General features: G+C 61.8%; 48 protein-coding genes and 2 pseudogenes (2 of these 50 cut by a window edge). 30 read left to right on the top strand and 20 right to left on the bottom strand.

The annotated features are described in order from the left end of the window. From IVB18_RS29545 to IVB18_RS29495, 11 genes and pseudogenes are all read left to right on the top strand, one after another. On the top strand, nt 1–652 hold the 3' end of the coding sequence (locus tag IVB18_RS29545) for an IS66 family transposase (protein ID WP_247983911.1). Its footprint begins 1085 nt before the window's first position; the window shows 652 of its 1737 coding nt (coding positions 1086–1737); its start codon lies off the left edge, out of view; the stop codon is at nt 650–652. A 1520-nt stretch (nt 653–2172) separates the two neighbouring features. Then, a complete protein-coding gene (locus IVB18_RS29540) occupies nt 2173–3210 on the top strand; it encodes a glycosyltransferase (RefSeq protein ID WP_247983910.1) in 1038 nt (345 codons plus the stop codon). Nucleotides 3211–3842: 632 nt separating this feature from the next. Next, entirely contained in the window at nt 3843–6272 is a 2430-nt protein-coding gene (locus tag IVB18_RS29535) for an Ig-like domain-containing protein (protein WP_247983909.1), read from the top strand. An 88-nt stretch (nt 6273–6360) separates the two neighbouring features. Then, nucleotides 6361–8295: a type I secretion system permease/ATPase gene (locus IVB18_RS29530; protein ID WP_247983908.1), complete on the top strand. Its 1935-nt coding sequence runs from the start codon at nt 6361–6363 to the stop codon at nt 8293–8295. Then, entirely contained in the window at nt 8292–9605 is a 1314-nt protein-coding gene (locus IVB18_RS29525) for an HlyD family type I secretion periplasmic adaptor subunit (protein WP_247983907.1), read from the top strand. Before IVB18_RS29530 ends, IVB18_RS29525 begins: the two co-directional genes overlap by 4 nt. A 98-nt stretch (nt 9606–9703) precedes the next feature. Next, on the top strand, nt 9704–10300 hold the full coding sequence (locus tag IVB18_RS29520; protein ID WP_247983906.1) for a 2OG-Fe(II) oxygenase family protein: 597 nt from the start codon (nt 9704–9706) through the stop codon (nt 10298–10300). Nucleotides 10301–10913: 613 nt separating this feature from the next. After that, a complete protein-coding gene (locus tag IVB18_RS29515) occupies nt 10914–11315 on the top strand; it encodes a transposase (RefSeq protein WP_247983905.1) in 402 nt (133 codons plus the stop codon). Beyond that, entirely contained in the window at nt 11312–11659 is a 348-nt protein-coding gene (gene tnpB / locus IVB18_RS29510; RefSeq protein ID WP_063676425.1) for an IS66 family insertion sequence element accessory protein TnpB, read from the top strand. The genes IVB18_RS29515 and tnpB overlap by 4 nt, the downstream gene beginning before the upstream one ends. Before the next feature lie 47 nt (nt 11660–11706). Continuing rightward, nucleotides 11707–13359: an IS66 family transposase gene (locus IVB18_RS29505; RefSeq protein ID WP_247983904.1), complete on the top strand. Its 1653-nt coding sequence runs from the start codon at nt 11707–11709 to the stop codon at nt 13357–13359. A gap of 563 nt (nt 13360–13922) precedes the next feature. Next, entirely contained in the window at nt 13923–14537 is a 615-nt protein-coding gene (locus tag IVB18_RS29500) for a transglutaminase-like cysteine peptidase (protein ID WP_247983903.1), read from the top strand. Between the two features lie 244 nt (nt 14538–14781). Continuing rightward, nucleotides 14782–14945: pseudogene (locus IVB18_RS29495) on the top strand (SOS response-associated peptidase); the annotation flags it as partial. Between the two features lie 24 nt (nt 14946–14969). Here IVB18_RS29495 and IVB18_RS29490 read toward each other — a convergent pair. From IVB18_RS29490 to IVB18_RS29470, 5 genes are all read right to left on the bottom strand, one after another. Then, the gene (locus tag IVB18_RS29490; RefSeq protein WP_247983902.1) at nt 14970–15146 is read right to left on the bottom strand and encodes a hypothetical protein; all 177 of its coding nucleotides are present in this window, start codon (nt 15144–15146) and stop codon (nt 14970–14972) included. A gap of 686 nt (nt 15147–15832) precedes the next feature. Continuing rightward, a complete protein-coding gene (locus IVB18_RS29485) occupies nt 15833–16960 on the bottom strand; it encodes a hypothetical protein (protein WP_247983901.1) in 1128 nt (375 codons plus the stop codon). 72 nt (nt 16961–17032) lie between these two features. Then, a complete protein-coding gene (locus IVB18_RS29480) occupies nt 17033–21679 on the bottom strand; it encodes a DUF4082 domain-containing protein (protein ID WP_247983900.1) in 4647 nt (1548 codons plus the stop codon). 324 nt (nt 21680–22003) lie between these two features. Continuing rightward, nucleotides 22004–22246: an acyl carrier protein gene (locus IVB18_RS29475; protein WP_247983899.1), complete on the bottom strand. Its 243-nt coding sequence runs from the start codon at nt 22244–22246 to the stop codon at nt 22004–22006. Continuing rightward, entirely contained in the window at nt 22233–23915 is a 1683-nt protein-coding gene (locus IVB18_RS29470) for an HAD-IIIC family phosphatase (RefSeq protein WP_247983898.1), read from the bottom strand. Before IVB18_RS29470 ends, IVB18_RS29475 begins: the two co-directional genes overlap by 14 nt. 361 nt (nt 23916–24276) lie before the next feature. Here IVB18_RS29470 and IVB18_RS29465 point away from each other — a divergent pair, with 361 nt between their 5' ends. Beyond that, nucleotides 24277–24867, top strand: a complete 591-nt coding sequence (locus IVB18_RS29465; RefSeq protein ID WP_247983897.1) for a GNAT family protein — start codon at nt 24277–24279, stop codon at nt 24865–24867. 329 nt (nt 24868–25196) lie between these two features. Beyond that, nucleotides 25197–25595, top strand: a complete 399-nt coding sequence (locus IVB18_RS29460) for a VOC family protein (RefSeq protein ID WP_247983896.1) — start codon at nt 25197–25199, stop codon at nt 25593–25595. Here the strand turns inward: IVB18_RS29460 and IVB18_RS29455 are convergent. Next, complete coding sequence (locus IVB18_RS29455; protein WP_247983895.1) at nt 25576–26580, bottom strand: hypothetical protein; 1005 nt, start codon at nt 26578–26580, stop codon at nt 25576–25578. The two genes, IVB18_RS29460 and IVB18_RS29455, sit on opposite strands and share 20 nt — an antisense overlap. A gap of 535 nt (nt 26581–27115) precedes the next feature. Between IVB18_RS29455 and IVB18_RS29450 the strand changes: the two genes are divergently transcribed. After that, a complete protein-coding gene (locus IVB18_RS29450; protein WP_247983894.1) occupies nt 27116–27346 on the top strand; it encodes a hypothetical protein in 231 nt (76 codons plus the stop codon). 65 nt (nt 27347–27411) lie between these two features. Here IVB18_RS29450 and IVB18_RS29445 read toward each other — a convergent pair whose 3' ends face one another. Continuing rightward, nucleotides 27412–27753, bottom strand: a complete 342-nt coding sequence (locus IVB18_RS29445) for an H-NS histone family protein (protein ID WP_247983893.1) — start codon at nt 27751–27753, stop codon at nt 27412–27414. Between the two features lie 990 nt (nt 27754–28743). Here IVB18_RS29445 and IVB18_RS29440 point away from each other — a divergent pair. Then, nucleotides 28744–29490 (top strand): response regulator transcription factor, encoded by a 747-nt coding sequence (locus IVB18_RS29440; RefSeq protein ID WP_247983892.1) that lies wholly within the window; start codon nt 28744–28746, stop codon nt 29488–29490. A gap of 42 nt (nt 29491–29532) precedes the next feature. On the opposite strand, the gene IVB18_RS29435 is transcribed toward IVB18_RS29440, so the two are convergent. Next, a complete protein-coding gene (locus IVB18_RS29435) occupies nt 29533–29808 on the bottom strand; it encodes a hypothetical protein (RefSeq protein ID WP_247983891.1) in 276 nt (91 codons plus the stop codon). Nucleotides 29809–30062: 254 nt separating this feature from the next. Between IVB18_RS29435 and IVB18_RS29430 the strand changes: the two are divergent. Further along, nucleotides 30063–30347, top strand: a pseudogene (locus IVB18_RS29430) (hypothetical protein); the annotation flags it as partial. 998 nt (nt 30348–31345) lie between these two features. Further along, a complete protein-coding gene (locus IVB18_RS29425) occupies nt 31346–31828 on the top strand; it encodes a phasin (RefSeq protein WP_247983890.1) in 483 nt (160 codons plus the stop codon). Between the two features lie 799 nt (nt 31829–32627). On the opposite strand, the gene IVB18_RS29420 is transcribed toward IVB18_RS29425, so the two are convergent. Both IVB18_RS29420 and IVB18_RS29415 read right to left on the bottom strand, forming a co-directional pair. Continuing rightward, nucleotides 32628–33983, bottom strand: a complete 1356-nt coding sequence (locus IVB18_RS29420; protein ID WP_247983889.1) for a Gfo/Idh/MocA family oxidoreductase — start codon at nt 33981–33983, stop codon at nt 32628–32630. A 143-nt stretch (nt 33984–34126) separates the two neighbouring features. Beyond that, the gene (locus tag IVB18_RS29415; RefSeq protein ID WP_247983888.1) at nt 34127–35020 is read right to left on the bottom strand and encodes a LysR substrate-binding domain-containing protein; all 894 of its coding nucleotides are present in this window, start codon (nt 35018–35020) and stop codon (nt 34127–34129) included. A gap of 281 nt (nt 35021–35301) precedes the next feature. Between IVB18_RS29415 and IVB18_RS29410 the strand changes: the two genes are divergently transcribed. After that, nucleotides 35302–36324, top strand: coding sequence for a TRAP transporter substrate-binding protein (locus IVB18_RS29410; RefSeq protein WP_247983887.1), 1023 nt, complete (start codon nt 35302–35304; stop codon nt 36322–36324). Beyond that, nucleotides 36321–38201: a TRAP transporter large permease subunit gene (locus IVB18_RS29405; RefSeq protein ID WP_247983886.1), complete on the top strand. Its 1881-nt coding sequence runs from the start codon at nt 36321–36323 to the stop codon at nt 38199–38201. The genes IVB18_RS29410 and IVB18_RS29405 overlap by 4 nt, the downstream gene beginning before the upstream one ends. A gap of 631 nt (nt 38202–38832) precedes the next feature. Here the strand turns inward: IVB18_RS29405 and IVB18_RS29400 are convergent. The 5 genes from IVB18_RS29400 to dctP are packed head-to-tail and all read right to left on the bottom strand — an operon-like array spanning nt 38833 to nt 44705. Beyond that, on the bottom strand, nt 38833–40356 hold the full coding sequence (locus IVB18_RS29400; RefSeq protein ID WP_247983885.1) for a malonyl-CoA synthase: 1524 nt from the start codon (nt 40354–40356) through the stop codon (nt 38833–38835). Continuing rightward, nucleotides 40353–41762, bottom strand: a complete 1410-nt coding sequence (locus tag IVB18_RS29395) for a malonyl-CoA decarboxylase (protein ID WP_247983884.1) — start codon at nt 41760–41762, stop codon at nt 40353–40355. The genes IVB18_RS29400 and IVB18_RS29395 overlap by 4 nt, the downstream gene beginning before the upstream one ends. 17 nt (nt 41763–41779) lie before the next feature. Further along, nucleotides 41780–43135, bottom strand: coding sequence for a TRAP transporter large permease (locus tag IVB18_RS29390; RefSeq protein ID WP_247983883.1), 1356 nt, complete (start codon nt 43133–43135; stop codon nt 41780–41782). After that, nucleotides 43132–43689, bottom strand: a complete 558-nt coding sequence (locus IVB18_RS29385; protein ID WP_247983882.1) for a TRAP transporter small permease — start codon at nt 43687–43689, stop codon at nt 43132–43134. The genes IVB18_RS29390 and IVB18_RS29385 overlap by 4 nt, the downstream gene beginning before the upstream one ends. After that, a complete protein-coding gene (gene dctP / locus IVB18_RS29380; protein WP_247983881.1) occupies nt 43686–44705 on the bottom strand; it encodes a TRAP transporter substrate-binding protein DctP in 1020 nt (339 codons plus the stop codon). The genes IVB18_RS29385 and dctP overlap by 4 nt, the downstream gene beginning before the upstream one ends. Before the next feature lie 121 nt (nt 44706–44826). Here dctP and IVB18_RS29375 point away from each other — a divergent pair, with 121 nt between their 5' ends. After that, nucleotides 44827–45510 carry a GntR family transcriptional regulator gene (locus IVB18_RS29375; RefSeq protein ID WP_247983880.1) on the top strand — a complete coding sequence of 228 codons (684 nt, stop codon included), beginning with the start codon at nt 44827–44829 and terminating at the stop codon, nt 45508–45510. A gap of 22 nt (nt 45511–45532) precedes the next feature. Here IVB18_RS29375 and IVB18_RS29370 read toward each other — a convergent pair whose 3' ends face one another. Next, nucleotides 45533–45790 carry a hypothetical protein gene (locus IVB18_RS29370; protein WP_247983879.1) on the bottom strand — a complete coding sequence of 86 codons (258 nt, stop codon included), beginning with the start codon at nt 45788–45790 and terminating at the stop codon, nt 45533–45535. 290 nt (nt 45791–46080) lie between these two features. Here IVB18_RS29370 and IVB18_RS29365 point away from each other — a divergent pair, with 290 nt between their 5' ends. Further along, complete coding sequence (locus tag IVB18_RS29365; RefSeq protein WP_247983878.1) at nt 46081–46455, top strand: hypothetical protein; 375 nt, start codon at nt 46081–46083, stop codon at nt 46453–46455. Between the two features lie 3 nt (nt 46456–46458). On the opposite strand, the gene IVB18_RS29360 is transcribed toward IVB18_RS29365, so the two are convergent. Both IVB18_RS29360 and IVB18_RS29355 read right to left on the bottom strand, forming a co-directional pair. After that, on the bottom strand, nt 46459–47712 hold the full coding sequence (locus IVB18_RS29360; RefSeq protein WP_247983877.1) for a polysaccharide deacetylase family protein: 1254 nt from the start codon (nt 47710–47712) through the stop codon (nt 46459–46461). A 161-nt stretch (nt 47713–47873) separates the two neighbouring features. After that, nucleotides 47874–48644, bottom strand: a complete 771-nt coding sequence (locus tag IVB18_RS29355) for a polysaccharide deacetylase family protein (RefSeq protein ID WP_247991763.1) — start codon at nt 48642–48644, stop codon at nt 47874–47876. A 116-nt stretch (nt 48645–48760) separates the two neighbouring features. Between IVB18_RS29355 and mgtE the strand changes: the two genes are divergently transcribed. From mgtE to IVB18_RS29335, 4 genes are all read left to right on the top strand, one after another. Next, nucleotides 48761–50182, top strand: coding sequence for a magnesium transporter (mgtE, locus tag IVB18_RS29350; protein WP_247983876.1), 1422 nt, complete (start codon nt 48761–48763; stop codon nt 50180–50182). A 65-nt stretch (nt 50183–50247) separates the two neighbouring features. After that, nucleotides 50248–50550 carry a helix-turn-helix domain-containing protein gene (locus IVB18_RS29345; RefSeq protein ID WP_247983875.1) on the top strand — a complete coding sequence of 101 codons (303 nt, stop codon included), beginning with the start codon at nt 50248–50250 and terminating at the stop codon, nt 50548–50550. A gap of 220 nt (nt 50551–50770) precedes the next feature. After that, nucleotides 50771–51589 carry an aldo/keto reductase gene (locus IVB18_RS29340; protein ID WP_247983874.1) on the top strand — a complete coding sequence of 273 codons (819 nt, stop codon included), beginning with the start codon at nt 50771–50773 and terminating at the stop codon, nt 51587–51589. A gap of 49 nt (nt 51590–51638) precedes the next feature. Beyond that, nucleotides 51639–52664: a hypothetical protein gene (locus IVB18_RS29335; RefSeq protein ID WP_247983873.1), complete on the top strand. Its 1026-nt coding sequence runs from the start codon at nt 51639–51641 to the stop codon at nt 52662–52664. A gap of 856 nt (nt 52665–53520) precedes the next feature. Here the strand turns inward: IVB18_RS29335 and IVB18_RS29330 are convergent. After that, on the bottom strand, nt 53521–54246 hold the full coding sequence (locus IVB18_RS29330; RefSeq protein ID WP_247983872.1) for a DUF599 domain-containing protein: 726 nt from the start codon (nt 54244–54246) through the stop codon (nt 53521–53523). A gap of 121 nt (nt 54247–54367) precedes the next feature. Between IVB18_RS29330 and IVB18_RS29325 the strand changes: the two genes are divergently transcribed. The 5 genes from IVB18_RS29325 (at nt 54368) to IVB18_RS29305 (ending at nt 57495) form a co-directional block, all read left to right on the top strand. Continuing rightward, nucleotides 54368–55030 (top strand): glutathione S-transferase family protein, encoded by a 663-nt coding sequence (locus IVB18_RS29325; protein WP_247983871.1) that lies wholly within the window; start codon nt 54368–54370, stop codon nt 55028–55030. Between the two features lie 86 nt (nt 55031–55116). Next, nucleotides 55117–55485 (top strand): YidB family protein, encoded by a 369-nt coding sequence (locus IVB18_RS29320; RefSeq protein ID WP_247983870.1) that lies wholly within the window; start codon nt 55117–55119, stop codon nt 55483–55485. Nucleotides 55486–55666: 181 nt separating this feature from the next. Beyond that, nucleotides 55667–55870: a hypothetical protein gene (locus IVB18_RS29315; protein WP_247983869.1), complete on the top strand. Its 204-nt coding sequence runs from the start codon at nt 55667–55669 to the stop codon at nt 55868–55870. A 155-nt stretch (nt 55871–56025) separates the two neighbouring features. After that, entirely contained in the window at nt 56026–57012 is a 987-nt protein-coding gene (locus IVB18_RS29310) for a hypothetical protein (protein ID WP_247983868.1), read from the top strand. A gap of 42 nt (nt 57013–57054) precedes the next feature. After that, a complete protein-coding gene (locus IVB18_RS29305) occupies nt 57055–57495 on the top strand; it encodes a DUF1489 domain-containing protein (RefSeq protein ID WP_247983867.1) in 441 nt (146 codons plus the stop codon). Here the strand turns inward: IVB18_RS29305 and panC are convergent. Then, nucleotides 57492–57671: the 3' end of a pantoate--beta-alanine ligase gene (gene panC, locus IVB18_RS29300; protein ID WP_247983866.1), read on the bottom strand. It continues 672 nt past the right edge of the window; only the last 180 of its 852 coding nucleotides appear in the window; its start codon lies beyond the right edge, outside the window; it ends in the stop codon at nt 57492–57494. The two genes, IVB18_RS29305 and panC, sit on opposite strands and share 4 nt — an antisense overlap.

Here is a 57671-nt window from a genome sequence, read left to right as displayed (position 1 = left end):
CCCGCAGAGGAAGGTGCTGCCGATTACGCCGGCGTTTTGCTTTGCCCATGCGCGGCGGGGCTTCTTCGAGCTGGCTGACATCGAGAAAAATGCTCGGGAAGGTAAGAAGGGCAAACCGGTCTCTCCGATCGCGCTGGAGGCGGTCAGACGCCTCGATGCGTTGTTCGAGATCGAGCGCGCCATCAACGGCCGCGGCGCCGACGAGCGGCGCGCCGTGCGCCAGGAAAAGAGCAAGCCGCTTCTCGAGGACATGCACGTCTGGTTGCTGCGTGAGCGCGAAACCCTCTCGCGCTCTTCCGAGGTCCTGAAACCGATCAACTACATGCTCAGGCGCTGGGACGACTTCGCCCGCTTCCTCGACGATGGCAGGATCTGCTTGACCAACAATTGTGCTGAGCGCGCATTGAGAGGCATCGCCTTGGGAAGGCGCAACTGGACCTTCGCCGGCAGCCAGCGTGGCGCCGACCGTGCCGCCATCATGCTGACGATGATCACGACCTGTCGCCTCAACGACGTCGATCCCAAGGCCTGGCTCGCCGACGTCCTCGCCCGCATCGCCGATCTTCCCGCATCGCGTCTGCACGAACTGCTGCCCTGGGAATGGAAGCGCCTGCGCCAAGCCGACAAGCCCGCCGGTCAGCAGGCCGCCTGATCCTCACGCAACGCCATCATAGAGCTCGCCGTGCCCGCGCGCATGCGTCAAATCAGGCGGTCTTCGTCGTATGCGTACTGTGACCCTCGCCAATCGTCGGCCGAGAAGTTACGCGCGGTCGTCACTCCGGCCATCTTGAACGTCGAGTTCTTGACGGTGACCGTTCCGGTAAAACCTGGGCCATAGCACTGCACACCGTCCGCGTGGTCATTGTCGACCCCCGTGGCGGCGATGTAGACCCACGTCAGATTGATATCACCGCTGATGCAGCGAACACCTTCTCGTGACTGAATGCGAACCGGCGTGACGCTGTAGGAGCCAAGGCAGGTAATCGTCGGACCCCCGAGTTCTCAATGATTGACAAGCCCGTTCGGGACGAGTCTGGCGGCAAGGCGATATTGATCGTGCCGCTCGTGACGTTGGCATAGACCGGATCGTTGAAGCTCAACGGGACGCCGACCGAGTCCGGGGGGATCGGGCGTGGGATAAGGCGCGGGGTCGGGCGTCGGGGCAGGAACGACCGCCACACGTCCCGTTGCGGTAGTGGGATAGCCGCTGGGGCGCACCTCGAACCGCAGATTTGGTGCCGCCAAGGCGCGGCTGCTGCAAGGCTCCTGCGGCTTATCGACCCGCATGTGGCTCCAGAATGCCGCGCCCGAGGTATCATGGCACGTCCACTCCGGAGGTGGCGGTCGGCTGGGCAATGACTGCCGCTGCCGACAACAGGACCAGCGCGATGAGGTAGCGCATGATGGAAGCTCCTAAACCGGATTTTCCGCGAAATCTCTGCGTAGCCATCTCACCCAGAAATCTCACAGCAGACAAGGGCAGCAAGGCGCGGAATCAGAGAATGTTGCTTTGCGACTTCTCTTGGTTCGAGAAAACGTCGGGACACGTTCCGACCTCATACGCTGATTTCAGAGAGATGCTGCGCTCGCCAGCGGTCAAGGTTTGCTGACAGCTCGATACATATCTTCTCGCCGGCCTCATCGTACAAGAACGACAGCAACGGATGACCGTCGGCTCATCCACGATGAAGTAGTCCGGCCGCTTACGGGATTTCGGATTGAAGCGTTTGAGCGCCTCGCCTTCGCGCTCGATGGCACCGTTTCGCGCCCGCCCGCTTCGTCATAGAGATTGATCGAGCGATCGCACAACGGACGATCGAACACCTGCGGCACGAACAAGCCTCGCAAGCGCTTTTTACGTTGCTATCAGGGAACTCGCCAAATAGGATAATTTGCCGCAAACTTACACGAGGCTCGCGTCGCCGGAGTAGGGGCCATGAGGCCGAGTCGAGGCGCGTGAACAGATCGCGTCTCTACGATGCAGTGGGGTTCGAACCATGCGCAGCCATCCTGATCATTCGCCGGCGCCTCCTCGCGATCGGAATGGACGTTGGTGGATTCCGGCTTCTTCTCTGGGGCGGCGTCTGTCGGACGCATTCGGAGCTGCGCAGGCGTTTACTTTGCCGACGGTTGCTCGTCATCGCCGAGGGCAAATGAGAAGGTGTCTGGGCTATGTCGACAGCTAGCGGCAACCTTGCCGTCATCATCGTCTCATACTGCAATGCCGATGACGTCGATCGCTGCTTGAAATCGCTCGCTCGTTCGGATTGGGATCGGTTTGAGGTCTTCATTTGCGAAAATGGGGGGGAAGCAGCCTACCGGAGATTGCTGGCTGCGCTCGTGGGACCGGAACGAAAGTTGCATCGAATTTTGGATGCGCCGGATACTCTTGACCAGCCACAGAAACGACTGGCCGCAGTGGTGAAATGTCGATTTCAGAATCGCACGAATGCTGTCCGAATTGGGCTCGCAATCGAGAACCTCGGTTACGGCGGCGGCGTCAACGCGTGGCTCGAGCCATTGCTTGGCGTCCCCGGCTGGGATTCGGTGCTTGTCCTGAATCCCGATACCGAAGTAGATAGCCGCGGTCTGTCTGAATTGATTGCCAAGTCTGCTGAGGGATTCGGCATGGTGGGCGGAAGCCTGGTCTTTCACAATGCCCCTGACAAGATCATCAACTACGGACTGCATTGGTCTCGAACGACAGGCCGCGTTGTTGCCATCGGAAGGAATGCGCCAATTGGCAGTGCCCCCTCCGCCGAAGACCTTGGCCGGATCGATGCGGTAAGCGGAGCGTGTGTTCTGGCAACGCGAGCGTTCGTCGAAGACGTCGGTCTCATGGCTGAGGACTATTTCCTCTATATGGAAGATCTGGATTGGGGACGGCGGCGGGGAAGGCACCGCATCGGCTTCGCGAGCAAAGCTATCATTCGCCACATTGGAGGAACGACCATCGGCTCGGCCGTTGCCCCCGAGAAGCGCTCGCATCTCTCGATCTATTTGTCTGCCCGCAACGGCATTGTCTATGCTCGGCGCTTTGCGGGATGGCGCTGGATCTGCCATTTCGGAGTCGGACTGTTGTTCGTAGTGCGATACATGATCAAAGGCTCCTTGTCGGCCGGAAGAGTCGCTTTCGTGGGCTTGCTCGACGGGGCCAAAGGCGAGACAGGGCGGCCGGATGCCGCGCCCGGACCGCAACAGCTCGATTGATCTGCGACGATCCCAATCAGCATCTCATCATTGGCCACCAGATTTGAACTCGCTGAGATGGCGGAGGGCTCCGCCGGCATGGCGATTGTCGGTCCAATATCGTCCAGCAGCCATCGAACTGAAAATCAACGACGGTTATGCTCTTGATTGTCCACATATGAAATGCTCGTCGCGACACATATTCTTCCAGCCGGACGAGCCCTCAGCGGACGTATGACGTATCTGACGGCAGATAATCTCGACCATCGAATATTTAATGTATTTTCTGCTGTAGACGCGTCGACGGCCACTCCTGGCGAGCTGTCATCTGGTGGTGACGGCGCACCGTCGATCCAAGCATACTTGCGTATAGCTTCGTTCGTTCTCCGTGTGTCTCTTTCAACACGGTGCACGAGATCGGATTAAAGAATTATCGCCGCATTTAAATTGCTGCGATGCGACTTTGGCCAGGGTAGCTAAGAAATTACCTTGGGTGAGCCGTCGTGTCGTCGCAAAAAAGCCTCCGCACATCGAGAAGACGAGCCCAACGGCGCTGCGCCAGCAGGGTCGCACTTGGGGTGTCGTCGCTCGGGGAAATCGAATTGGGCGCGTGCCAGACCAAATCTAATCAAAGCGACCAGGAGAAAAACTAGATGGCGACCATTCCTCTGAGCTGGGATGACCCGATGTTTAGCAGCGTTACGAATTCGAGTGGGGGTGCCATTGCTGATGGCGGGACGCTTTCGAACGCAAGTATTACCGATTTCAGCGGCGATGCGGTCGTCGGAGGCTTTGGCTCGTTCAACCTCGACCACATCCGCATTGATGCAAGGGAAGGCGTGCGTATTGGGGGGAGCGGAGATATAACCATCAACGATTCGTACATTGAAACGACGGGAGTGGGGGCCGACCACGCCGATGGTATTCAGGCCTATGCTCCCGGCAGCACTGGCAATGTGACCATCACAAACACGGCAATTGTGTCCCACGACACTTCTGCGACCGCTGGGATGTTCATTGCAGATAGTTATAGCGGAACGTTCAATTTCGATAATGTGATGTTCGAAGGTGGTCCGTATGGCCTGCGTATTGCCTCGGATGCGGATGACATCTACGTCTCAATGAAAGACGTGTATTTTGTAGGACCATTTGGGGCGGCGCCGTTTGTCTTTCAGGAAACCAATGCGCCCATACACATCACTCAGTGGGAAAACGTACGCTCCGCAACAATCGTGAATGGTCAACTCGTTCCGGGTGACCTTATTCCACCCCCATGGCCAGTTGAAGGGGGGACTGCGCCCTCCGCGCCCACCACGCCCACCACGCCCACCGTACCGGATGCACCCACTATCGCTTCGTTCTCGACCGACAGCGGCACGGCTGGCGACAACATCACCAACGACAATGCCATCGAGCTCAAGGGCGCCGCTGCTGCCGGCAGCACGGTCAAGATCTACGACGGTACGACCCAAATCGGTTCGACGACTGCGGACTCAAGCGGCGCCTGGGACTACATCACGAAGGTCCTGACTGACGCCAAGCATACGCTCACCGCAACGGCGACCAACTCGTCGGGTCAGACCAGCGCGGCGTCGTCTGCGTTGGGAGTCACCGTCGACACCCAAGCGCCGGCTGCGCCGACCATTGTCAGCCAAACGGTGAACAGCGCCAATCAGGTGGTGATGTCGGGCAAGGCCGAAGCGAGCAGCGTCGTAAAGGTGTTCGACGGCACGACCCAGATCGGGACCGCGGCGGCCGACAGCAGTGGCCTGTGGGGCTATACCACCGGCGCCCTTGCGGCCGGTTCGCACAGCCTCACTGCGAAGGCAATGGACGCCGCAGGCAACACCAGCGCGGTGTCCACTGCGGTCACGGCCAGCACCGGTACCTCGACGCTCCCAACCCCACCGACGTCGTCAACGCCGACTGCTGGCAAGGTAATCGAGTCGGCTGGTGCGACAAGTCTCGTTGAGAGTGGCGACAAATACTACCTCAACGGCAGCAGCGGATCGGGCCCCACGCTGAAGAACAAGGGTGTGGATTTTGTAGACGGGTCAGATGGCACTTGGGCACCGATTGCCGCGGAGAAGACGGCGACGGGCTATCAGGTGGTCTGGAAGGAGGGCAGCGGTTATTACACGGCTTGGAACACCGACGACAACGGCAACTACGTTTCCCACGTCAGCACCCTGACCGGCTCCACGTCGGGCGGCTTCGTGTCGGGTACGGACTCTGGCCTTAAATCGCTCGAGACGACCTTCCATCAGGATCTCAACGGTGATGGGCAAATCGGTGCTTCCAGCGCAGGCACACCGACGTCACCAACGCCAACTCCTGTCAAGGAAATCGAGTCCGCTGGTGTGACAAGTCTCGTTGAGAGTGGCAACAAATATTACCTCAACAGCAGTAGCGGATCAGGCCCCTCGCTGAAGTATGGCGGTTTGGATTTTGTGGACGGGTCAGATGGCACTTGGGCACCGATCGGTGCGGAGAAGACGGCGACGGGCTATGAGGTTGTCTGGAAGGATGGCACCGGTCTGTATACGGCCTGGAACACCGACAACAACGGCAACTACGTTTCCCACGTCAGCACTCTGACCGGCTCCACGTCGGGCGGCTTCGTGTCGGGTACGGACCCTGGCCTTAAATCGCTCGAGACCAGCTTTCATCAGGATCTCAACGGTGACGGGCAGATCGGTGCTTCCACCACAGCCGCGTCGTCCACCGCACCCGCTACCACCAGTCAGGTCGTGGCTACTTCGGGCAGTACGTTCGTCGCCTCGACGGGCAACACGACCCTGAAGGGCACTTCAGGCGATGACACCTTCGTTGGCAGCAGCCAGGCCGACACTTTCGTGTTTGGCGCGAACTTCGGCCACGACGTCATCAAGGACTTCGTTGCCCGTGGACCTGCGCACGACACGATCGAGTTCAGCAAGAGTGTGTTCGACAGCTTTGCGAGCGTTCTCTCCCACGCGGCCCAATCAGGCACCGACGTCGTGATCGCGACGGGGAGCGACACGCTCACGCTGAAGAACACCAAGCTGGATGCGTTGACCAGCCACGACTTCCACTTCGCGTAGGGGATGGGCCAACCACAAGATTAGTACTCACAACTGCCTCGGGGATCTCTTGGGGGATCTTCCGAGGCATGTTTCAAGGGCGGATGCCATGACTGACTTTGGACGGCGGGGGGTGATCCCCCCGCCTGCGAATCTTTATCGAATCTCACTTCTGCATTTGTCAGGACTCTGGGCGGCCGGACGACAGTGGGCGGGTGACGCCGAACTGCGCACGCCGCGACTGATCGGCTGGGCAAGGCGCTCGGTCGAAGCCCTGCGGCAACGGATATTCGCTCGTCGACCCGGGCCGGCGGACCACTATGAGGAGTCGCAGTCAGAGCTGTCGGCTTTCCTGCGGTCATGCCGCCGGGTTTTCTGGGCTCTCGCGGCCTTCAGCGGGATGAGCAATCTCCTCATGCTCACCGGCTCGTTTTTCATGCTGCAAGTCTATGATCGGGTGCTGCCCGGGCGCAGCATACCGACGCTGATCGGGTTGATAGTTCTGGCGACGGTGCTTTATCTGTTTCAGGGCGGGCTCGACCTCGTCAGGAACAGGATCAGCGCCCGGGTCGGGCGGTATTTCGATGAAACGCTCGGTGTTCGTATATTCGACGCGCTTGTTCGCCTGCCTCTCAAGACCCGGGCCGATGGCGATGGCCTGCAGCCGGTGCGGGACCTTGATCAGGTCCGTAGCTTCCTGTCGAGCGGAGGGCCGACGGCACTCTTTGATCTGCCCTGGATGCCAATCTATCTCGGCGTCTGCTTCCTCTTTCACTTCTGGATCGGCGTCACTGCGCTGGCCGGCGCGCTGGTGCTGGTCGGTATCACGATGCTCACGGAAACGCGCACCCGAGGGCCGGCAAAGGCGTCCTCGCGTCTGGCCGTTTCGCGAACTGCCCTTGCGCTCGAGGGACGGCGAAATGCCGAAGTTCTGCAGGCCATGGGGATGCGGCAACAGGCGGCCTTACGTTGGCGGGACGTCAACGCGAAGTATCTCGCCGCCCATGAGCGGGCCAGCGATGTCGCAAACGGACTCGGTGGCGCCTCCAAGATTTTTCGCGCGATCTTGCAATCGCTGGTTCTTGCCGTTGGCGCCGTCCTCGTCATCAACCAGGAATCGACCGCCGGCATCATCATTGCCGGATCGATTCTCACCGCGCGGGCACTGGCGCCTGTCGAAATGGCCATTGCGAACTGGAAAGGATTCGTCGTCGCGCGGCAATCGGGGCAACGGCTCGATCGCTTGCTGAAGCTTCTGCCTGACGAGGAGGAGCGCTTGGCATTGCCTGCGCCCGTCGAAACCCTGACCGCCGAGCACCTCTATATCGGCGCCCCAAACGCCGAGAGGCCCACCCTCAGCGAAGTGTCGTTCCAGCTGCGGAGCGGGCAGGCGGTTGGAATCATTGGTCCGAGCGGATCCGGCAAATCGACGTTGGCACGTGCGCTGGTGGGAGTGTGGCCGTGCATTCGAGGCAGGATCCGGCTCGACAACGCCGCGCTCGATCACTGGTCTTCGGATGCCCTCGGCAAGCACATCGGTTATCTACCCCAGGACGTCGAATTATTCGACGGCAGCATTGCAATGAACATTGCACGGTTCGACCCGGAGGCAACGGCTGCCGCTGTTCTGGAAGCCTCGCATGCTGCGGGCGCTCATGACCTCATCCTCTCGCTTCCGGACGGCTACAGCACGAAGATCGGCGAGGGAGGGTTGGCGCTGTCGGCGGGGCAGCGGCAGCGCATCGGGCTCGCGCGTGCCTTTTACGGCAAGCCGTTCCTGGTCGTACTTGATGAGCCCTCTTCCAATCTCGATGCCGAGGGCGAGGATGCCTTGACCGAGGCGATCCTGAACGTGCGCCGGCGGGGAGGAATTGTCGCCGTGGTCGCGCATCGTCCGAAGGCGCTGGAGGGTGTGGACCATGTCTTGTGCCTCGGCGAAGGCAGGGTTCAGTCCTTCGGCAAGAGAGAGGAGGTTCTCAAGAAAGTGTTGCGAAATCCCGTACCGCTCAAGGTCGTCGCGGAAGCTCAAGGAGGCAGCCGATGAACGGTCTGGTGGCACCGGCGATGCAATCCATCCAGCGTTACATGATCGTCGGTATGATCATGTTCGGTTTGGTAACCTTCGGGATCGGCGGTTGGGCGACAACGACCCAATTGTCGGGTGCTGTGATCGCCCAAGGCGTGGTCGTGGTGGATTCGAGCGTCAAGAAGGTTCAGCATTCCACTGGTGGGATCGTCGGAGAGTTGCGCGTGCGGGAGGGCGCCCGGGTCAATGCAGGGGACATTCTGATTCGCCTCGACGAGACCCAGACGCTCGCGAATGCGACGATCGTCACAAACAGCCTCGACGAGCTGTTCGCGCGGCAGGCTCGTCTCGAGGCCGAGCGCGATGGCGCCGAGCAGGCTACTTTTCCCAAGGTGCTGCTCGACCGGGCCAGGGAGAGTAACTCCGAGGCGAGCCGTGCAATCACAGCGGAGCGGAAGCTGTTTGACCTGCGTCGTCAGGCGAGGAGCGGCCAAAAAGCGCAGTTGCAGGAGAAAAGCGCGCAGCTGGAAAACGAGATCAAGGGCCTCACGGGACAGACCGAGGCCAAGCAGAAGGAAGTCGAATTTATCCGCCAGGAGCTGGAAGGCGTGCGCAGTCTCTGGCAAAAAAGTCTGGTGCCGATCACGCGGCTCAACTCCCTCGAGCGCGATTCCGCCCGCCTCGAAGGCGAGCGTAGCCAGTTGGCAGGAATGATCGCTCAGTCGAAGGGCAAGATTGCCGAAATCGGACTCCAGATCATTCAGATCGACCAGGACCTGCGGACGGAAGTCGGCAAGGATCTGATCGAAACGCGGTCGAAACTCTCCGAGCTGAGCGAGCGCAAGACTGCGGCGGTCGATCAACTGAATCGGATCGATATCAGGGCACCGCAAACCGGCCGCGTCCACGAGCTGAGCGTCCACACGGTTGGAGGCGTAATCTCTCCTGGCGAGCAGATCATGCTGATCGTGCCCGATGCGGACTCGCTTGCGGTTGAGGTCAAGATCGCACCGCGCGATATCGACCAGGTCTATATGGGGCAGACCGCGACGATGCGCTTCGCCGCCTTCAACCAGAAGACCACCCCCGAAATCGACGGAGAGGTCAGCATGGTCTCGGCCGACATTACACAGGATCAGCGCGCCGGCACGAGCTACTACACGGGCCGCGTCCTGCTGAAGCCGGAAGAGCTGGCGAAACTCGGGTCGGCCAAGCTACTGCCCGGCATGCCGGTCGAAGTCTTCATCAAGACGGCAGGTCGAACCGCGCTGTCTTACCTGCTCAAGCCGCTGCACGATCAGGCGGAGCGCGCGTTTAAGGAGCGCTGAGTCTTTGGCGGACACGAAATGACACAGCCCCGAGTGCACCAGTACTCGGGGCTTGGTATCAACGAGCACCGAGCTCGCGATCAGGAGCTATTCGACAAGTGACATCGCAGCCCATCATATACTCACAAAGCCCGGTCATTAGTCTTTATGATGATGTCCTAGAACAACAATTGTTGGCCGACGTTCAAGACTATCTGCAAAATACATCATGGAAATTCGGAGCAGTGTCATACAAGGCACCCGGCAGTTATCGCTATTGGTACAAGCATTTTGCCGGGGGATACGACGAAGCCGACACGTCAGATTGTTCAGGTGCCTTGTTGAACGAAGCTCCGGTCATCTGGAAAATGTGGAGCCTCTTGGAGGAAACGATCTTCAAAGGTCACACACTGATGAGGTGCTATGCAAACGGTTATCCATACGGATGCGAAGGTTCGGCTCATTTGGATTCAGCCGATCCCAGTGATTACACGGCAGTCTTTTATTCTAATCCAACTTGGGACCCTAATTGGTCGGGTGAGACCGTCTTCCTAACGCAACAGCCGCCGGCAGACATCATCGCAGCAATTCTGCCACGTCCAAATCGGTTAGTGCTTTTCCAGGGGAATGTTCCGCACGCCGCAAGAGGAATCTCAAGAGTTTGTCCATTGCTGCGCATAACATTGATGTTCAAGACGAAAAAGAAATTCAACTGAACAAGGGCGACGCAGAGCTTGCGGACGTGAGCTGGTGAAACTCGGGTCGGCCAAGCTTTTGTCCGGCATGCCGGTCGAGCTCTTCATCAAGACGCAACGTCGCCCTGCGCTGTCCTACCTTCTCAAGCCGCCGCATGATCAGGCGGGGCGGGTGTTCAAGGAACGCCAAGCCTTTGCCAAACGTGGAATGACGCAGGCCCCGAGTGCATCAGGCACTAGGGGCCTCCGCATCAAGAGCACCGAGCTGACGACCGGCCCCCTGCAATGCGTCTGGAGCTGGAGGGAGTGGCTCGAGGGGTCTCAGGCCGCCAGGTACGAGCCACAAGGGTGGACAGCTTTGCAGCTTTTGTCAGACTTGATTGGGCGCTTCCGAGCAGCCGCCAGAGATTGGCTGGGGTGAGCCTTCCAATACCGATCCACGTCTTCGCCAGCGGCAGCAAAGCCCATGCGCGCGCACGGACCGAGTGCGGCAAAGGCTTGTTGTGCCGGCCGGCGAACCCGCGAGCCGCCCGGCGGTGCAGCCCGCTCAGCACATCCATTCGCTTGAGGTGCAGAGTACTCGTCCGAGGACGGCCGTCTTGCGAGTTCATCCGGTCTGTAGCTGACTGTCGGTATGGATATCCTTACTGATAGTCGCCAAGTGAGTCGCCTTGAAATTGTGGAGACTGGTCGGCGTCGGCGCTGGTCGGCTGCGGAGAAGCTGCGGATTGTCGAGGAAAGTTGTTCGGGTCCGCGGCTGGTGTCGGCGACAGCACGGCATCATGGGCTTTCGAAACAGCTTCTGTTTTCGTGGCGCAAGGCCTATCGCGAAGGACAGCTTGGCGGCTGTCAGGTCGGTGGATTTGTGCCGGCCCGGATTGTGTCGGAGGTCCAGTCGACGACGGAGCGTGCGGCACCGGCGGCGACTGGCACTCTGGAAGTCGTGACCGCGAATGGCCGACGCGTGATCGTGGATCGCAACGTCGATGTCGCGGTTTTGCTACGGATCATGCGAGGGCTGGAGACACTACCGTGATCCCGATCCCGACGGGCGTGCGAGTGTGGCTGGCGACGGGCCATACCGACATGCGGTGCGGCTTTCCGAGCCTGGCTCTGCGCGTGCAGGAAGTGCTCAAGCGCGACGCCATGGGCGGCGGTCTTTTCTGCTTCAGGGGCAAACGCGGCGATCTTTTGAAGGTCATTTGGCACGATGGCCAGGGAGCATGCCTGTTTACCAAAAGACTCGAGAGAGGAAGGTTTATCTGGCCATCGGTTGCCGGTGAATCGGTAACGATCTCTCCGGCGCAGTTGAGCTATCTGTTGTCCGGGATCGATTGGCGCAACCCTCAAGAAACCCAGCGTCCGACGCGGGTCGGATAGCCGCTTTTACGGTTTGAATCTGCTGCTTGATCTGATTCAATGGCTTCATGATATCGAAGCCAGACGATCTTCCATCGGACCTTGTGAGTGCCCTGGCGGCGCTGCGGGCCGAGCGTGAGGCGCGGCTGCGAGCCGAGGCGGTGGCTGCCAGTGCGCGGGCGGAGCTGTCGGACAACGAGGCGCTGATCGCGCATCTCGAGCTGCGGATCGAGAAGCTCAAACGCGAACTGTACGGGCAGCGCTCCGAGCGCACGGCACGGCTGCTCGAGCAGCTGGAGTTGGAGCTCGAAGAACTCGTCACCACGGCGAGCGAGGATGAGCTTGCCGCGCAGGCCGCAGCGGCGAAGACGCAGAACGTCCGCCCCTTCATGCGCAAGCGGCCGGTGCGCAAGCCATGGCCGGATGACATCGAACGCGAGCGCGTCGTCATTGAGGCTCCAACGACCTGCGCCTGCTGCGGTGGATCGCGGCTGGCGAAGATCGGTGAGGATGTGACCAAGACGCTGGAGGAGATCCCGCGCCGCTTCAAGCTGATCGAGACGGTACGCGAGAAGTTCACCTGCCGCGATTGCGAGAAGATCAGCCAGCCGCCCGCGCCGTTCCATGCCACGCCGCGCGGCTTCATCGGCCCACAATTGCTGGCGACGATCGTGTTCGACAAGTTCGGCATGCATATCCCGCTCAACCGCCAGAGTGCGCGCTTCAAGTGCGAGGGGATCGACCTGCCGTTGTCGACGCTGGCCGACCAGGTCGGCCACGTGACCTTCGCCGTCATGCCGCTCTTCCACTTGATCGAACGCCATGTGCTCGCGGCCGAGCGCCTTCATGGCGATGACACCACCATCCGTGTCCTGGCGAAGGGCAAGTGCACGACCGGGCGGATCTGGACTTATGTGCGGGATGACCGGCCCTTCGCCGGGCCTGCGCCGCCGGCGGCGGTCTATTACGCCTCGAGCGACCGACGAGGCGAGCATCCCCAGAAGCATCTGGCCGCCTTCGCCGGTATCCTGCAAGCCGATTGCTACAACGGCTTCGAGCCGCTGTTCGACCCGCGGAAGAAGGTGCTGCCGATTACGCCGGCGTTTTGCTTTGCCCATGCGCGGCGGGGCTTCTTCGAGCTGGCTGACATCGAGAAAAATGCTCGGGAAGGTAAGAAGGGCAAACCGGTCTCTCCGATCGCGCTGGAGGCGGTCAGACGCCTCGATGCGTTGTTCGAGATCGAGCGCGCCATCAACGGCCGCGGCGCCGACGAGCGGCGCGCCGTGCGCCAGGAAAAGAGCAAGCCGCTTCTCGAGGACATGCACGTCTGGTTGCTGCGTGAGCGCGAAAACCTCTCGCGCTCTTCCGAGGTCCTGAAACCGATCAACTACATGCTCAGGCGCTGGGACGACTTCGCCCGCTTCCTCGACGATGGCAGGATCTGCTTGACCAACAATTGTGCTGAGCGCGCATTGAGAGGCATCGCATTGGGAAGGCGCAACTGGACCTTCGCCGGCAGCCAGCGTGGCGCCGACCGTGCCGCCATCATGCTGACGATGATCACGACCTGTCGCCTCAACGACGTCGATCCCAAGGCCTGGCTCGCCGACGTCCTCGCCCGTATCGCCGATCTTCCCGCTTCGCACCTGCACGAACTGCTGCCCTGGGAATGGAAGCTCCTGCGCCAAGCCGACAAGCCCGCCGATCAGCAGGCTGCCTGACCTTCTCGCAACGCCATCATAGAGCTCGCCGTGCCCGCGCGCATGCGTCAATCAGGCGGTCTTCGTCGTATGCGTACGGTGCAGAGTCATTGCTGTGACGAAGACAAGCAGGATGGCTTCAGCCCCCAGAATGACGAGCAGTTCTTCCGGCATGTGCAATCTCGATCCTGAGGCAGGAGAGGCCGTTCGGAATACGATTTGCCGAGTGGTCGCATTTAATCAACGATTAAATCGCCAGAATCGCTAAATTGTTGCCTTAATTCTGAGGGTCAAGGCCCGCGGCCACGCCGAGCGGCCTCGCAGTTGGCGATGTGGCCGTCACCGGCGCTCGGTGTGCAGGTAGCGGTTCGATTGCAGGATTCGTCGACATGCGTCTACGCGCGCACCAGGTCGTGGCGGTATCAGCGCTCTCGATAAAATTAATTATTAATTTATTTTATTTTATTGAATTAATCGTTAAATTTAAATACGTTTAAACGAGAATATCGTTGCCGCGGTAGTAAACGTCTCCGCGCCGCCAGTTGATCCGAGCCTCAGTTTGGCTTTTGCGAGGGGATCGGCAGATGTATCGCACCTACGGCTCAGTCGTCGCGGCGGCGCTCGCTATCATGATCGGAGGAATTCAATGGGCGGGCGCAGGGCGCATCGCCCTGCCGGCGACGCGGCGAGCAGTCAATCAGCACATCGAGTTGGGACGCCCGACGCTTCCGCCCGTTACTTACACGGTGTTTTGCCTGCGCTATGAGGCCGAATGTCGCCCGCGGCGCTCCTTCCGCGGCGGGCCGCTCCGGTTGACGAAGGAACGGTGGGCGGAGCTGAAAGCAGTCAATCGCGCCGTGAACCGCGCCATTGCTCCGCAGCCTAATGAACTTGGCCTTGCAGGTGAGGAGTGGATCGTTAACCCCGATCGCGGTGATTGCAACGACTACGCAGTGAGCAAGCGTCATGAACTGCTGCAACGCGGCTGGCCCGCGCGGGCCCTGCTATTGAGCGAGGTCGTCGTTAGTTCCGGAGAGCATCATTTGGTGCTTCTCGTGCGGACCTGGAGCGGCGATCTCGTCCTCGACAATCTCACGCCGCAGATCAAACCGTGGTCCAAGACGCCCTATCACTGGGTTCGCGTGCAGATACCCAACGATCATCGCCTGTGGGTGACGATTAGTCGGCCAAGTGCATGACTGGCTGATTTTGTGGAGGCCTGCGCGCTGTTCCAGAGATCAGCTGCAGCCGCGACCTGGCTGCCAGCGCTGGCCGGTCTTCCGGTCTTCATGAAATCCGGTCCTCATGAAAGGAGAGCCGATTACTCCTAGCCGCGTTGGCTCGCTTGATCGGGCGGGCGCATCTTCAAGCTCTCGCGGAGCAGATAGATGAACTGGCCCCGCATCGACACTCGTCCCGCAGGCTGCCGGGACTCCGATACCCAACGCGGTGGTCGAGCGATCCATCCGAAGGCGATGCCGGTAATCCGGACGACGGATGAGGAGCGCGATGTGTGGATGCGCGTGTCTTGGGGTGATGCCAAGGTGCTGCGGCGGCCGTTCTCGGATGATATACTCGTTATGCGCTGGGCGGATGAGGAAGATAAGCTGGCGCTTAGCGTCTTCTCTCCGTCAGCCGCGCTTCCTCTCGGAGGACGGTTTAAACTCGACGACCTGGTGCTGGGCGCTTGGATCCAAATGCTCTGTTTGTTTCAGGATTAGCTCAAGCTCGAGAGCTTCTATGGCGAGTTCATCCGCCAAGCGCTTGAAGCGCTCGCGCTTTTCTGCGTCCGTCGCCAGCTGACTCATAAGGGCAAAGTCTCTGGCGTCAACTCGGAGCCTCTCCAATCGTGGCCTGAGGTCCTTCATGTCGTCCCGGCTCAGATTCTAAACTCATCCTCGGCGCAAACAATAACCGTGCTTGCTCGGATCGCGCATGAGTCAACTCCGGAAACAGGATATTGGTTCATTCTTAACTGCTAGTTAGCTGCTTATTCACCGTGCGATATCTAGTCACGGTCGCCTGTTGGACCAAATTCAGGAGCCTGGACGCTTTCGGATGTTGCGGGGGTGAGGACGGCTGGTGGCGTTCGGCGGCATGGCTTGTCATTTCCGCCTGGCCGCCGCCATCCAACTGCCCAGCGGCTCGCCACGGGCCGCTCAGGCCAATCCAGCCCCCTCTGTGGCTCGTCCGACAATATCGCTTCAGAGAGGGCCGCTCTTGAGAGTGCCCGCATCGACTTCCTTCAGGCCCTCGGTCTTCCGACAAGGAACGCCGCCGAGGCTGCCCGGATCACGGGCCGCGGCGCACGTGTCGGCGGCAGGAATCCTGCTGGATCGCGGCCGGGCCGCACCGAAATCCCGTTCAGGCGGTTCAGGCACGTAACAAATCTCTGTCCGCCGTAGCATTTTAAATTCATTTTTTCCTAAAAGGAATTGGGGACTCTGTGTAGGTACGGAGTCCTCGGGAAATCTTGCGTTCTCTCAAAGAGCTGTCAGGGACGCCGAATTGATTTTACAATAACAAGTTGACCATTTTGAATGACGCAGTCATTCACGTTCGTCCACTCATCGATGATAAAGTCGGTGATGAAAAACTTGCGGAAGGGGAACGGTCCGACAAAGCACACATTCTTCATTCGCAAGTGTGCGTTCATGTAACCATCGGCGTGAAGACGCAGACCAAACGGGCCCCCCTGGACCATGACGTTTTCCAGATCAATCAAATCGGGCTTCCAACTGTCGGCGACAAATATCCCGGCGGTTGCGGAGGTGTTGTGCGCGACAATGGAAGTATTGCGTAGAGTGATCGTTCCGTGATTGCCGGGACCATAGGCCTGAATCACATCGGCATGGTCATCGCCTTGTCCTGTCGCCTCAAGATATGAATCCGCAATTACGATATTGCCTTTAATCGCTCGGATACATTCGCGCGATTGGATTCGGAGTCTTCTTAAGGTGCAGCTGCCCCAGCAGCCAACCGTGTTGTCGCCGACTTCGTAATAGATATAGCTTCGATCTGTGAGTGATCCGCCATCCGGTACGCCATTATCCAGACGGCTGTAGGAGATAGCACTGGTAAATCGCGCATCGTTGAAGGAAAGCGGCGGTCCACTTGAAGGTATCGATGACGGAGCGGGTTCAGGAGCAGGAGCGGAGACTGCTGCAGGAGCCGGCGACGAGCTAGCTGGGGGAGGATTGGAATTGTCGTTACCGCGAGGACCATCTACGCCGTTATCGTGAGCGATGCGCCATGGGATATAGCCGTTTGCGCTTGCCCGACCAGCGACGAGTTTATCGTAAACCCCGGCAGGTTGAGTGCCAAGCAGGGGGCCACCGAGTGAACCAAGGTTAAACCTCGGCGGTATGGATGAAGTTGAAAATCTAAATGATTTCTGCTCTTGAGCCGCGGCGCTCGGCGACATTGCTCCGATCCCCAAACTCAAAGAGATCGACGCGATGGACGTCAATATTTCTGCGACTCTCATCAGTCCCCCTAAACGGCCTCGACTGCAGCTTTTCGCGCAACTGGAGTTCGATAGAAGATCGCAGGGCTCACAATTGAGTTTAGAAAAACCACCATTGGCCGCATCAGGGTCAGCTTCCCGGACATCGATATCCATGCCATTCCACGCGGGACGAACGATCGCGTCCCCGAACAGTCGCAGTTCGACGCTCACTATGGCCGGCGCCCGTCAGGACCCCACCGCGAGCCCCAAAGCGGGGGCGGCTGAGGGGTCAACCCAACGTCGGATCGTGCCATCGAATATATCGGCTCCGTAGAGCCATCCGTCGGGGCCCTTCTGCAGGTCGACGATGCCTGGTGCGTTGTTGTCCACCAACTGGACGCTGGCAACTTGCCGGCTTGCGTTCAAGGTCGCAGCGAAGATCGTTCCGTTGTAGACATCGTCGAAGAAAATGATGTTCTGGTTGTAGAAATCTCCCGCGGTTATCACGTGGAAATTGTCCGGAGCACCGTGGCTCTCAGCTAGGATGGGAGCTACGGCAGGCGGGTCGGTCGTATTGTTGCGGTTGCCATTGTTGTAGAAGGTGATCGCCTGGGCGAGGTCCTGGTAGCTGGCGGTTTTGTTCGGACCCTCGAGATAGGGCCATCCGAAGTTCGATCCGGCCGGGCCGGTATCGAGCTCCTCCCAGCTGTCCCAACCCACATCTCCGAGCACGGGCAGATTGGTGACCGGATCGAAACTGAAGCGATAAGAGTTGCGAACGCCGTAGTAGAAGACCTTCGACTGATTACTGTTGGGATCGCTGGCCTGATAGAATGGATTTCCGGGCGCTCCTTCACCTGTGCTCGGGTCGATCCGCAGCAGCTTGCCGGAGAGATTGTGGATGTCTTGGACCCGCACTGCGCGAGGGTCCGCGAAATTATATGACGTGCCATCGCCGACGGTGAGGTAGAGATAGCCGTCAGGGCCAAAATGAACGGCACCGATGGTATGCGAATCGCCGTCCGACGCCAGATAGTCGCGAATGTTTTGATTCTGAACCCCGTCGTGGTTCGGATCGTTGTCCTGCGCTCCGATCTCTATCTGGCTGGCGGGCGCCGTTATGGTGGTGCCGTTGACGATACCTGATGGAGGAATGCTGGGATCGCCGTTGCTGTCCAAGTCCGGACGGCTCGTATACGCCCAATTGCTGTTCTTGCCGACCAGCACGAACTCGCTCGCCGGATCGGCGACCATGGTGGTAGGGTCGACAGTCACCCTCACCAGACGAGAAGGTCGGTTTCCGGCCTGATCGGGTCCTGCGAGGCCCGTCTGGCCCGCCGTCTCAGGCGGATCGTAGGTGTAGAGCAGGTAGACATAGGGGCTGCCTGCGAAGAAATTTGGGTTCACCGCGATGCCCAGCAGTCCGCGATCGCTGACGTCATTTACCTCGCTCGACAGGTTGATGAGCGGCGTAGATCGCAGGGTGCCGTTGTCCACCACGCGCACCACGCCGTCCTTCTGCGCGACGAGCATGTAGCGGCCGTCGGGAGTCCAATCGATCGCCGTTGGTTCATTCAGCCCTGTCACGGCCGTCTGGCCCACCAAATTGCCGAGGTCGGGGTTGTCATTATCCAGGATCTTCACTGTCGTCGTCGCCTGTGCGCCGAGAGTGGCGCCCGTCGGGTTGCTCAAGGTGACCGTGAAGGTCTCGTCGCTCTCCGGTGTCGTATCGTTGATGATTGGGACCGTGATGGTCTGGGTCACCTGGCCAGCGGCGAAGGTCACCGTGCCGGACGTGGTTGTGTAGTCCAATCCCGAGACCGCGCTGCCGTTACTTGTTGTGAAGCCGACCGTGGCAGCTTGACTGGCATTGCCGCTGCGCAGCAGCGTGATCGTCGCTGTCGGTGTGCTCTCGGCAACGCTCACGGCGGCGTCCGCCATTGCGATGGAGATGGGTGAGTCGTCGTCGACGATGGAGACGAGCACAGTACGGGGGGCTCCAAGGGAGCCGGAACTGGGATTCTGAAGCCCGACAGCGAACGTCTCAGTGCCCTCGGTGAGCTGATCGTTCACAATCGGGATGGTGAAGCTCTTGGTGCTCTCCCCGGGTCCGAAGACGATCTGGCCGGTGTTCGTTCGACCATTGAACGTGGGCTGGGTGTAGTCCAGTCCCGCCGTAGCCGTGTCACCGGTGCCGATTTCATTCGTCGTATACTCCACGGTCGTTTGAGACTGAAGGTCGCCAGAGCGCGCGACGGTGATCGTGGCTGTGCCCGCCGCTTCGCTGACATAGATTGTGGAACTGTTAAGTAGTGAGATGACGTTGGCTGGGGCGAACACGACGTCGCGGAAGTAGTTTGCGTTCTGATAGACGGCGGTGGGGAAGGCGCCGCCGGTGGAGTTGTAGACGCCGGCGCCGGCCGCAGCGTTCAGGCCACCATTGCTGATGCCGGACTCGAAGCCTTGGGTGGTGGAGACGTAGTAGCTGTTGATATTGACCGAGACCACGTAGGTCGTACCGGCCGCGATGGTGAGCGGGGTGGCGAGCGCCTGCTGCTGCCAGCCCGAGGCGCCTTCGTTGGTGAAGGTGACCGTCGCCAGCTCCTGGCCGGTGGCCGACCAGATGTGGCCGATATGGGTGCCGGTCTCGTTCGAGGCCTTGTAGTACCGGATCGCCTGGATCACGCCGGACGTGTCGCTGGTGAAGCGCATCCCCAGCTCATAATCCGCCCCTATCCCATCCGTGTTGTTGGTCAGGACGGGGACCTGGGTGGTAAACAGAGTGGTGCCGGAACTCGCAGCTGCAACCGTCGCGGTGGCCGCGCTGGTCACGTTCTCGCTGGTGCCGAGCTGGTCGGTGTAGGTGGTGTTCACCCGGACGCGCTTGCCGACCAGGCTGCTGTCGAGGGTGAGGCTCGATGTTGTGGTGGCGAGATTCGTCCACGTGGTGCCGTCGGGGCTGCTCTGCCAGCGATAGGTGATGCTCGCCGCGACGCCGTCAGGATCCGTGACGCTGGCCGTCAGCGTCTGGTTCTGGGTCGCCGTGCCGTTGATCGTGACGACGCCGACGTCGTTGACGTTGGCCACTGTCGTGGCGGTCGCGGCGCTCACCGGAGTCTCGCTGCTGCCCAGCAGGTCCGTGTAGAAGGCCGTGGCGCGTATGAAGTTGCCGACCTGGGCCTGCCCCAGGGTCAGCGTTTTCGCGGTCGCGCCAGTGATGTTGGTCCACGTGCTGCCGTTCGTGCTCTGTTGCCACTGATACGAGATGGTACCGGGCACTCCGTCCGTATCGCTCACCGTCGCGGTCAAAATCTGGTTCTGCGTCGGCGTCCCGCTGACGCTCACCGCGCCGGGGTGATTGTTGGGATTTGACGAGCTAGCAGCGAACACGACGTCGCGGAAGTAGTTTGTATTCTGATAGATGGCGGTCGGAAAAATGCCTTTTGTCAAGTCGTAGACGCCGGCACCGGCCGGAGCGTTCAGGCCGCCATTGCTGATGCCCGACGCGAAGCCCTGCGGGGTGGAGACGTAGTAGCTGTTGATATTGACCGAGACCACGTAGGTCGTGCCGGCCGCGATGGTGAGCGGGGTGGCGAGCGCCTGCTGCTGCCAGCCCGAGGCGCCTTCATTGGTGAACGTGACCGTCGCCAGCTCCTGGCCGGTGGCCGACCAGATGTGGCCGATATGGGTGCCGGTCTCGTTCGAGGCCTTGTAGTACCGGATCGCCTGGATCACGCCGGACGTGTCGCTGGTGAAGCGCATCCCCAGCTCATAATCCGCCCCTATCCCATCCGTGTTGTTGGTCAGGACGGGGACCTGGGTGGTAAACAGAGTGGTGCCGGAACTCGCAGCTGCAACCGTCGCGGTGGCCGCGCTGGTCACGTTCTCGCTGGTGCCGAGCTGGTCGGTGTAGGTGGTGTTCACCCGGACGCGCTTGCCGACCAGGCTGCTGTCGAGGGTGAGGCTCGATGTTGTGGTGGCGAGATTCGTCCACGTGGTGCCGTCGGGGCTGCTCTGCCATCGATAGGTGATGCTCGCCGGGACGCCGTCAGGATCCGTGACGCTGGCCGTCAGCGTCTGGTTCTGGGTCGCCGTGCCGTTGATCGTGACGACGCCGACGTCGTTGACGTTGGCCACTGTCGTTGCGGTCGCGGCGCTCACCGGAGTCTCGCTGCTGCCCAGCAGGTCCGTGTAGAAGGCCGTGGCGCGTATGAAGTTGCCGACCTGGGCCTGCCCCAGGGTCAGCGTTTTCGCGGTCGCGCCAGTGATGTTGGTCCACGTGCTGCCGTTCGTGCTCTGTTGCCACTGATACGAGATGGTACCGGGCACTCCGTCCGTATCGCTCACCGTCGCGGTCAACGTCTGGTTCTGCGTCGGGGTCCCGCTGACGCTTACCGTGCCGGGGTGATTGTTGGGTTTGGTCGAGCTAGCAGCGAACACGACGTCGCGGAAGTAGTTTGTATTCTGATAGACGGTGGTCGGGAAGACGCCCGCGCTGTAGTCGAAGACGCCGGCGCCGGCCGGAGCGTTCAGGCCACCATTGCTGATGCCCGACGCGAAGCCCTGCGGGGTGGAGACGTAGTAGCTGTTGATATTGACCGAGACCACGTAGGTCGTGCCGGCCGCGATGGTGAGCGGGGTGGCGAGCGCCTGCTGCTGCCAGCCCGAAGCGCCTTCATTGGTGAACGTGACCGTCGCCAACTCCTGGCCCGTTGCCGACCAGATGTGGCCGATATGGGTGCCGGTCTCGTTCGAGGCCTTGTAGTACCGGATCGCCTGGATCTCGCCGGACGTGTCGCTGGAGAAGCGCATGCCCAGCTCATAATCCGCCCCTGTCCCGTCGGTGGCATTGGTGATGGAGGGCGCTTGGGTGGTGAACAGAGTGACAGCCACGTTGTACTCCCCCGGCTGGCCAAGTTAATTGCCACGACCTAAACTTCCGGCCGACCTATGTGGGGTGCAGCGTCAGCGCGGTTGCCGTGGTATTCGAATTAATAATTTTAAATAACATAAAATGTAATTAAATAGAAGTTGTTTTTTAGCTGTTGGAGCAACGCTCGTCAATTTCTCTTGAACTTGAAGGAAGCGGGCGCGCGTCACGGACCTCGTGCACCAGCTCCGCGTCCCGCGATCCCGGGGAGAAGAGGCGCCCACAATTTGGATGAAGCGGCTTCGCACTTCGTTGCCAGCCCCGAACAGGCTGACGATGTGCAGCTCTTATGGCTCCATCCGTTTCGCGATCAGGTCGGCGAACTCACCCAGGTTCCGGGCCGCCTCGACTTCGCCAACGCGGAATCGCACGCGAAACTTCTGCTCGACGGCGATGACGAGCGAGATCTGGATGAGCGAGTCCCACTCCTCGACGTCGGCCGCCGACAGCTCGGGCTTGGCCGCGACCTTCTCAAGGAAGATGCCGTCGAATACCTCCTGCAACTTCGCCAGTACTTCAGCTTGCTTCATAAGCCCTCCGGGTTACGCGGATCTTTGTCGAACGCCTCTGATACTTCTCCACCTTGAGCTCGAACTCCTTTCGGGCGGCGGAGTCTTCCGTGTGCACGAAGCCAAACTCCTCGTAGATGCTGGCAACGATCCCGTTTTTGGCCGTCGGAAGATAGATGCCGCGCACTCTTGCGCAGCCGGCGACCTCTGCAAGCCGAAAGATCTCATTCATGATCTCGTCCTCAACCTGGCGCTTAAGGACGCGGCAGCTCATGAGCCAGGTATCGAGAACGAAGACGCCGCCCTCGATCTTTGCAATGACCACAGAGATGAGCCCGGAATCACCGAACCGATCCTCGAGCCGCATCGTGAAGCACCGGTAGTCCGGTCTTCTTAAGAGCCCCTGGATGTCGGTTTCGGATCGACGGACCGTAGTCAGGTTGAACTGGTTGCTGCGCGCGATCAGCTGGGCAATGCGGGGTAGGTCGAGCGAGTCGAACTCCTTAATCGTGCCTCTCATCTCCAGCGAGGCGAGATAGGCTGGCATGTCGGTCACGCTCGCCGCGAGCTCCGTACGCCGCCGTTCCTGCCTATACTGCGCCGTCCGCTCGAGATCCTCCTCTGTGACGTTCCGTGGCTCGAAATGGCGTCCGGCCTGAAGGCGACCGATGAATTCGGCGGGGTCCGGCCCGAGGAGCACGCCTTCGACCAGGGGCTGAAACTGGCGCACGATCTCGATCTCGGCCGGGTTGTCATCGGCGAAGACGAAGCTGTCCAGGCCAACGCGGAGCTCATCCGCGATCCGCTGCAAGTTGTCGGACTTCGGATCCCAGTTGGCTTTGAAGGCCGCGAAGTGCTCCAGGCGGAGAACCATCTCGGGATGCCTCTCGAAGACCTCGACCGCACGCGCATGGTCGTTCTTGCTGCATACCGCAAGCAGGACGCCGCGTTCGGAAAGCGCAAGGAGGTACTTCTGGAAGGCCTTGAAAGCTTCGCCGCGGGGAGAAGAGTCGCCAAGCTCGATTCCCTCGATACCATCCTCCGCGATCACGCCGCCCCATAGCGTGTGATCCAGATCGACGGCCAGCACCTTCTTGGGGCCTTGCTTGCGGGAGGCGATCAGATGGCTTAGCTCTTGCGCGACGTCCACTAGAAAATCAGGTGAGCCGGGCTGCTTCGATTCGTACCACGCTCGCGCATCCTCCGCGGCCGTGATCCCTCGGCGTGCCGAGAGGAACTCGACGTCGCAGATTTGCACCCCCGCCGGGGCCCGGAGCCCGAGCTCAAGGTTTACCGCCTTGCGGAAACTCCAATCGGCGACAAGCGTGCGTGAACGAAACGAGCCGAGATCGAGGTCGCCGGGCAGCGCAAGATTGGCGAGAATCACCGCCGCATCCGAGCGCTCGATCAGAGTCAGAGCGAGGTTGAGGAGGTGCTCCGCGGCGCCAACTGCAGCTTCGCGCTGATGCTCCACGGCATCGAGGAGCGAGCCGGAAAACCGGCAGTGACTCGCGTTCGGCAGAATGAAGGCGAGATCCGGCTTGAAGGCGTACAATGGGCTTGAGCCGTCGAGGATTTCCGAGACGAAATTATCGTACCCGCCGAGGAAGCGTTCGCACTCGACACCACGAATAGCCAAGAGATGTGCAACCAGTTCGTGCAGCGGATACAGGTTGTAGCCGCCGATCAAGGCGAGGCGGAGCTTTGGCTGGACACTTTCGGTCGTAGGTAGCTTCGCCTTTTTTCGAAGCGTCGACAGAAAGAACAGTTCGGAAAAACTCGCCGCTTGCCGCGAGCGGGCGGCGAGGTGTCCCCAGAACGCGGCATCGCCGGATAGCGCCAAGGACTTGAGTTCGGCATCATTTACGTGCCGGTCCGGCAAGACGGGTGCAGCAGCGAGAATAGCGAACCTCCACCAAGGAAAGCAGCATCATTTGATTGTCACTCAACCTAAATAATGCTAGCGTTCAGGTCAATTAAATATATTTAAATGCCTCGAATTAAGGTATAATGAATAGATGACGGCGCATATGGGATTGGAGCCGCCGGGCTTGGCCACCCTTTCCACCAAGGCTGAGAATCTCCAACGGCTTCCGGAGGGAAATAACTTGGCCCTGCGAGAGATCCGGCTGGAGGACTCCGCGCAAATCGTCGCTTGGCGGAACGATCCCGTTCTCGGCAAGTTCATGACCCGAGAAAAGCTGACGTTGACCCAGCAGGAAGAGTTTTTCCGAAACTACCAGGCTAGGGCGGACGACTACTATTTCATTGCCGAGTTCAAGCGCTCGAAAAAACCGGCCGGCAGCATCGCCCTTGCGAACCTAGATCTCGTGGCGAAATGCGGCGAGGTGGCGCGATTGATCGTCGATCCGGGTGCGCGCCTCTTTCTGGTCGAGGTTTTCGATCTGCTTTTCGCGTTCGCGTTCGCTCAGCTAGGGCTTTCAACCGTCGTGGCCAACGTGCAAAGCAGGAATGCTCCCGCGAAGAACTTCCATATTCGCCTGGGTTTCCAAGTCGAAAAGATCTCGCCCAACGCTTGGTGGAATGGCGACGACGTAATTACGTTTCGGATGTCGCGGGAAGACTATCCGCGGTTGAAACAGGCCTGGTCGGCGCTGCTCCTGGATGCGCGCGAAAGTTAGCTGCCGCGACCAACTCCGCCAGACTAGCGGGAGCAGTGTATCGGCGCTTCTGGAGGCGACGGATTCACAAGATGGAGCCTGTTGTCTGTCCAGGAGCACCTCATTGGCCGGGCGTTGATCGCCGACCCTTTGCTTCTTGTTATCTGCGAGGGCGCCCGACAGAAATTCGTGTTGTTTAATGCGAGTGGTCGCAAAGACCTCGACAGCTCTGGTATTTCTAGCTCCTGCCGAGGGCTTCTTTCTTGCCTAGCAATCCGCCGGCCCGACGCACGCGTGGCTATTGAGCTCGCAACGGAAGGAGGAGTAGCAGATGGACGGAGGAATAGCAGATGGATTTGCATTTTCATCATTTGGGAATGGCGTGCCGACAGATTGCGGTTGAGCTACCGGAACTCGCGATAGCTGGCTACCGGCCCGAAGGACCTATATTTGAGGATCCGATCCAGCAGGTTCGGATTCAGTTCGTGTCAGGCGGCGGTCCCCGCCTGGAATTGATCGAGCCGGCTGGCGCACAATCGCCAGTGGAGGGTATTTTGAAGCGCGGCAGCAAATTTTATCATCTTGCTTACGAAGTGAGCCAACTCGACGATGCAATCGCTTACTTCAGGGCGCGGCAGTATCTTCCCGTATCGTCACCTGCGCCTGCAGTCGCGTTCGACATGCGTCGTATCGTGTTTCTAGCCTCCGGGACGCGCACGCTCATCGAGCTTATCGAGGCGAGGACCTAGTGTGAATTGGCGGAAGCTCGGTCGGGGTGGTCTCAGTAACAATCTGCGCGAATCCGTCAGTCGAAACAGTTCTGCTGCGCCGAACGCACTCAGCCGCGCGGAGGCCGCCTGCCTGCAGTCTCACGACCGGTTCAGGGCCAATCTCCGACAGGAGAATGCCCATGTGCCCCAATCCCGGAGGCGCTGTTGGCCAAACGCCCAATCCATTTGCTGACAATACGGTCCGGTCCATGTCGCCCCAAAACTGCACGACAATGGCACCGGGGGGCGCGCAAGCCGCGAGGTGTATTGCTTCCGGCGAACCGATACGAGGCTCAGCCGCCGGTCGCAGCGCGACGATGATTGCGTCCCACTCGTCGCGATACACAGCCTGGACGTTGTCAAACGTGTCCACGCTCGCTCCAGAGCTCGCGAGACCGGCGCGGAGCGGGCCAACAAAGTCGTTGTCACACAGCACAGCAATGCGGTTCTTGTAAGCGGATAAACCGCAATCGTGGAGTTGCTTCACGCACAGCGGACCGAGAAACGAGAAGACATCGACTGACGGGTGGCGTTCGTTCACGCCGACAATCGGAATTCCGCGCCGTAAGCATGCTTCCATGTCGAGGTCCTCGGGGCGAAATTCCCAAGCCTCAAACATCAAGGCAATGACGGCCTCCCTTGGTAGCTTATCAATGAGCGCAGCGGTAAGAGGCCGAAGATGGCCGCTGTTGGTTACAATATCCGTTTGATGGAGGATATCCGGGGTGATCTGCTCCAAGACTTCGATGCGATCGGCCACGCCGGCCGAATCTGCAAGCTCCAGAGTCTGTTGCCTGGCGTCAGCTGGTGTGCCGTGCCGCGTAGGTCTCGTGAAGGCATAGACGCGCTTGCCTCCGGCCATCGCTGCGAGGACGGCCGTCACGGCATACGCGCCGGTCGCAGCTTCGGTGAGAACTGTTAGTCCCGAAAGGTCTAAGCGAGTTTCCGTAACGGCACGGCTCATCAGGGCTCGCAGACGCGGCAGTGAGAATCCTGGTCGCAGGTGCCTGAATGCTGCTCCGGCCTCGGTTCCGGTCATAAACTGCCTTTCGTGTTCGGGGCTTGAGAATTCGCGGTGCTTTTGTGTGCGGCATATGTAATCGAGCTGGCCTGAGCTCGTCGTGCGCTGAATAGGGTTATGAGCGAAGATAATCCCAACTTAAACAGTCTAGTTAAAATGGATAATTGATCGGATTGGAATAAATGTCAAAAATATGGGGCATCGTAACTGGGATCACGCGCCCTCTATGTCCGAGAAGGCGTAGGGCGAGGCCGGAGGTGCTTAAGCGCCTCGAGTCGCCGCGCATGGCGGTCGACCTCGGCGGATCTGGCTCGACGTGTGCGTCCTGGGGTAGGAATGTTCTTCAATCTGTCGCTTTGCGGGTCCGATACACACTGTGATCGAGGGTTCGAGAAATTAAATTGTTAAATTAACATATATTTCAGTTGTGCTGCGACTATTTTGGTTTATTTTTGAAGATAGGCTGGATTGTTGTAGGATGATCCCGATGACCCACCTTGATACCGACGGCGAAGATCGTCGTGAGTTCTTGAAGAGCTGCGGAAAATTTGCCGCCGTTACCCCTCCAGCTATGACGCTGTTGCTGTCCACCTCACTGACTTCATCCGCCATAGCCAGTTCAGGCGGTAATATTGTGCATGGCAACAATGGCTTCGGCAATGGCGGCGGTGACGGCAGTCCTAACGGTAAAGAAGATCGCGATCGCTAAAGGTTGCGGTCAAACGGACAGGCGCGCCATTGCGGTGTGAACGCCGTCGTGGCGACGGCCGGGGCTCATCCGGTCCGGCGGCGCCTTTGCCCGGATGAGCGGTTGATCAGTAGATCGTTCAGCTTCTTGCCGGCCCGAAGCTGCGCTTTCAGCCATCGGGGCTGCTTACCGCGACCGGACCAGGTTTCGGATGGGTCTTTCGGGTTCTGATACTTCGGCAGCACAGGCGGGTAGGGGCGGCGCGCACGTTCCTCGTTCTGGACGCCGGCAGTGCCGTCTATCCTGCGAAGCCGCTCTTCGAGCTTGGCTTTTTCCGCGGTCATTCTCCGACTAAGAACAGTCGTTACCTCATCGTAAAGCCGCCACAGCTCGGCTGTGGTCCCCGATGCCCAGTCGTCCTTCTCCATGGAAGCCGTCCCCACTACTTCCGATTTGAAATAGAAGGGGGGATTATCAGGTCGAGCCCGGGTCGGGCAAGCACCATCGGCTCGCGCGTAGGCCGCCAGTGTGCAACGCGGCGCTCTTGGTGCTACCGGCCGGCTCCGTGCCTCCGACCGAGCGGTCGCCTCCCAGCCGCTCTCCGCCGCTGGACTCTTCGCATTGGGCCAAGCAATCTCTGCTCGGCCATCAACACGCGACTACGTAAATTCTGCAATTCGGTGAATTGAACGATTAGAGCCTCATGCGTTTGACGCAAAACAATCGAAGAATACATGTGACCACCTACTCATTATCAACGATGACCGTGATGCGCATTGAGGTTGCTGGGTTAACAAAAATGCCGCCCAACTTTGCGGACCAGGTTTTCATCGGTGCTATTACTGAAGCAGAACAGTTATCGTTCGAGATGTCAGATCATGTGGCTGGGAAAAATTCGGTGCCCTCATGCCCTGGTGACCAGTCCTCGTCTTGGTCTTGATGAATAGTATTACTTTTTTGCGCCTCCTCTGCTCTGGGTCGAGGCTTTTCAGGTTGCCTCGCTCCGGTGAAACTTTGTTGAATGTTAGATTTGAATCGTGAATGTCCCTATATATCGTTTGTAATAAGTGGCCGGTGAGGAGTTAGCCATGCTAACAAAGCAGCCGATCACTGCACCAATACAATCTGTGAAAGAATTTATAGATCGAATCTATCCAGAATTGCTGAAGAATCGCTGTTTCGTCGATGAATTGGCGTTTCGGATTTTCCTTGGAACTCCGCATTCTTACGGTGCTGCACGCATTCTCTAAGCGAGTTACGGTGACGCAGCCATCAAGCGTTGCCGATACGTGCCGTGGCGGACTTGGCGGTGCGACGTTTTGGCAGAACGGATTCGTTATGCCTCCCGCGCGCGTCTCTAGAGAGAACGTTGGATTAAACTGCCGCACGGGGGGTTGTTAGCAATAGGCAAGGGAAGCATGCGCCGCATCAGAATTGTCATCGCGGATCGGCATCCGATCGTTTTGCAGGGGATCAGCAGCGTCCTTGCGACGCAGCACGATTTTACGATCGTGGGCTCCTGCGGCGATGCTGCAAGCTGCATTGAGGCAATCCGACTTCTTGTGCCGGACATTGCGCTCGTCGATATTGCAATGCCCGACATCAGCCGACCGGACCTCCTTGCTCTCGCAAACACCGCGGGCCTGGGCACCCTGGTCATTTTCTTCGCCGGTAAGGCCGTCGATCGCGAGTTGCAAAGGCAGGCCGCGGACGGCGCCTGCGTGGTCCTCACCAAGGATGCGAAGCCGGAGATGCTGGTCGCGACCCTGCGGAAGGTTGCACAGAGCCAAGGACTGGCATCGCGCTCGCCGAGCACTGGTGGGGAGGTCAGTGAGGAGCCTCGCGCAGGTGAGGAGAAGTCCCTGACACAACTGACGGACCGGGAGCGGCAGATCATGCGCCTCGTATCGGAGGGGCTGTCCAACAAGGAGATCGGGCGTCGCCTGAACATTTCCGACGGTACGATCAAAGTCCACCTTCATCACATCTTCCAGAAGCTGGATATCAGCAATCGTACAGTTCTCGCGGCATTGGCGATTTCGCAAAACGAGCAGCGTGCAGCGCCACGTGAACTCGACCCCTCCGGCCTGCTACAACGGGATCCGGCAGTTCGAAATGACGAGGACGTCAAGCGCAACAGCGTCCTTCCGGAACGTACGCGTTAGCTGCAAATCCCACTTGATTGGATATTGTTGCCGTTAACCTCGCTACACCTCCGAGCGGCGAGGGTCGGTTACCGCGGCCAGATGCTCAACCATGTTGCCGCAGGCCCCTTCGGCCTCGGCCAACGTTCGGAAGGGCGAGCCGGTGATCTTGATCGCACCATTGTTCTCGTAGAGCGGTCGCCAACTCGCCAAATAGCCGGAACGTCCGTGAAAGCCCGGACCGGTGGGGCTCCCGAAGCTGATCACAAACGAGAAGCCATCGCTGCTCGCGCTCCATATCTCCATGTCCTCGACGGGCCGATGAAATTGCAGTGGCATGGCAATGATCCGTTGCAGTCGCGGGTTGCCTTCAATGATAAATCAGAAATAACTATATTAAATACTGAAGTGCAAGTCGAGATTCGAGCCTCTGCGCCGCAGATACCCCAGGAATTTCGACGGGCGTGGAAAATGGCGGCGAGCTGCCCGGCCGGCGCACGCTAAATAACTCCCGTCATTTAAACAAAAGTCTTGGTTGAGGGTGGATTTAATATATAATAGTGATAAATAAATATTTAAATCGTGGAGAGCGCATCGTGACCCGGGACGGCAATGAAGATGACGACCGGCGGGCATTCTTAAAAACCTGCGGAAGATTCGCGGCCGTGACGCCCCCCGTCATGACCCTGCTTCTGTCGACCTCCCTGACCTCGACAGCCATTGCGCGTTCGGGCGGACTGAACGGAGCAACGCCTGGCGACGACAGGGGCCAGTCATTCTTCGACAACGATCGCTCGTCCGCGGCAGCGTCGGGGACCTCTGGCTCTGGTAGCGGATCCCCCGGAGGTGGTGGAGCATCTGGCGGTCGCCGTGGTGGGTCATCTGGTGCTGGAGGGACGTCCGGCGGTGGCGGATCCGGTGGTGGAGGGGGGGGCGGCGGTAAAGGGCCTTTTGCGACCGGCGGGAGCTCTGAAAGTCCAATTGCATCTGGAGGCGTCGATTGTGCAGATGAAGACGACGATGAGCGGAAGCGCAAGCCCGATTGCGAGCGACCCACCACTCAAGTTACGAGCGCAACCGGATCTGCGCATTAGCGCATCCTTCTCACGGCGCATTGCATCAGCGCGCGCTGTGCCCAGTAGGCGGCTAGGCACGCCGGATGCTGCGGCGGCAATTCGCGCGAGTTGACCAGAGCTGGAGGCCCGGTTGATTGTCCCAAAACCATGACTCGTCCCGCCGTTGTCGCATGCTGAACAGCCTGGCCCGAAAGGGCGCGTGCCGCGCGCCTGGGCACCCTGGCTCTTTCTTAACGCGCTGCCGCGTCGTTATTGGCGACGCAGCATGCCAAATGTTAGTGCGCGTTTGTCCGTAGCGATTGCATATTTTTCCCGGCTATCGAGACTGGGTGAATTCTCCCGGACATATCGATTAGGAGATCTGCCATGAGCATCCGCGCTCGAGCGGACAATCCTGCTGCTGTTCTTCGCCAGCGCCTCGAAGCGCTTGTTTCCCAACTCGCAGAACTTGAGAGTCTCAGGGACCGAGTAGGTCGAGAAGAGAAGCGCGACTCGCGCAAGCCGGGTTATCTTCGGAAAGCGAGCGAGCTCAGAGGGCAAGTGAGCGGTCGTTGCAACTTCACAGACGCAAAGCTCGTGTCCGCGCCACCTGGTGGCAACACATCGAATTATTTCAACGAGTGTCCGAACGGATGGCTGGACTTTAATCGATCATAGTTGGCTTCGGCCGGGGGGAGCGGTTGATCCGCAGTAGCATCCCACCATGCCGAGAATAGGGGCACTGGTTTCCTGGTGCAGCACGTGCCGGGAGCGGTCGGGGGAGTCTTCAATCCATTATCTGGTTTCGCTTGAAAGGATGAATGCTCGTGAATGATGCCAATGTGAAAGTCGAGACGAACGCCGATCCGCTGAATGAGACGGCAAATGGAACTGCAAAGCTCAAGTTCGACATACCCTTTTTCAACATCCAGGGCTTGTTCGGCGGTTTTTCCGAGCAGGGCACCGCACGGACCAAGGAGGGTTTCGAGAAGTTAAAGGCAGCCTCCGAGGAGATCAGCGACGTTCTCCGCGAAGCCTGTTCGATGAACGCCAAGGGCGCCGCTGACTACGGTGCGAAGGTCATCGAGATCTCCAACATCAATACCAGCGCCACCCTCGAATTCCTGTCCCGGCTCGCGGACACCAGGTCGCTAATCGATTTCGTGAATCTGTCGACCGCCCAGAGCCGAAAGTCGTTCGAAGCCGCCTCCGCCCAGAACCGGGAGCTTTGGGAGCTCGTCCAGAGGGTCGCGACCGAAACGGCCGCGCCGATTAAGAAGAGTTTCAACCGGGGCCTCGCATAGGCTGTCTGACATCGAAGCCACCAGCCGCGCGGATCGGCTCCACGAGCGTCTCCGCAAGAAGAGGCGCGGTCCAGCCGATGGCGGCCCGTCCTTGCTGCAAGCGGCGCCAAGCTGGAGGAGATCAGGACCAGGTGCCCGGAGGAAGCGCCATTCCGGCGGGCATCGAGGCGGGTGGCGAACGGTTTCGCTGCAGAGCTGTGTCCTTCTCGCGCACCCATTGCCGGATTTGTGCGGCGACGCACGAGTGGTTTGGCAGAGAGGTTTGGCTCTACGAGACCGTCTTGGCGAACGCGGGATCCGGCGCCCGGCGGTCGTTTCGCGCCGGCGGGGCGTGAAGAAGCCGCGCGGCTTTCCTGCGAAAAAATCCGGTCGATCCTGCGGCTCATGACCTTGTAGCACTCGCATGCGACGGCCTTGAGTCGCGGCCTGTCAATCTCGAGTTCGCCACGCCGATTGACCCTACAGGGTTCCACAGGGAAGGGGTGGACGTCTGCATTCGACAGAACATCCAGAGAAGCTTCTCGCAGTGAAATTGTCGTTTGATATTTTTACGACCGTGGGCGGAAATGTAATGGCGCGGGCGTCACACCCATCATCGCGCTTTCGTGGAACTGCTGGTCAGAACGAGGAATCCTTGTAGCGGCGGTTGGTAGCGCTCCGCGCTACCAACCGGGACCGGAGGACAGCCCACGCTTCTGTTTCGAGAATGCGGCCCCCGCGATTTCGAGGCTGACTGGAGCCCCTCAGCTAACGTTCTTGGCCTTCCGTCGCGGAGGCGGGGACGCCTACGGCCGCTCACTCAGGGGGCGCGGTTCGGTTGGCGGAAGGCCGCTTCCATCTCACGGCGGACTCGCACGGCGAGGCTGTCCGGATCGTATTCCACGTCCGCCCATTTCAGGCGCTGACCTTCCTCGATGTCCGTCTTGAGCTTGACGTGGTGGGCAAGCCCGAGCGGCAGGTAGCCCTGCTTGAGCGATGCGTCCGCTGGGGTCTGCTTGCCCCAGACGCAGAAGCCGCCTTCGCCGTCGAGCATCTCGCCAGCCTTCAGCTTGCGCTTGGCGGTCGCGACGACGTCCGAATTGAACATGATCGGCGCGCCGGTCGGCTCCTTGCGGAGTGCTGCGGAGGCAACGGAGATGCCGAGCTCGAGCCCGATCATGTGGATCGGCCGGTACAGCGAGGCATATTTGCCGGTCTTGTCCGGCAGCATGCTGTATTCGCGGAAGCATTCCTCCGAATAGGCGCTGTCGGTATCGAACACGACATAGGTGCCCATCACGAGGCTCTGCGGCACGTCGGTCCCGTCGCGATAGACCGAGGAGGTGACCTCGGTGACGCCAGATTTCTCCAGCACGCCACCGTCCGACTTCGGCTTGCAGATTTCGGCATGCTCGAAGCGGGTGGCGGGCGGAAAGGAAAGGCCCTCGCTCTGCGCATGCAGCCCGGTGGCGTTGCAGACCGCCGTCATCTCGATGCCTGACTTGGTGCCATCGACGAAGGAGTTGAACATCTTCGGGTTGATCGAATTCCGGTCCTTGATCTTCATGTATTTGTCGAGGATGTCCCAGACCGTATCCGGCGTCGACTGGTGATAGGTCGGGTGGTAGCGCGTGCCTTTGCCGGCGGCGACAACCTTGAAGCCGGCCGCGCGCGCCCAGTCGACGTGATCGGCGATCAGCGCCGGCTGGTCGCCCCACGCCAGCGAATAGACCACGCCCGCCTGTTTGGCCTTGCGCGCCAGGATGGGACCTGCGACAGCGTCCGCCTCGACATTGACCATCACGATGTTCTTGCCGTGCTCGATCGCCTTCATCGCGAAGCGGATGCCGGCACCGGGATCGCCGGTCGCCTCGATGATCACCTCGATGGCGGGATGGGTGATCAGGGCGTCGGCGTTGTCGGTGATGACGGTGCGGCCGTGCCTGAGCGCGTCGTCGATGCTAGTGGCGGCATATTGCTCTTCCGGCCAGCAGCCGAGCTTGAGCTGCGCGCGGGCGCGGGCCGTGTTCAGGTCGGCGACGCCGACCAGATGCATGCCGTCGGTGTGGCGCACCTGTGACAGGAACATCAGGCCGAATTTTCCGGCTCCGATCAGGCCGATGGTGACCGGCTTGCCGGCCGCCTTGCGTTCCAGCAACATGCGATGGAGATTCATTTTTGGATTTCCCTGACGTTCCTCTGACAACGGCGGGTTGTTGCAACCGTGAGGTCCGGTTACGTCCGCCTGTTCGCAGGGAACGTTAGGCATCGCTGAATCCGAGGGCAATTCAGTTTATCAGCTGCAACGATGTAGGCGCGCTAAACAATTCGCTCGCGCCAGCTATCGCGCTCGCGCCGCAGCCAGTCGAGGAAGGTGCGGGTCTTGCGGTGGCGCAGATGGCCGTGGGGACAGACGATCCATTGCGTCGAGAGCGTCACCTCCGGTGGGTCCTGCACCGGGCAAACCAGCCTTCCATCGCTTAATTCGCGCCAGGCTAGGAGCTCGCTTTCGAGCCCGATGCCGAGGCCATCGACGGCGGCGTCGATCGCCATATGGCTGCGGTCGAACAGCACGCGCTTCCAGCGCTCGGCCGACTCGATACCGGCCTCCATGAACCAGCGCGGCCATTGCAGCTGCGATTTCACCGAATGGATCAGCCGCTGCTTGAGCAGATCTTCGGCGGAGAGACTGCCCGCCGCAAAGGACGACGGCGCGCAGAGCGGAAAGAACCGCTCCTTGCCGAGGCTTTCGACGAACAGGCCGGGCCAGCCGCCTTCGCCATGGCGGATTTCCAGATCGACATTCTCCTTGCGGAAATCGGTCGGTTCATTGGTGCCGTCGAGCCGCAATTCGATGTCGGGATTGGCGTCGACGAAGCTCGCAAGCCGCGGCAGTAGCCATTTGCTCGACACGCTCGGTGCGGCGCGCACGGTCAATGTGGTCGCGGAGCGGATGCCGCGCACATGCTGCGTCACGTCGGCGATGTGCTCGATCTCGCGGCTGATCATCTCGAAATAGCGTTCGCCGGCCTCCGTTAGCGTAATGTTGCGCCCGATCCGCGAGGTCAGTGCGGTGCCGAGATGCAGCTCCAGTGCCTGGATCTGCTGGCTGACGGCCGACGGCGTCACCCGCAATTCGTCGGCCGCCCGCGAAATGCTGCCCGCGCGCGCCACCGCGTGGAAGACGGTAATGGCGCGGAACGGTATCTGCATCGGGAAACCTTTTAGGTCAGCTAAAGTGACGGCGAATATAATTCAATTGTCGCCCATGACCAGCGATCTAGGTTTCCTTCCCTGAGGCAACCCGCGACAGACGGGCGCCGAGAGGAAACAGGACGGCGCAGCAGCCAGTCCGCCCGGGGGAAGGAACGCAAGGCTTCGAACGGCCCTTTCAAAGCGATTCTGACGACACCGCCGCCGCAAGACATGCGCCGGCGGCAACGAATATGCGCGCCGACAGGGCGTCGCACAAAAGCATCAGGGGAGGACTAACGATGTCGGTTCAGCGCCACACCATCTCGCGCCGCAGCTTCATGGCTGGCGCGGCTGCCATTCCACTGGTCGCGATCCGCAGCAGGCCGGCGCAGGCGGCGGAGTTCGAATACAAGCTCGCGACCGGCCAGTCGCTGACCCAGCCGATCAATACCCGTCTCGACCAGGCGGTGAAGCGGATCAAGGAAGCGAGCGGCGGGCGGCTGGAGCTGAAATTCTTTCCGGCTTCGCAACTCGGCTCCGACACCGATCTCTTGACGCAGATTCGCAGCGGCGGCGTCGATTTCCTCAATATCGCCGGCTCTGTGCTGTCGACGGTGGCGCCCGTCGCCGGTATCGCCAATGTCGGCTTCGCCTTCTCCGACTACACCCAAGTCTGGAACGCGATGGACGGCGATCTTGGCAGGCTGATTGCGGCGCAGATAGAGAAGACCGGCGTGATTGTGATGGCCAAGCCGGCCGACAACACGTTCCGGCAGATTTCGTCCTTCTCCAAGCCGATCAAGACGCCGGGCGATCTCGCCGGCTACCGCATCCGCGTACCGGTGTCGCCGATCTTCACCTCGCTGTTCAAATCGCTCGGCGCCAATCCGACCTCGATCAACTTTAACGAATTGTACACGGCGCTGCAGACCCATCTGGTCGACGGGCAGGAGAACGGCCTCGTTACTATCGAGGCCGGCAAGATCTACGAGGTGCAGAAATACATCTCCGAGACCAACCACATCTGGGATCCGTTCTTCATCCTCGGCAATCGCCGCTCGGTGAAGGCGCTGCCCGATGAGCTGCAGGCGATCGTCCGGCACGAATTCGACCAGGCCGCGGTCGAGCAGCGCGCAGATACCGCAAAACTCAATCTGATGCTGAAGGACCAGCTGATCGCCAAGGGCATCACCTTCGAGGCGTCCGACAAGGAGGCGTTCCGCAAGGGGCTCTCGACCGCCGGCTTCTACAAGGAATGGCGCGGCAAGTTCGGCGAGGACAACTGGAAGACGCTCGAGGCGGCCGTCGGGGCGCTCGCATGAGCGCGGCCGTCGGCGCGCCGCCGGCGGAGGCGCTCGGCGCAACGCAGCTCGTACGGGGACGCCGGCTGGAGCAATCGCTGCGCTGGCTGGTGGAGATTCCGGCCGCGATCGCGGTGGTTGCCGAAGTGATCATTCTGTTCGTCGGCATCGTCGCGCGGGGCGTCTTCCACCGGCCGATCATCTGGTCGGACGAACTCGCCTCCATCCTATTCCTCTGGCTCGCGATGCTCGGCAGCGCGATCGCGGTGCAGCGTTCGGCGCATATGCGGCTGACCTTCTTCACGTCATATCTATCGCCGCGTGCCGAGGCCTGGGCGTCCACGCTTGCGGCCGGCGGCGTCGCACTGTTCCTCGCGATCATCCTGCATCCGGCGTTGGATTATGTGGAGGATCAGGCCTTCGTCGAAACCCCGGCGCTCGGCTGGTCCGGCATGGTCCGCGCCGCTGCGATCCCGGTCGGCTGCATCATTGCGCTCGCCAGCATCTGCCTCGAGCTCGTCAAGCGTTCGGCGAAGGATCTGCTCGCGGTGGCTGTGCTGTTCGCCCTGATCGGCGGCGCGCTTTATCTCGCAGGCCCCGCGCTCAAGCCGCTCGGCAACTGGAACCTGCTGATTTTCTTCGTGGGACTGCTCGGCTGCGCGGTGGCGGCCGGCGTGCCGATCGCGTTTTCCTTTTGCCTTGCGTCCGTCGCGTTCCTGCTCACCACGACGCGGACACCGCTGCTCGTTGTGGTCGGGCGGATCGACGAGGGGATGAGCTCGCTGATCCTGCTTGCGGTGCCGCTATTCGTTCTCCTGGGTCAATTGGTCGAGCAGACCGGCATGGCGCGCGTGATGGTCGCCTTCCTGGCATCGTTGCTCGGCCATGTCCGCGGCGGGCTGTCCTATGTGATGCTCGGCGCCATGCTGCTGGTGTCGGGCATCTCCGGCTCCAAGACCGCCGACATGGCGGCGATCGCGCCGGTGCTGTTTCCCGAGATGCGCAAGCGCGGCATGAAGGACGGCGAGTTGGTCTCGCTGCTCGCGGCCTCCGGCGCTATGAGTGAGACCATTCCGCCGTCCATCGTGCTGATCGCGATCGCCTCCGTCACCGGCGTGTCGATCGCGGCGCTGTTCACCGCCGGCATCCTGCCCGGGATCGTGTTGGCCATCGTGCTCGCCTTCGTCGCCCGCTACCGGGCGGGCGCGGAGGAAAACGCCGCGATCAAGGTTGCGCGTGCGCCGCTCTCGGTGGTGACAAGGACGTTGTGGGCCGCGCTGCCGGCACTGGCGCTACCCTTCCTGATCCGCAGCGCGGTGGTCGAGGGCTATGCGACCGCCACGGAAGTCTCGACCATCGGCATCGCCTACTGCCTGGTGCTCGGGCTGATCATCTATCGCGGCAGCCTGACCTGGAAGAATGCGTTGCCGATGCTGGTGCAGACCGCGTCACTTTCCGGTTCGATCCTATTCATCGTGGGCGCCGCGAGCGCCATGGCCTGGGCGCTGGCGCAATCCGGCTTCTCGCACGAACTCGCCGCGCGCATGGCCGGCGTTCCCGGCGGCGCCTATGGCTTCCTCATGGTCTCGGTGGTGGCCTTCATCGTGCTCGGCAGCGTGCTGGAGGGCATTCCGGCCATCGTGCTGTTCGGCCCGCTGCTGTTCCCGGTTGCCGCACAGTTCGGCATCCACGAGGTGCACTATGCGATGGTGGTGATCCTCGCGATGGGTCTCGGCCTTTTCGCACCGCCGTTCGGCTTGTGCTACTACGCCGCTTGCGTCATCGGTGGCGTGCCGCCGGATGCCGGCATGCGCCGCATCTGGATCTATCTCGCCTGGCTCTTGGCTGGCCTGCTGTTGATCACCTTCGTGCCCTCGATATCGCTGGTGTTTCTATGAGGGCAGATAGCCTTGAATGTGAACCGCCCACTGCGCCCGTTCGCGCATAGGGGGCATCTTTGGCACGCTGCCAAGATTTTGCCGGCCGAGCTAAGCTGCCCTCCGATAAGACAGAACTCCTGCGATAGTGGATGTAGCGCCCCCGACTCGAACCAGCGACACTGAGACGAAATCACTGGGACAAGATGTACTCGCTTTGCAGGCTCACAGCCTGTGGCGGGTCTATGAAAACATGGGGTTAGTAGCTGCCTCTCCTATCGATATATGGGCGGGCAACACTTCAGGTAAGTGCTACACCGTCCGAGTTTAATCGCGCCGTGGGAACGGGGCGCTCTGTGGAAAAAGGCAACTGGAAGGGCCGCTCCTTGGGCGCTTTTCTTGAAAGGTACTTTTTGGGTTTGAAATGCACCTTATGGTTTGATAAATCGTTCTAACCTATTGATATCGCAACAAATGCGCCCGCCCTCCGAGCGCACCAAACCAATAAGTTGTGGATACGATAACGTTTTAGCGATGCGTCTGGTGCCGCATCGCTATTGAAGGCGGATTTCGGCCCTTGCTCCACTGGTGGACCCCGGCGTAGTCCCCAAAGCTGGCGTCCGGCCAGCTTGCTGCACGCCTTCAGATGCATTCACTCGACTTTGGCCGAATAGAGATCGGCAAAGCGCGCACGCAGCAGGTTCTTCTGTATCTTGCCCATGGCGTTGCGGGGTAGCGCATCTACGAAGATGATGCGCTTTGGCTGCTTGAATTTTGCCAGCCGTCCGGAAAGCGCCTCCAGGATGGCGCGTTCGTCCACCGATGAGCCGGCCGACCGGACGACGGCAGCGGTGACGCCTTCGCCAAAGTCGGCATGCGGCACGCCGACGACCGCGCTTTCAAACACACCTGCGACAGCGTCGATTTCCGTCTCGATCTCCTTCGGGTAGACATTGAAGCCGCCGGTGATGATGAGATCCTTGCCCCGGCCGACGATGTACAGATAGCCGTTCGCATCGAGCTTGCCGAGGTCGCCGGTCATGAAGAAGCCGTCAGCGCGGAATTCGGCGGCAGTCTTGTCCGGCATATTCCAGTAGCCTGCAAAGACGTTTGGTCCCTTAACCTCGATCATGCCGACCTCGTTCGGGGGCAGCACGGCACCGCTCTCGGGATCCGTAATGCGGACTTCGATGGCGGGCAGCGGGCGTCCCACCGAACCCGGAATACGCGGACCATCATAGGGATTGGAGGCGATCATGCCCGTCTCGGTCATGCCGTAGCGTTCGAGGATCTCGTGACCGGTCCTGTCCTTCCAGGCGCGGTGGGTCTCGGCCAACAGCGGCGCGGACCCAGCGACGAACAGCCTCATATGCGCGGTCGTGCGCTCGCTCAAATTCTGGCTCTGAAGCAGGCGGACATAGAAGGTCGGCACACCCATCAGGACGGTCGATCGCGCCATCTCCGAGAGAATCCGCTCTGCCTCGAACTTCTGCATGAACAGCATTCGCGCACGCGCGGCGAATGTCACGTTGCCGGCCACGAACAGGCCGTGAATATGATAGATCGGCAGCGCGTGGATCAGCACGTCGCGTTGCGTGTAGCGCCATTGCTCGACCAGCGTCAGCGCGTTCGAGACCAGATTGCCATGCGTCAGCATCGCCCCCTTTGATCGGCCGGTCGTGCCCGAGGTGTAGAGAATCGCCGCCAGATCCTCCTTCGCGCGCGGCACCGTGTCGAAATCCGCTGGAAAACCGCCTGCGGCACCGACCAGCGACCCGTGACCCTCCTGATCGAGCGTCTCGACACGTCCGCCTGCTTTTGCGGCAATGGCGCGCAGGTCGGATTCTTCCTTGGGGTCGCATACGATCAGGCTCGGCTGCGCGTCGCGGATGAAGTATTCGGTTTCGGCCGGCGTATAGGCGGTGTTGAGCGGCAGATAGACTGCACCGGAGCGGAGCGTCGCCAGATAGAGCGCGACAGCCTCGACGGATTTCTCCACCTTTGCAGCGACACGGTGGCTAGGACCGATGCCGTTGCTGGCGAGCAAATTCGCGAACCTGCCGCTAAGCGCGGCGAGCTCGGCGTAGGTCAGGGTGGCGCCGTCGTCCTTCTCGATGCAAATGGACTGATCGGAGTGCGCGGAGCCAAGCAGGCGGTCATACAGATTCCAGGTCATGACGAGATCTTCCGCTGAGAGTTGGTCTGTGAGCTGGGCACAAGGTCGCGGGACGACAGCTTGGCGCGGAGCGCCTTCTTCACCTTGTCGGAGGCCACGACGGTGCCGTGCTCCGCGAACGCTTCATGGTTCGCCTCGATGTGGTCGAGTGCGTAGAGATAGTTGACCATCAGGCCGTAGGATTGCTTGATGCCCTTGGGCGAAGCATCGCCGAGGAAATTCAGCCGCTCCAGGCGCGCGCCGTTGCCGAGATGGAAGCGGGCGACCGGATCGACCGGCTTGCCTGACGGAAGCTTCGCCTTCAGGAAGTAATAGGCGGCAAGGGCGGTGATGGCCTCTTTTGCCTGCGCGGTGTCGCCGCCGTCCTCGAGCGCAGTCAGTGCACGCCTTGTGTCATCGTCGATGGCGCCGGAGGCCTCGGTCTTGAGCTCGCGCCGAATCCAGCCGGCAAAGCCGGGAACGGGCGACAGGGTGACGAAGGTCTTCAGGTTCGGGAGCTCGCGGGCGAGGTCCTGGACCACTTGCTTGATCAGAAAGTTGCCGAAGGAGACGCCGGCGAGGCCCTTTTGCGTATTCGAGATCGAGTAGAATACGGCGGTCGTGGCGTCACGTGCCGCGATCGGCTGGCGCGATTTGTCGAGCAATGGATTGATCGCGCCCGGAATCTCCTTCGTGAGTGCGACCTCCACGAAGATCAGCGGCTCGTCGACCAGCTGGGGATGAAAGAACGCGTAGCAGCGGCGATCCGGCGGCTCGAGCCGGCTGCGCAGATCATCCCAGTCCTGGATGGCATGGACGGCTTCATACCTGATGATCTTCTCGAGGATGTTGGCTGACGTCGTCCAGTCGATCGGTCGCAGCACGAGAAAACCCCTGTTGAACCAGGACGAGAATAGATGGACGAAATCGTCGTCGACCGGCTGGAGTTCGGGATGCTCGCGCAGGAGCGCAAGCAGTACCCGTCGCATGCGCACGAGGGAGGCCGTCCCGCCGGGTGCAAGATTGAGGCGGCGGATGAGCTCCTGCCGGCGCGGCTCCGCCGCGGCGTGGAGCGCCTCGAGCTTGCCGCCGTCGCCGTCCTCCTTGCGCTGGTAGGCCGCGATCGCGAGCTCGATCGCGCGACGGTCCGGCCCGAACCGGTCGGCGAGCGAGGAGAGAAACTTCAGCCGCTGCGGCTCTGCCGCCTGCTCGAACGCCGCAAGCAGCGATTGCGCGATCGCGACGCCGGAGGCTTCACCGCGCCGAGACAGCAGCGCCTCGCCCAGAAGCTCGAGATCACGATCCTCGCCGACATTGCGTTCGGGCTTGATACCGAGAACCGCGCGGCCACGTTGCGTCAACGTGTCGATGAGTCCTTGCAGGAATTCGGGCGCCGTGATGCGTCCGGGCCTCGTATCGTTCAGCATGGTTCATGCCTCCTTGGTTAACGCGTTGGTGCGCCCATCACCAGGTTCGGCAACCAGGTTGAGATCGAGGGCGCCAGGCAAAGCAGCACCACGGCGAACGCCATCAGGAGCACGAAGGGCAGCGTTCCCCAGATCACGTCCCGCAAGGGGATGTCGGGCGCGATGTTCCTGATGACGAAGATGTTGAGGCCGACCGGTGGATGGATGAGACCCATCTCCATCACGATCGTCATCACCACCCCGAACCAGATCAGGTCGAAGCCTGCGTCCTTGAGCGGCGGCAGGATGATCGGCGCGGTCATCAGGATGATCGAAACTGGCGGCAGGAAGAAGCCGAGCACGACCACCAGCACCAGGATAGCTGCCAGCAGCACCCATCGCGAGAGCTGCATGGCGACGATGGCTTGAGCCGCCCCCTGGCTGATGTGGAGATAGCTCATCACGTAGGAGTAGAGCAGCGACATGCCGATGATCAGCATCAGCATGGTCGATTCCTTCAGCGTCGATTCCAGGATCGGGCCGAGATCCCGTGGGCGCCACACGCCGTAGATGGAGGCGATCAGAACCAGCGCCAGGATGCCGCCGAGGCCCGCTGTCTCCGAGGGCGTGGCGTAGCCGCCATAAAGCGCAACCATCACGCCGCTGAGCAGCACGACGAAGGGCAGGACACGCGGCAGCGCACCGAACCGCATCGCCATGGTGAAGCGCTCGTTCGAAAGGATCGGATGCTGCGCGGGGTCTGCCGCATAGGCCCGCTGCGCCGCCTTGTATTCCGCTTTGAACCTCAGCACCGCGTAGGTTGCAAACAGCACCACCAGGAGAAGGCCAGGACCGATGCCTGCGAGGAACAGACGCCCGAGCGACTGCTCCGCCGCGACCGCATACAGGATCATCGTGATCGAGGGCGGCAGCAGGATGCCGAGCGTGCCGCCGGCTGCGATCACGCCTGCGGCAAAGCCGCCGGAATATCCCCGCTTGCGCATCTCGGGAATCCCTGCCGAGCCGATCGCCGAGCAGGTTGCCGGAGACGACCCGGCCATCGCCGCGAACAGCGCGCAGGCAAAGACATTTGCGATTCCGAGCCCACCCGGGATGCGGCCCATCCAGACATGCAGCGCGCTGTAGAGATCCTGTCCCGCCTTCGACTTGCCGATCGCAGCGCCCTTGAGAATGAAGAGCGGGATGGCCAGCAGCGTGATCGAAGCCATTTCCTCGTAGACGTTCTGCGTCACCGTATCGAGCGATGCGGAGGGCATGAAGAAGTACATGAAGACGACGGCTACGGCACCGAGCGCCAGCGCGATCGGCATGCCCGATGCCATGACGGCAAGCGTGGCGCCGCCATACATCAGTCCAACGGCAAGCGTGCTCATTTGCTCCTCCATCCGCCGATCGCCGCAGCGAGTTGAAGTGCGATCTGCAGCGTCAGTAGCGTCATGCCGAGCGCCATCATACTGTAGGGGATCCACAGAGGCGGGGCCCAGGTCGATCCGGACACCTGTCCGTCGACCCACGCCTCGTGGAACAGCGTCCAGGATTTCCAGGAGAAGAAGCAGCAGAACAGGAAGCTCGTGGTGTCGACCACGAGGACGCGGATCGCGTTGCCGCGCTTGGACAGGTAGCCGGTGAGGGCTTCGATGCCGATATGGCCGCGGCCGGCCTGCACGAAGGCGGTGGACAGGAACGTTGCGGCGACCAGCAGGAAGACGGCCGCTTCGTCCTGCCAATAGGTTGCCGCGTTGAAGAAGTAACGCGCAGCCACGCTGTAGCTCAGAATTACGCTCGCGACGATGAGGGCAATCGAGCAGACGACGACGATGGTCTTGTTGAGCAGGGCCATGGCACGGTTGATCCGCGCCATGGGAGAACCCGGGCGCGCTGCCGTCACCACGACAGGATGGCCGAGATCGACGCCGTGCGCGCTCATGAGCCGGCCTCCATGGCAAGCTTGATCAAGCGGGCGCAGTTCTCGTTCTTGTTGGCGTAATCCTTCCAGGCCGTATCGCGCGCGAGGTCTCGCCACGCCTGAACGACCTTGGCGTCGAGATCGTGCACGGTCGCGCCGGCGGCCTGGTAGACCTTCGCCACGCGAACATCGTCCTCCACCGCCGCAGCGCGGCCGAACTCTTCGAGCTCGGCGCCGACCGATACGACGATCTCGCGCTCCTCGTTCGAAAGCCGGTCGAACACCGCCTTGGACATGACGAGGGGCTCGAGCATGAACCAGTAGCTCTTGGCGCGTCCGGTCGTCAGATGCTTGGCGAGCTCTTCCAGCCGGAACGAGGTCAGGCTGGTGGACGAGGTGAGGGCGGCTTTGCAGGCGCCAGTCTGCATGGCCGCGTAAAGTTCATTGGACGGGAGCGAGAGGACCGAGGCACCGACAGCCTGAAGCACGAGGTCCATCTCGCGCGAGCCGCCGCGGATCTTCATGCCCTTGGCATCGGCGACCTCGACCAATGGACGCGAGCGGCTGGCGGCACCGCCGGCCTGCCAGATCCAGGTGATGATGACGACGCCTTTGGCTGCAAGGAATTTGCTGAACTCCTGGCCGATGGGCTTGTTCTTCCAGCCGAGTCCCTCGTCGTAGCCGGTGACGAGGCCCGGCATCAGGCCGATGTTGAGCTCGGGAAGATCGCCGCCGGCGTAGGAGATCGGGATGAGGCTCATGTCGAGCGCGCCTTTGCGTAGTGCCGAGAACTGCGCGTTGGTCTTCATGAGCGACGAGCCCGGATAGATCTCGGCGGTCATCGATCCCTTGCTGCGCTCCTGGATCAGGGCCGCAAAGCGCCGGCAGAGCCGGTCGCGGAAATCGCCGTCGGTTGGCGTGCCGCCTGGAAACTGGTGCGAGATCTTCAAAGCTGTGGCCGCGCGCGCTGGTCCGAGCCGAAGCAGCGCCGGTGCGGCGATCCCGAGGGCCAGGGCTTGGCGTCTTGAAACCTTCATTCCATACCTCCCGTCACGTATTGCATTTTTTAATTATGATATTGCATACAATCGCTAGTAAACTGCATGTTGTATGTTTTGTCAAGTGTGTGGTATGGGATTGAAAGATCAGGTGTATACAATGAGCCAAGCCTTCAGACTGAAACAGTCGATCGAAGACGCTGTGATGGCTGGGGAATTTCGACCGGGCGATCGCCTGGATGAGGCCTCGCTGGCCGAGCGATTCGGGGTGTCGCGGACCCCCATCCGGGAGGCGCTGCTTCAGCTCGGCGCCGAAGGCTTCATCGATGTCCGCCCGCGGCGCGGGGCGATCGTCAGCGTTCCTTCACCGACCCGGCTATTCGAAATGTTTGAGACCATGGCCGAGATCGAAAGCGCCTGCGGGCGCTTGGCCGCGCGCCGGCTCACACCGGAGAACGACGCCGCGATGGAGGCCGCGCACCGCGCGTGCGAGGTCGCCGCGCGGCAAGGCGACAGCGAGCAGTACTACGCCGACAACCGCAATTTTCACGAAGCGATCTACCGTGCGAGCCGCAACGGCTTCCTAGCCGATCAGGCGTTCGCCCTGCATAAGCGTTTGAGCGCCTATCGACGCATCCAGCTTCGCGCGCGTAACCGTCTGCTGCAATCGCTGCAGGAGCACGCCGGGATTCTCGAAGCGATCCGCGCCGGCGACGAGCAGCTCGCCGCGAGCCGCCTTCATAGCCACGTGTTGGTACAGGGTGAGCGCTTCTCGGACATGGTGCTGGGGCTCACGCAGGACCGATCTGCGCCGGCTAGCACCAGGAGTGGAGCGGGCAGGTAGAGGGGGGCGCGCGCAGGCCCGTTCAGCCATATTCCTCGCCGATGCCGTAGTTCCGGTAGATTTCCAGGGGATCGAGGTCGGGGAACAGGCGGCATTTGGCCTGGGCGAGGTGCAGGCTCACGGCCGCCGGCTCCTTGCCGCTCGACAGCATTTTCCGGATATCGTCCATATGCGCGCGCGGCTGGTGCTTCGGCTCAAGCTGCTCCAGCGCGACCAGTGCGGTCGCAAGCGCCTCGGTCAGGACCCATTCGTCGTGGCCCGTGATTCCCTTCTTCGGCATCGGCAAACCCCGCATGCGAGTGGCGGCGATAGTCTATCGCGGCTTTGGCCGAATCTCCATTGAGCCGTTGCCCGGGTGCGTGCGTGTGGAACGGGCGGGCTGCCACGCTCTGTTGCATGATAGCCGAGCGTGGCTAAAAGGCGCTCGGCAGGCGGGTGATCTTATCTTTGCTGCAACGAAGTTGGCGTAGACGGGCCTGCGCGGCATTCAGGCCGGCTGTTCCGGTCTGCGCCCGTATCCCCGAATTCGCACCACGGTCTGGTTGCGCGACTCCTCAAGGCTGAGCCAGCATGGTCCTTCTAAGCTTCGTCTACCGCTTCTTCACCAACTTCGCGTTCATGGCAGTGGTATATTTCAGCCTGAACTTCATGGAGAAGTATCCGAACCGGGCGATCCTCGCGATCCTGGTGCTGGTCTATACCGCCATGCGCGCGGCCTCGACGCTGCGCTCGTTCTACTTCTTCCAGAAGATCGAGAAGCTCGAGGCCGAGACGCGGCGCCTGCAAGGTCCGATCAATGACGGCAGCGGCGGAACCAGCACGCGCAAGCAGGTCGTGGCCGACGTGGCCCGGCTGCGCCGCGACGGCGAGCTGAAGGCCTATATGGACCTGTTCTTCCTGGCGCTGATTGTGCTGCTCTGCGTCGCCAATATCGTGCGGCAGTAAAGCTTACTGCGTCCGCTTCTTCAGGCTGGCGACGCGGGTCGGATGCGGGGTAGCGCCCGTGGTCTGCGCGGCATGCTTCGGTGCGCCATGCACGGCATGCGCCGTCCGGCGTCCTGGTGACTTGCCAGCCTTGCCCTTGGAGGCATGAGGCGTCTCAGCCGCCATGGCCAGCCGCGTCGCGGCTCGCCGCGACAGCGTCGTGGACAGCAGCACCTCGATCGAGCCTTCCGGGATCGCGAAGAGATCGCGGTCGGGCACGGGCAGGGTGGCGGCGACATCCGCCTGCGCCATGGTCCGGCGCGGCAACAGCGGCTCATGCGCCGGCTGCGCGTTGAGATCAGCCAGGTCAGGTGCCGGAAGCGTCCATGCCTGTGTGTAGACAAAATTGGGCACGGCCGGCCAGCGTGCGATCGGCACGCTCTCCGACGGCGGACGCAGCAGCCATTCCACCGCCTCGGTCGGCGTCGCCGGCCGGTCGGCGGTGGCCGGCACCACATGGACGATGCGATAGCCGCGCGCCTTCAAATCGCGGATGATCTTGGGCAGCGCCGCGACGGTGCGGGCCTGGATGTCGTGCAGGAGCAAAATGCCCTTGCCCTTGGCCTCGAGCCGCTGGATCGCGAGCTGGTAGACGCGATCGGACGACACGTGCCGCCAGTCGTCGGCCGGGAAATCGGCACTCCAGACCTGGATGCCGCGCGAGATCAGATGGTTTTCGACGCCTTGGGCGCGCATCAGGCCGGGAATACGGAAGAACGGCGCGAGCGCGGACGGATCGGTCATCGCAGCCGACGTCCACTCGATGCCGCCATTGATCTCGGTCTCGATCTTCTCGATCGGCATCCTGTCGAACGTCAGCGGATGGTTCATGCTGTGCGTGCCGACGGTGTGGCCCGCCGCCACCAGCTTGCGCACGCCCTCAGGGTTCGCCTTGGCCTGGCCGCCGATGATGAAGAAGGTCGCCTTGATGCACTCGTCGGCCAGGATCTGGAGCACCTGGTTGGAGTATTTCGGCAGCGGACCGTCGTCGAAGGTCAGGACGACCTCATGGTCCTTCAGCGGCAGCGTCTCGCGGTACTGCATGGTGCCGATGCGCGGATGCGCGCGCGGGTCGACCACAAGGGTGCGGGAGGTGCCGAGCGCGTCCGGGTGACCCGGGCAATTGGCCGCCAATGCCGCCGGCGAGGCAGTGGTCAGCAAGCCCAGGCAGAGGACGATCCACGATCGCGTCCGAACAACAACGCTGCTTCTGATCATGAACCCGGTCTGCCCTCATACGCGATTGCCGCCATAGTAGGTCGGAGACGCCGAGAAACGGTTCAGGCCCAAGACCTCTTCCATGTTTGCATGGCGTAGCATGAACAGACTGTTAATAGGGTCAAAATCACCCCATTTTGCGCCGGCGTGACATTCCGGCATCAATGCGCGTCGGCATTCTTCGCCGCGCCCGCCGGCACCACGTGAACGACGCGATAGCCGTTCTGACGCAAATACCGCAGGAAGGCCGGCATGATCGCGGCCGTGCGCGCCTTGGGATCGTGGAAGAGGATGATACCCTTGCCGGCAGCGGCGAGGCGCTCGGTGATGAGCTTCAATTCCTGATCCGGCGTCATCTCGTTCCAGTCGCTGGCCCACAGATCGGCCCCGAACACGACGATGCCGCGCGACTGGAGCAGGTCGAGTTGCGCTTGCGTCGCTTCGAAATAGGGGAAGCGGAAGAACGGCGTCGAGGGCGTTGTCGTCGACGTCCCGTGCAGCGCCGTCTCGTTCGCCGCGATGCCGCGGTCGATCTCATTCTTCGCCTTGTCGAACGGGATCCGCGCCATGAACGGATGCGACCAGGTGTGATGGCCGATGCTGTGGCCCTCGCGGGCGATGCGCTTGACCATGTCGGGATGCTCGGAGGCGTGCAGGCCGATCAGGAAGAAGGTCGCCCGCACGCATTCCTGCGCCAGTGCGGCCAGCACCTTCGAGGTGGTCGGCGGATGCGGGCCGTCGTCGAAGGTCAGCACGACCTCGTGATCGGCGAGCGGCAGTGTTTGCGTAAAACTCTTCAGCCCCACGCGCGGCGTGGATTTGGCATCGACGCTGAGCAGGCGCGAGGTGCCGAGCGCGTCCTTGCGCGGACAGTCGGCGGCATCAGCCGAGGCGGTGCCGATGAGGGCGGCGAGCGCCGCGCCTACCGACATCGATATCCATTTCGGCCGATGCATCTTTGCCATTGCGCTCGCTGTTGCCTTGTGGGTATTGCCTGAACCATCAGCTCAGACCACCTGACCCGACCTGTCAAACGGAGAGGCGCGCCATGGATGAACATATGGACGTTGCCCCCTCCGCGGAGGCCTCGGTACTCGACCACGTTCCGATGCGCAATGAAGACGGCGAAATTCGTCACGAATTCGTCGAGGAGATTGCGCATGCGATCGAGGCCGCCGACAGCGCGCTTTTGCGGGCCACCGTCGCCGAACTGCACGAGGCCGATCTCGGCGATCTGATCGGCGCTCTCGAGCCCGACGAGCGCGTTCGCCTGGTCGAGCTCACGGGGCGCGACTTCGATTTCTCGGCGTTGAACGAGCTCGACGAGGGCGTGCGCGAGGAGATCCTCGAGGAGCTGCCGCCGGAGACGGTCGCCGAGGGCGTCCGAGAGCTCGAATCCGACGACGCGGTCGAGCTTCTGGAAACGCTCGACCAGGCGGAGCAGGAGGAGATCCTCGAGAAGCTGCCGTTGCGCGAGCGCGTCGCGCTCGAGCGCAGCCTGCTTTATCCGGAAAATTCCGCCGGCCGGCGAATGCAGACCGAGTTCATCGCGGTGCCGCAGGATTTCACCGTGGGCCAGGCGATCGACTACATGCGCGAGACCCCGGATCTGCCCGACCGCTTCTACGAGATCTACGTCGTCGACAAGGATCAGCACTGGCAGGGCGCAGTCTCGCTCGACGTCCTGCTTCGCGCCCGCCGCCCGGTGGCGCTTGCCGAGCTGACCGACGAGGATCGCCGCCGCGTCTCCGTCCTGGAGGACCAGGAGGAGGTGGCGCGCATGTTCGGCAAATATAACCTCGTCGCCGCGCCCGTGCTCGATACCCAGGATCGCCTCGTCGGCGTCATCACCGTCGACGACGTCGTCGACGTGATCGAGGAGGAGGCGGACGAGGACCTCAAGGCGCTGGGCGGCGTCAACAGCGACGAAGAACTCTCCGACACCGTGTTCACCATTGCGCGGGCGCGGTTCAACTGGTTGCTGGTCAATCTGGCCACCGCTTTCCTGGCGTCCTCCGTGCTCGGCCTGTTCGAGGGCCAGCTCGAGAAGATGGTGGCGCTGGCCGTTCTTGCACCGATCGTCGCAAGCCAGGGCGGCAACGCCGCAACCCAGACCATGACCGTTGCGGTACGCGCGCTCGCGACACGCGAGCTCGGCTCCTCCAATGCCTGGCGCGTGGTGATGCGGGAGACGCTGGTTGGCCTCGTCAACGGCCTGGCCTTTGCCGTGATCACGGGCGTCGCGGCGGTGGTCTGGTTCAAGATCCCGGGCCTCGGTATCGTCATCGGGCTCGCGATCATCTGCAATCTCTTTGCGGGTGCGCTGGGCGGCATCCTAATCCCGATGGCGCTGGACCGGGTGCGGGCCGATCCGGCGGTGGCATCCGGCACGTTCGTCACGACCGTGACCGACGTCGTCGGTTTCTTCTCCTTCCTCGGCATCGCAACGCTGTGGTTCGGCCTGAAATAGGCCGCACGCCGCTATCGTTAATCCGAACTTAAGCGGGTTGCCGCATCATCGCCCGGCTTGGGGGAATGAGCATGCGGTTGCGGCTGAAGGCGGATGGGCGGATCGTCGAATTGCGGGACGGGCAGGAGTTTCCGCTCCAGCCCACGAGCGCTTCCACGCCGGCTGACACCGGTTCGCTTGCCGTGCGCGACCTGCGCCGCCGCGCCTGCCTCACCCAGATGGAGTTCGCCGCCAAGTTAGGTGTGCCCGTCGAGACCATCCGCAACTGGGAGCAGGGCAAGCGCGCCCCGCGGGGACCCGCCCGCGCGCTGCTCGCGGTGATAGCGCATGCGCCGGACACGGTGTTCCAGGCGCTTGCCAAAGCCTGACGCCAACACACCGCCAGAGCATGATCCGGAAAAGTGCGAAGCGGTTTTCCGAAAAGATCATGCTCAAACAACAACCTAAAGCGCGATGATGGTTCATTGTCATCTCATCGCGCTTTAGCATTGCGCTGAATAACCGCTCCGACCGTCGCGGCCTTCGTTGGCAGTGTCACCGACCGGGTCCATAATGAACCTGGGGCGACTGCGACAGAGAGGATTCCTCATGCTGTTCGTCGAGGCCAATGGCGCAAAAATCCCGGCGATTGGGCTCGGGACCTGGGAGTTGAGCGAGCGGACCTGCGCGCGCGTGGTCGAGCAGGCGCTGCGGCTCGGCTACCGCCATATCGACACCGCGCAGGTCTATGACAATGAGCGCGAGGTCGGCGACGGCCTGCGGTCCTCGGGAGTGCGGCGCGAAGACATCTTCCTCACCACCAAGGTCTGGACCAACCATTACGGGCCCCACGATCTGGAGCGCTCGGTCAAGGAGAGCCTGGCGCGGCTGCGGCTTCCATCCGTCGATCTGTTGCTGCTGCACTGGCCCAATTCGCATGTGCCGCTGGCGGAGACGCTGGGCGCGCTGGCGCACGCCAAGCGCATGGGCCTGGCGCACCACATCGGCGTCTCCAATTTCACGGTCGCCCTGATCGAAGAGGCGGTCGCGTTGTGCCCGGAACCGCTCGTCTGCAACCAGGTCGAATACCATCCCTATCTCGACCAAGCCAAGGTGAGGGCGGCCTGCGACCGGCACGGGCTGGCGCTGGTCGCCTACAGCCCGATCGCCAGGGGCCGCATCAAGTCCGACCAGACGCTTGCGGCAATCGGGCGCGCCCATCGCAAGACGCCGGCGCAAATCTGCCTGCGCTGGCTAGTGCAACAGAATGTTGCCGCGATCCCGCGCACCTCGCGCGTCGAGCGCCTGTCGGAAAACATCGAGATCTTCGATTTCGAGCTGGCGGACGAAGAGATGGCGCAGGTCTCGGCGCTGGCCAGTCCGAAGGGCCGCCTGACGGATTTCGGCTTCGCGCCGAAATGGGATTGAGAGCGGGCTGCCGTATGCTAGGAGCAAGTCGGCAACCCAAGACCAGGCGATGGAACTGCGGAAGATCATACGGACGGACATTGCAGCGTCGGCGATCGCGCATCTGACGCTGGTGGGGCTGATCATCCTGATCAGCGAGGTCCATCTGTTTAACCTCGCGGCGCCCGAAACGGTGTCGGTCGACATCGTCACGCCGGAGCAGGTGAAGCAGGAGGAGGCGAAAGCCGAGGAGAAGGCCAAGGAAGAGGTGAAGCAAGAGGCGAAGGAGAAGCCACCGGAGCCGACGCCCGACCTGAAACTTCCGAAGCTGGATTTCACCGACAAAGCCGACGCAGCGGCGAAGCCTGCGGCCAAGCAGCAGGCTGCGTCGCAACCATCGCAGCAGCAGGCGTCGCCTGAGCAGCCGATGCAGCAGAAACAGCCGCAGCCGGAACCCTCGCAGGCGCCGAAGCAGCGCGAGGCCAACGTGCAGCAGCAACCGCCGCAAGCGCCACCGTCGCAACAACAGCCTCCGCAACCCCAGCCGCCGCAATCCCAGTTGCTGCCGCAACAGCCTCCGCCCCAGTCGCTGCAGCAGCATCAGTCGGCACCGCAGCCACCACCCGCGATGCCGCAGCCGCAGGCCGCGCCGCCGGCCTATCAGGCGCCGGAGCCTGACGTGACCGTCAAGTACGGCGTGATGCTGGGCCTGCCGCCGGAATTGCCGCCCGAGCCGAAGGACGCGCCCAAGGACGACGGCGGCGATGCCAAGGATTCGATCGGAGCCAAGCTGCCGGCCGAGGTGATCGCCGAGCTTCGCCGCCACCTGAAGAGCTGCGCAAAACTGCCGGCCGGGGTCGCGCCGACCGACAATTTGCACATCAAGCTGCGCACGGTGCTCGCCACCGACGGCACGCTGGCCCGCCACCCGATCCTGATCGAAGCCCCGCCATCCGCGAAGGGTGTGGCCCTCGTGCAGTCCGCGATGAGCGCGCTGCAAGCCTGCCAGCCCTATAAGATGCTGCCGGCCGACAAGTACGGGGAATGGAAGGTGATGGACTTGCCGTTCTCGCCGCGGGATTTTGGCGGGGGGTAGCTTGTGGGATGGGTTGAGCCCTTGCGAAATCTATCCGCGTCCCTGGAATCGACGGGTATCGCTGCGCTCCATCCATCCTGCGTGCTGTGGACAGGCCTCACGCTCATGTTCGGCTGTCGTTCGCAAGCCAGGTGAAGGCTGCCAGAATTCCCGGTAGTTGCAAGTCATGACGAAGCTTGCCGGACGCCGGCAGGAAGCGATGGTCGACGGCGCTGTCAAGTAACGCCGGCGATATGCGCGGAACAAGCGGCAAGGGGCTGCACCCGGCAAATAGCCTGCCGGGTGGCGGGCAAAACACCTGCGTCGTTTCCGAATCCTGTCAAGTTCTTTCCTCGAAAATATTCCACTTTGCCGAAATTCGGAAATGTCGTATGTGTCGCTCATCCCGGCTCACCAAGAGGGGCGATCGCGCGTCGTCACGTTTCGCGAGCCGGGTTGCGGCCGTAGGCCCACTGCGCAGGGAAGGCCGTGTGTGCGGCTACACCTGTTGACCGCTGTGCATTTTTCCAATGCGCTACACGCGCACAGCGGATGAGTGGGTGCCAGCCGGCACCCGGCCTTCCCTGCGCCCTCTTGATTGAAGGGGGTGAGGAATGAAGCAAAGCTCGGGCGAAATCAGCCGCGAGGATGCGAAGGTGTGTCTGATTGAAATGGACGTAGATTTGCAACAAGCACCAATCCATCACCGTCAGCCTGAGGTGCTTGCCCTGCAGCGCATCGCGCTGCAGGGCAAGCCTCGAAGGGCGACGGCCCGGCTGCATAGGGGCCGTTCATCCTTCGAGGCTCGGAACGCAGTGCGAGCGCACTGCGCCCCTCACACCTCAGGATGACGGATGGCGAGAAGCGCGCTGCGCGTTCATCCTTGAGGACCGCGCTTCCGCGTCTCCTCGCCATCCACCACCACCTCCGGCGCCATCGCCGCCCACGCGCTCGACGCGAACTGCCGCCGCCATGTCACGATCACCACCGCGGCCGTGGTCACGAACAGCACCCAGGGGCTGACGAACCAGCCGAGATAGCCGAGCGCGAAGAAGAAGGCGCGCTGGCCGCGGTTGAAGTGGCGGCCGGCGGATTCGAACAGGCGCGAGGTGCGGATGACGTGCGCCTCGGCCTGCGGCGTATCGCGCTGGGAGGCCGGCGGCATGCCGCCGAACAGGATCGCGACGTAGTTGAACAGGCGATAGGCCCAGGCGAACTTGAAGAAGGCGTAGACGCAGATCAGCACGAGGCCGACGCATTTCAATTCCCACAGCGCGGGCGAGGGGCTGAGGTCGATCGGCAGCTTGCTCAAGATGGTGATGGCGTCGCTGGTGGCGTGCAGCAGCGCCAGCGCACCCCCAATCGCGAACAGGCTGGTGGAGGCGAAGAAGGCGGTGCCGTTCTGGAGCGAGGCCATGATCTGCATGTCGACCATGCGGGTGTCGCGGTCGAGCAGGCGGCGCACCCAGACCTCGCGATAGCCGTTCATGCGCGCCGACAGGCTGTCGCGGCCATAGGCCGAGTGCTCCAGCGTCAGGGCATAGACCAGCCACTCAATGATGAAGAAGCCGACCGCGGTGATGTCGACCCAATGCCTGCTCATGTCTCTCTCCTCGCAGGTCGCAACGATTGCCACGCATGCTCCGGCGCGGCAACGATTGATTGGCGGCAGGTGATGGCGCTAAAAGCAGCCGCATCCAGCAGACTCGGGAAGGACTAGTCACATGGCTGCGCTGAAGCTTGCGATCGGCAACAAGAACTACTCGTCATGGTCGATGCGGCCCTGGCTCGCGCTGCGCGCCAACGACATCCCGTTCGCGGAGACCGTCATCCCGCTCTACACCGACAATCCGGCGGACAAGGAGCAGATCCTCTCGTTCAGCCGCGCGGGCAAGGTGCCGGTATTGATCGACGGCGACATCACAGTGTGGGATTCGCTCGCGATCATCGAATACATTGCCGAGCGCCACCCCGAGAAGAAGCTGTGGCCCGACGCCGCCGCCGCCCGCGCGCATGCCCGTTCGGTGTGCGCCGAGATGCATTCCGGCTTCGTGCCGCTTCGCAGCGAATGCGGCATGAATCTGCATCGCCCCGTGCGCCCCGTGGCGCTGTCGGCGGATGCGTTGGCCAACATCGCGCGCATCCAGGAGATCTGGCGCGAATGCCGCGCGCGCTACGAGGCCGAGGGACCGTTCTTGTTCGGCGGCTTCGGCGCGGCGGATGCGATGTATGCGCCGGTCGTGCACCGCTTCCGCACCTTTGCGATCGAGGTCGAGCCCGAGGCCAGGGCCTACATGGACACGATGATGGCGCTGCCGGCGTTCCAGGAATGGACCCGCGACGGGCTCGCCGAGACGCTCGTCATCGAAAAGTTCGAGAATGTCTGATCGCGAATGTGATTGAGGCTGGCTTGACGGCGAACGGGCCGGCGCTCAATCACGGTGGAATGATCGGCTTAGGAGAGGGCACGGCCATGGGAATCCTGGACTCGCTGGAAAACAACCCCGCGCTCCGCAGCGCGCTTGGCCAGCTCGGCGCCGCGGTCTTGCCGGGTGTGCTGAACGAGGTGCTCGGCAGCAACAATCAGGGCGGCCTCAGCGCGATCGTCGCAAAGCTCCAGCAGGCGGGCTTTGGCGACCAGGTCAAATCCTGGCTCGGCAATAGCCAGAACCTGCCGATCTCGGCAGACCAGCTCCGCGCCGTGCTGGGCAACGACACGGTCCGCCAGCTGGCTGCCCGCTACAACATCCCGGTCGACCAGCTGGGCCAGATTCTGGCCCAGGAACTGCCCAAGGCCGTGGATCACGCGAGCCCCGACGGAAAGCTGCCCCACACGGTCTGACGGATCGGGTTCCGGCGGTCTCGGCGGCCGGGGGGCATCACTCTGAAATGACTGCAAAATTGGTACGTTTGCCATGCTGGATACTGCTGGCCAAAACGGCCCGCCGCGTGCTATAGGGCAGGCCGGGTTTTCGGCCGGCCGTCGCAGTGGGACCCTGGGCACGGCAGGCGTTGTTTGAGTCATGGAGAGGGCGTTGAAGCATAAATTTCCTATCGGCACGCACGTATTGTTTACTGCGAGCAACGTTGCGCGCCCGGCTGCCAGCGGCTCGTATGAGGTCATCCGCCTGCTGCCAACCGATGGCGACGACTGCCAGTACCGCATCAAGAGCTCGACCGAAGCCTTCGAACGCGTCGCCAAGGAAAGCCAGCTCGCACTCTCCTGAGGGATGACGGCCCCGCACATTGACGTTGCGGAGAAATTTGCTTGCTCGCCGTCAAAAGGCCCGCTTCACCTCGACAAGGTGGACCGGGGGCAGCTGCCGACTCGCGGTGCTCGCTTTGACCATTCGCTCTTTGCTCGCGTGAGGGGACATCGCGCATGAACTGGGCATGGGCCACTTCGCTCGACCAAATCTGGCTCTCGCCGGCCTTTCCGATGTGGATGACGCTGGCGGCGGCCGGCTTCTTCGGACTGATTCTCCTGACCACGCTCCTGCGCGCCGAGAGGTCGGTCGCCAATGGCGCGCTGTCGGTGATCACGCTGCTCGCCATCGCCATCGCGGTGGCCGCCACCGTGCGTGTCTACGGACCGGTGGGGCAGGGATCCCCGATCGAGGCGCGTGCGCAGGCTGCGGTGACCGCGAGCCTCCCGGCGCTGTCCTGCCTCGACGATCTCGCCGGTGACCTGGTGGCCGCCGGCTGCGAGAAGGCATTGTTCGGCTCGCCCGATGCGGCGGCTGCCGCCGTCTCCTACACCGCCGCCAGAATCGACCGGCTGACCGAGCTCGGCGATGCAGCGACGGCCGAAAAGAGCCTGACGCTGGACATGAAGGTGCTGCGCAAGTCGCTGGAGCACGATCGCTACGGTCTCGTCGCGCAGGTGCTGGTCGCACGCGACGGCTGCACGCAGTTCGACTGCGCCGCCTTCCGCTCGCTGACCGATCAGCAGCGGGTCGCCGCCAACATGGACGCCCATCTCTACGACACGCTGGTCGCGCGCTATGCGCCGAGCTGGTACGCGCCCGCAGCAGCGCCTGCGATGCAGGGCTCTGGTGCGCTCGCGGCGCTGCCGCCATCGATGCCGACGGGCAAGCCGACCAATGCGGAGTTCCCGAGCGCCTCGTCGACGCCGCCGGTGAGCATCATGAATCCGGAGCCGCCGACGGCAGCGACGCGTCAGGCGCCCGCCGCCAACGCCGCGCCGGCGCCGCGTACGCCGGCTCCAGCCTCGGCACAGGCTGCTGCACCCGCGGCACCGGCCGCGAAGAAGCCGCCGGCTCCGAAGGCTGCGCGCGCGCCCGCCCCGCCGGTTCCGCTCGCGCCGCCGACCGCGGCGCCGGCTCCCGCGGCTGCGGATAACGAGTAGATCAGCTTTGAAAACTCGCGGCAGGCCCGCTAATGCTGGGGCATGCCACTACATCTGATCAAACTCGCCGTCGGCTGCGACTCCGTCAAGGAATTGAAGGGGTGGATCGCCGAACGGATGCAGACGGCCAAGAAGAGGGGCCTGCCGCAACACCACGTCCACATCACCCGCATGGTCCCCAAGCGCGACGCCGAGATACTCTCGGGTGGCTCGCTCTATTGGGTCATCAAGGGCGAGATCGCCGCGCGCGAGAAGATCATCGGCATCGAGCCGTTCCGTGACAAGGACGGCATCGGCCGCTGCCGGATCGTGATGCAGCCGAAGGTGATCTCGGTGTCGCCGCGGCCGATGCGTCCGTTCCAGGGCTGGCGCTATCTTGCCGACAGCGCCGTGCCGCCCGATCTCGGCAAGTCCGCCGCGGGCACGATCGCGGCGATGCCGGAGCCGATGCGGCGCGAGCTGCGCGATCTCGGATTGCTCTAGACCGCGATATTGTCGATCAGCCGGGTCGTGCCGAGCTTGGCTGCGACCAGGATCCGCAGGGGTCCATCCTTGCGTGAGGTGGCCGGCGCGAGCGTCTCGGCGTGGCGGACCTCGAAATAATCGAGCGCAAAGCCGGCGGCCTTGATCATCTCGGCGCCGCGCGCCATCGCACGGGC

It is taken from the genome of Bradyrhizobium sp. 186 (assembly GCF_023101685.1).
In the GTDB taxonomy this organism is placed as follows: domain Bacteria; phylum Pseudomonadota; class Alphaproteobacteria; order Rhizobiales; family Xanthobacteraceae; genus Bradyrhizobium.
Note: the sequence above shows the minus strand (reverse complement) of the source record. Positions and strands in the feature narration are given on the sequence as shown.

Bases quoted from the DNA above. Each gene is read 5' to 3' on its own strand.
- IVB18_RS29540 (WP_247983910.1), top strand. From the start codon at position 2,173: ATGTCGACAGCTAGCGGCAACCTTGCCGTCATCATCGTCTCATACTGC.
- IVB18_RS29535 (WP_247983909.1), top strand. From the start codon at position 3,843: ATGGCGACCATTCCTCTGAGCTGGGATGACCCGATGTTTAGCAGCGTT.
- IVB18_RS29530 (WP_247983908.1), top strand. From the start codon at position 6,361: ATGACTGACTTTGGACGGCGGGGGGTGATCCCCCCGCCTGCGAATCTT.
- IVB18_RS29525 (WP_247983907.1), top strand. From the start codon at position 8,292: ATGAACGGTCTGGTGGCACCGGCGATGCAATCCATCCAGCGTTACATG.
- IVB18_RS29515 (WP_247983905.1), top strand. From the start codon at position 10,914: ATGGATATCCTTACTGATAGTCGCCAAGTGAGTCGCCTTGAAATTGTG.
- IVB18_RS29505 (WP_247983904.1), top strand. From the start codon at position 11,707: ATGATATCGAAGCCAGACGATCTTCCATCGGACCTTGTGAGTGCCCTG.
- IVB18_RS29500 (WP_247983903.1), top strand. From the start codon at position 13,923: ATGTATCGCACCTACGGCTCAGTCGTCGCGGCGGCGCTCGCTATCATG.
- IVB18_RS29490 (WP_247983902.1), bottom strand. From the start codon at position 15,146: ATGAGTCAGCTGGCGACGGACGCAGAAAAGCGCGAGCGCTTCAAGCGC.
- IVB18_RS29485 (WP_247983901.1), bottom strand. From the start codon at position 16,960: ATGGATATCGATGTCCGGGAAGCTGACCCTGATGCGGCCAATGGTGGT.
- IVB18_RS29475 (WP_247983899.1), bottom strand. From the start codon at position 22,246: ATGAAGCAAGCTGAAGTACTGGCGAAGTTGCAGGAGGTATTCGACGGC.
- IVB18_RS29460 (WP_247983896.1), top strand. From the start codon at position 25,197: ATGGATTTGCATTTTCATCATTTGGGAATGGCGTGCCGACAGATTGCG.
- IVB18_RS29455 (WP_247983895.1), bottom strand. From the start codon at position 26,580: ATGAGCCGTGCCGTTACGGAAACTCGCTTAGACCTTTCGGGACTAACA.
- IVB18_RS29450 (WP_247983894.1), top strand. From the start codon at position 27,116: ATGATCCCGATGACCCACCTTGATACCGACGGCGAAGATCGTCGTGAG.
- IVB18_RS29445 (WP_247983893.1), bottom strand. From the start codon at position 27,753: ATGGAGAAGGACGACTGGGCATCGGGGACCACAGCCGAGCTGTGGCGG.
- IVB18_RS29440 (WP_247983892.1), top strand. From the start codon at position 28,744: ATGCGCCGCATCAGAATTGTCATCGCGGATCGGCATCCGATCGTTTTG.
- IVB18_RS29435 (WP_247983891.1), bottom strand. From the start codon at position 29,808: ATGCCACTGCAATTTCATCGGCCCGTCGAGGACATGGAGATATGGAGC.
- IVB18_RS29425 (WP_247983890.1), top strand. From the start codon at position 31,346: ATGCTCGTGAATGATGCCAATGTGAAAGTCGAGACGAACGCCGATCCG.
- IVB18_RS29420 (WP_247983889.1), bottom strand. From the start codon at position 33,983: ATGAATCTCCATCGCATGTTGCTGGAACGCAAGGCGGCCGGCAAGCCG.
- IVB18_RS29415 (WP_247983888.1), bottom strand. From the start codon at position 35,020: ATGCAGATACCGTTCCGCGCCATTACCGTCTTCCACGCGGTGGCGCGC.
- IVB18_RS29410 (WP_247983887.1), top strand. From the start codon at position 35,302: ATGTCGGTTCAGCGCCACACCATCTCGCGCCGCAGCTTCATGGCTGGC.
- IVB18_RS29405 (WP_247983886.1), top strand. From the start codon at position 36,321: ATGAGCGCGGCCGTCGGCGCGCCGCCGGCGGAGGCGCTCGGCGCAACG.
- IVB18_RS29400 (WP_247983885.1), bottom strand. From the start codon at position 40,356: ATGACCTGGAATCTGTATGACCGCCTGCTTGGCTCCGCGCACTCCGAT.
- IVB18_RS29395 (WP_247983884.1), bottom strand. From the start codon at position 41,762: ATGCTGAACGATACGAGGCCCGGACGCATCACGGCGCCCGAATTCCTG.
- IVB18_RS29390 (WP_247983883.1), bottom strand. From the start codon at position 43,135: ATGAGCACGCTTGCCGTTGGACTGATGTATGGCGGCGCCACGCTTGCC.
- IVB18_RS29385 (WP_247983882.1), bottom strand. From the start codon at position 43,689: ATGAGCGCGCACGGCGTCGATCTCGGCCATCCTGTCGTGGTGACGGCA.
- dctP (WP_247983881.1), bottom strand. From the start codon at position 44,705: ATGAAGGTTTCAAGACGCCAAGCCCTGGCCCTCGGGATCGCCGCACCG.
- IVB18_RS29375 (WP_247983880.1), top strand. From the start codon at position 44,827: ATGAGCCAAGCCTTCAGACTGAAACAGTCGATCGAAGACGCTGTGATG.
- IVB18_RS29370 (WP_247983879.1), bottom strand. From the start codon at position 45,790: ATGCCGAAGAAGGGAATCACGGGCCACGACGAATGGGTCCTGACCGAG.
- IVB18_RS29365 (WP_247983878.1), top strand. From the start codon at position 46,081: ATGGTCCTTCTAAGCTTCGTCTACCGCTTCTTCACCAACTTCGCGTTC.
- IVB18_RS29360 (WP_247983877.1), bottom strand. From the start codon at position 47,712: ATGATCAGAAGCAGCGTTGTTGTTCGGACGCGATCGTGGATCGTCCTC.
- IVB18_RS29355 (WP_247991763.1), bottom strand. From the start codon at position 48,644: ATGTCGGTAGGCGCGGCGCTCGCCGCCCTCATCGGCACCGCCTCGGCT.
- mgtE (WP_247983876.1), top strand. From the start codon at position 48,761: ATGGATGAACATATGGACGTTGCCCCCTCCGCGGAGGCCTCGGTACTC.
- IVB18_RS29345 (WP_247983875.1), top strand. From the start codon at position 50,248: ATGAGCATGCGGTTGCGGCTGAAGGCGGATGGGCGGATCGTCGAATTG.
- IVB18_RS29340 (WP_247983874.1), top strand. From the start codon at position 50,771: ATGCTGTTCGTCGAGGCCAATGGCGCAAAAATCCCGGCGATTGGGCTC.
- IVB18_RS29335 (WP_247983873.1), top strand. From the start codon at position 51,639: ATGGAACTGCGGAAGATCATACGGACGGACATTGCAGCGTCGGCGATC.
- IVB18_RS29330 (WP_247983872.1), bottom strand. From the start codon at position 54,246: ATGAGCAGGCATTGGGTCGACATCACCGCGGTCGGCTTCTTCATCATT.
- IVB18_RS29325 (WP_247983871.1), top strand. From the start codon at position 54,368: ATGGCTGCGCTGAAGCTTGCGATCGGCAACAAGAACTACTCGTCATGG.
- IVB18_RS29320 (WP_247983870.1), top strand. From the start codon at position 55,117: ATGGGAATCCTGGACTCGCTGGAAAACAACCCCGCGCTCCGCAGCGCG.
- IVB18_RS29315 (WP_247983869.1), top strand. From the start codon at position 55,667: ATGGAGAGGGCGTTGAAGCATAAATTTCCTATCGGCACGCACGTATTG.
- IVB18_RS29310 (WP_247983868.1), top strand. From the start codon at position 56,026: ATGAACTGGGCATGGGCCACTTCGCTCGACCAAATCTGGCTCTCGCCG.
- IVB18_RS29305 (WP_247983867.1), top strand. From the start codon at position 57,055: ATGCCACTACATCTGATCAAACTCGCCGTCGGCTGCGACTCCGTCAAG.